62 protein-coding genes (1 of these 62 only partly in view) are annotated in these 56,817 nt (G+C 51.0%); 32 read left to right on the forward strand and 30 right to left on the reverse strand.

Translation table 11 applies throughout. From position 1 onward, the window contains the following. From A1332_RS23110 to A1332_RS23120, 3 genes are all read right to left on the reverse strand, one after another. A partial coding sequence (locus tag A1332_RS23110; RefSeq protein ID WP_157204096.1) for a class I SAM-dependent methyltransferase occupies positions 1-480 on the reverse strand: 480 nt, incomplete at its 3' end. A gap of 317 nt (positions 481-797) precedes the next feature. Further along, positions 798-1,673: an EamA family transporter gene (locus A1332_RS23115; protein WP_064010749.1), complete on the reverse strand. Its 876-nt coding sequence runs from the start codon at positions 1,671-1,673 to the stop codon at positions 798-800. A 6-nt stretch (positions 1,674-1,679) separates the two neighbouring features. Continuing rightward, positions 1,680-2,108 (reverse strand): VOC family protein, encoded by a 429-nt coding sequence (locus A1332_RS23120; RefSeq protein WP_064010750.1) that lies wholly within the window; start codon positions 2,106-2,108, stop codon positions 1,680-1,682. 142 nt (positions 2,109-2,250) lie between these two features. Between A1332_RS23120 and A1332_RS23125 the strand changes: the two genes are divergently transcribed. Further along, positions 2,251-3,126, forward strand: coding sequence for a LysR family transcriptional regulator (locus A1332_RS23125; protein ID WP_197491548.1), 876 nt, complete (start codon positions 2,251-2,253; stop codon positions 3,124-3,126). 32 nt (positions 3,127-3,158) lie between these two features. Here A1332_RS23125 and A1332_RS23130 read toward each other — a convergent pair whose 3' ends face one another. From A1332_RS23130 to A1332_RS23140, 3 genes are all read right to left on the reverse strand, one after another. After that, positions 3,159-3,596, reverse strand: coding sequence for an SRPBCC domain-containing protein (locus tag A1332_RS23130; protein WP_064010751.1), 438 nt, complete (start codon positions 3,594-3,596; stop codon positions 3,159-3,161). 25 nt (positions 3,597-3,621) lie between these two features. Next, on the reverse strand, positions 3,622-4,173 hold the full coding sequence (locus A1332_RS23135; protein ID WP_064010752.1) for a cysteine hydrolase family protein: 552 nt from the start codon (positions 4,171-4,173) through the stop codon (positions 3,622-3,624). Between the two features lie 167 nt (positions 4,174-4,340). Beyond that, complete coding sequence (locus A1332_RS23140; protein WP_026600824.1) at positions 4,341-4,757, reverse strand: helix-turn-helix domain-containing protein; 417 nt, start codon at positions 4,755-4,757, stop codon at positions 4,341-4,343. Positions 4,758-4,894: 137 nt separating this feature from the next. Between A1332_RS23140 and tmpT the strand changes: the two genes are divergently transcribed. The 3 genes from tmpT to A1332_RS23155 all read left to right on the forward strand — a co-directional run bounded on the left by tmpT (position 4,895) and on the right by A1332_RS23155 (position 7,024). Continuing rightward, entirely contained in the window at positions 4,895-5,539 is a 645-nt protein-coding gene (tmpT, locus tag A1332_RS23145; RefSeq protein ID WP_064010753.1) for a thiopurine S-methyltransferase, read from the forward strand. An 11-nt stretch (positions 5,540-5,550) separates the two neighbouring features. After that, on the forward strand, positions 5,551-6,354 hold the full coding sequence (locus tag A1332_RS23150; RefSeq protein ID WP_064010754.1) for a sulfite exporter TauE/SafE family protein: 804 nt from the start codon (positions 5,551-5,553) through the stop codon (positions 6,352-6,354). A 430-nt stretch (positions 6,355-6,784) separates the two neighbouring features. Continuing rightward, a complete protein-coding gene (locus A1332_RS23155; RefSeq protein ID WP_157204097.1) occupies positions 6,785-7,024 on the forward strand; it encodes a hypothetical protein in 240 nt (79 codons plus the stop codon). Between the two features lie 197 nt (positions 7,025-7,221). Here the strand turns inward: A1332_RS23155 and A1332_RS23160 are convergent, their stop codons facing one another. Next, complete coding sequence (locus A1332_RS23160) at positions 7,222-7,716, reverse strand: hypothetical protein (RefSeq protein WP_064010756.1); 495 nt, start codon at positions 7,714-7,716, stop codon at positions 7,222-7,224. Positions 7,717-8,332: 616 nt separating this feature from the next. On the opposite strand from A1332_RS23160, the gene A1332_RS23165 reads away from it, so the two are divergent. Beyond that, a complete protein-coding gene (locus A1332_RS23165) occupies positions 8,333-9,853 on the forward strand; it encodes a fumarate hydratase (RefSeq protein WP_064010757.1) in 1,521 nt (506 codons plus the stop codon). A 43-nt stretch (positions 9,854-9,896) separates the two neighbouring features. Here A1332_RS23165 and A1332_RS23170 read toward each other — a convergent pair whose 3' ends face one another. After that, positions 9,897-10,466 (reverse strand): Uma2 family endonuclease, encoded by a 570-nt coding sequence (locus tag A1332_RS23170; RefSeq protein WP_064010758.1) that lies wholly within the window; start codon positions 10,464-10,466, stop codon positions 9,897-9,899. A gap of 153 nt (positions 10,467-10,619) precedes the next feature. On the opposite strand from A1332_RS23170, the gene A1332_RS23175 reads away from it, so the two are divergent. The 4 genes from A1332_RS23175 to A1332_RS23190 all read left to right on the forward strand — a co-directional run bounded on the left by A1332_RS23175 (position 10,620) and on the right by A1332_RS23190 (position 14,132). Next, a complete protein-coding gene (locus tag A1332_RS23175) occupies positions 10,620-11,624 on the forward strand; it encodes an AraC family transcriptional regulator (protein WP_064010759.1) in 1,005 nt (334 codons plus the stop codon). A 163-nt stretch (positions 11,625-11,787) separates the two neighbouring features. Then, positions 11,788-13,077, forward strand: coding sequence for an NAD(P)H-binding protein (locus A1332_RS23180; protein WP_064010760.1), 1,290 nt, complete (start codon positions 11,788-11,790; stop codon positions 13,075-13,077). Then, positions 13,074-13,547: a DUF2269 family protein gene (locus A1332_RS23185; RefSeq protein WP_064010761.1), complete on the forward strand. Its 474-nt coding sequence runs from the start codon at positions 13,074-13,076 to the stop codon at positions 13,545-13,547. The genes A1332_RS23180 and A1332_RS23185 overlap by 4 nt, the downstream gene beginning before the upstream one ends. Positions 13,548-13,550: 3 nt before the next feature. Then, on the forward strand, positions 13,551-14,132 hold the full coding sequence (locus tag A1332_RS23190; protein WP_064010762.1) for a DUF4166 domain-containing protein: 582 nt from the start codon (positions 13,551-13,553) through the stop codon (positions 14,130-14,132). Between the two features lie 573 nt (positions 14,133-14,705). Here A1332_RS23190 and A1332_RS23195 read toward each other — a convergent pair. Beyond that, a complete protein-coding gene (locus A1332_RS23195; RefSeq protein ID WP_064010763.1) occupies positions 14,706-15,782 on the reverse strand; it encodes an alkene reductase in 1,077 nt (358 codons plus the stop codon). Between the two features lie 494 nt (positions 15,783-16,276). Here A1332_RS23195 and A1332_RS23200 point away from each other — a divergent pair, with 494 nt between their 5' ends. After that, on the forward strand, positions 16,277-16,540 hold the full coding sequence (locus A1332_RS23200) for a hypothetical protein (protein WP_197491549.1): 264 nt from the start codon (positions 16,277-16,279) through the stop codon (positions 16,538-16,540). Positions 16,541-16,750: 210 nt separating this feature from the next. On the opposite strand, the gene A1332_RS23205 is transcribed toward A1332_RS23200, so the two are convergent. From A1332_RS23205 to A1332_RS23225, 6 genes are all read right to left on the reverse strand, one after another. After that, entirely contained in the window at positions 16,751-16,969 is a 219-nt protein-coding gene (locus A1332_RS23205) for a DUF3820 family protein (RefSeq protein ID WP_064010765.1), read from the reverse strand. Between the two features lie 160 nt (positions 16,970-17,129). Continuing rightward, positions 17,130-18,173 (reverse strand): NUDIX domain-containing protein, encoded by a 1,044-nt coding sequence (locus A1332_RS23210; protein WP_064010766.1) that lies wholly within the window; start codon positions 18,171-18,173, stop codon positions 17,130-17,132. Positions 18,174-18,184: 11 nt separating this feature from the next. Continuing rightward, positions 18,185-18,694: an NAD(+) synthase gene (gene nadE, locus A1332_RS26390; RefSeq protein ID WP_269454674.1), complete on the reverse strand. Its 510-nt coding sequence runs from the start codon at positions 18,692-18,694 to the stop codon at positions 18,185-18,187. Continuing rightward, positions 18,648-19,883, reverse strand: a complete 1,236-nt coding sequence (locus tag A1332_RS26395; RefSeq protein WP_269454675.1) for a nitrilase-related carbon-nitrogen hydrolase — start codon at positions 19,881-19,883, stop codon at positions 18,648-18,650. Before A1332_RS26395 ends, nadE begins: the two co-directional genes overlap by 47 nt. A gap of 20 nt (positions 19,884-19,903) precedes the next feature. Next, positions 19,904-21,094 (reverse strand): nicotinate phosphoribosyltransferase, encoded by a 1,191-nt coding sequence (pncB, locus tag A1332_RS23220; RefSeq protein ID WP_064010767.1) that lies wholly within the window; start codon positions 21,092-21,094, stop codon positions 19,904-19,906. Positions 21,095-21,103: 9 nt separating this feature from the next. Next, positions 21,104-21,952 (reverse strand): isochorismatase family protein, encoded by an 849-nt coding sequence (locus A1332_RS23225; RefSeq protein WP_064010768.1) that lies wholly within the window; start codon positions 21,950-21,952, stop codon positions 21,104-21,106. A 168-nt stretch (positions 21,953-22,120) separates the two neighbouring features. Here A1332_RS23225 and A1332_RS23230 point away from each other — a divergent pair, with 168 nt between their 5' ends. Then, positions 22,121-22,789, forward strand: coding sequence for an NUDIX hydrolase (locus A1332_RS23230; RefSeq protein WP_064010769.1), 669 nt, complete (start codon positions 22,121-22,123; stop codon positions 22,787-22,789). Here the strand turns inward: A1332_RS23230 and yfbR are convergent. From yfbR to A1332_RS23260, 5 genes are all read right to left on the reverse strand, one after another. Further along, the gene (gene yfbR / locus A1332_RS23235) at positions 22,784-23,407 is read right to left on the reverse strand and encodes a 5'-deoxynucleotidase (protein WP_064010770.1); all 624 of its coding nucleotides are present in this window, start codon (positions 23,405-23,407) and stop codon (positions 22,784-22,786) included. The genes A1332_RS23230 and yfbR overlap by 6 nt on opposite strands. Then, on the reverse strand, positions 23,407-24,189 hold the full coding sequence (locus A1332_RS23240; protein WP_064010771.1) for a retropepsin-like aspartic protease family protein: 783 nt from the start codon (positions 24,187-24,189) through the stop codon (positions 23,407-23,409). Before A1332_RS23240 ends, yfbR begins: the two co-directional genes overlap by 1 nt. Positions 24,190-24,466: 277 nt before the next feature. Continuing rightward, positions 24,467-24,922: a hypothetical protein gene (locus A1332_RS23245; protein WP_064010772.1), complete on the reverse strand. Its 456-nt coding sequence runs from the start codon at positions 24,920-24,922 to the stop codon at positions 24,467-24,469. 442 nt (positions 24,923-25,364) lie between these two features. Continuing rightward, a complete protein-coding gene (locus A1332_RS23255; RefSeq protein WP_157204098.1) occupies positions 25,365-25,760 on the reverse strand; it encodes a hypothetical protein in 396 nt (131 codons plus the stop codon). 600 nt (positions 25,761-26,360) lie between these two features. After that, positions 26,361-26,669: a hypothetical protein gene (locus A1332_RS23260; RefSeq protein WP_157204099.1), complete on the reverse strand. Its 309-nt coding sequence runs from the start codon at positions 26,667-26,669 to the stop codon at positions 26,361-26,363. Positions 26,670-27,097: 428 nt separating this feature from the next. Between A1332_RS23260 and A1332_RS23265 the strand changes: the two genes are divergently transcribed. Next, on the forward strand, positions 27,098-27,628 hold the full coding sequence (locus A1332_RS23265) for a DnaJ domain-containing protein (RefSeq protein ID WP_064010776.1): 531 nt from the start codon (positions 27,098-27,100) through the stop codon (positions 27,626-27,628). 93 nt (positions 27,629-27,721) lie between these two features. Here A1332_RS23265 and A1332_RS23270 read toward each other — a convergent pair whose 3' ends face one another. After that, positions 27,722-27,949 (reverse strand): hypothetical protein, encoded by a 228-nt coding sequence (locus tag A1332_RS23270; RefSeq protein WP_157204100.1) that lies wholly within the window; start codon positions 27,947-27,949, stop codon positions 27,722-27,724. Between A1332_RS23270 and A1332_RS25505 the strand changes: the two genes are divergently transcribed. From A1332_RS25505 to A1332_RS23290, 5 genes are all read left to right on the forward strand, one after another. Next, the gene (locus A1332_RS25505; protein ID WP_157204101.1) at positions 27,938-28,246 is read left to right on the forward strand and encodes a hypothetical protein; all 309 of its coding nucleotides are present in this window, start codon (positions 27,938-27,940) and stop codon (positions 28,244-28,246) included. The two genes, A1332_RS23270 and A1332_RS25505, sit on opposite strands and share 12 nt — an antisense overlap. 285 nt (positions 28,247-28,531) lie before the next feature. Continuing rightward, positions 28,532-29,113 carry a superoxide dismutase [Fe] gene (gene sodB, locus A1332_RS23275; RefSeq protein ID WP_020484147.1) on the forward strand — a complete coding sequence of 194 codons (582 nt, stop codon included), beginning with the start codon at positions 28,532-28,534 and terminating at the stop codon, positions 29,111-29,113. A 608-nt stretch (positions 29,114-29,721) separates the two neighbouring features. Continuing rightward, entirely contained in the window at positions 29,722-30,441 is a 720-nt protein-coding gene (locus A1332_RS23280; protein WP_157204102.1) for a PEP-CTERM sorting domain-containing protein, read from the forward strand. Positions 30,442-30,535: 94 nt separating this feature from the next. Next, on the forward strand, positions 30,536-32,797 hold the full coding sequence (locus A1332_RS23285) for a TonB-dependent receptor (protein ID WP_064010779.1): 2,262 nt from the start codon (positions 30,536-30,538) through the stop codon (positions 32,795-32,797). Positions 32,798-32,894: 97 nt separating this feature from the next. Beyond that, positions 32,895-34,127, forward strand: a complete 1,233-nt coding sequence (locus tag A1332_RS23290) for a dockerin type I repeat-containing protein (RefSeq protein WP_157204103.1) — start codon at positions 32,895-32,897, stop codon at positions 34,125-34,127. 260 nt (positions 34,128-34,387) lie between these two features. On the opposite strand, the gene A1332_RS23295 is transcribed toward A1332_RS23290, so the two are convergent. Continuing rightward, positions 34,388-34,903 carry a hypothetical protein gene (locus A1332_RS23295; protein WP_157204104.1) on the reverse strand — a complete coding sequence of 172 codons (516 nt, stop codon included), beginning with the start codon at positions 34,901-34,903 and terminating at the stop codon, positions 34,388-34,390. Positions 34,904-35,462: 559 nt separating this feature from the next. Further along, entirely contained in the window at positions 35,463-36,113 is a 651-nt protein-coding gene (locus A1332_RS23300; RefSeq protein WP_064010782.1) for a glutathione S-transferase family protein, read from the reverse strand. 115 nt (positions 36,114-36,228) lie between these two features. Here A1332_RS23300 and A1332_RS23305 point away from each other — a divergent pair, with 115 nt between their 5' ends. Beyond that, entirely contained in the window at positions 36,229-36,807 is a 579-nt protein-coding gene (locus A1332_RS23305; protein WP_064010783.1) for a TetR/AcrR family transcriptional regulator, read from the forward strand. Positions 36,808-36,889: 82 nt separating this feature from the next. Then, positions 36,890-38,368: a polysaccharide biosynthesis C-terminal domain-containing protein gene (locus A1332_RS23310; protein WP_064010784.1), complete on the forward strand. Its 1,479-nt coding sequence runs from the start codon at positions 36,890-36,892 to the stop codon at positions 38,366-38,368. On the opposite strand, the gene A1332_RS23315 is transcribed toward A1332_RS23310, so the two are convergent. Next, positions 38,365-38,595 carry a DUF1289 domain-containing protein gene (locus A1332_RS23315; RefSeq protein ID WP_064010785.1) on the reverse strand — a complete coding sequence of 77 codons (231 nt, stop codon included), beginning with the start codon at positions 38,593-38,595 and terminating at the stop codon, positions 38,365-38,367. The genes A1332_RS23310 and A1332_RS23315 overlap by 4 nt on opposite strands. Next, entirely contained in the window at positions 38,592-39,536 is a 945-nt protein-coding gene (gene ribF, locus A1332_RS23320) for a bifunctional riboflavin kinase/FAD synthetase (protein ID WP_064010786.1), read from the reverse strand. Before ribF ends, A1332_RS23315 begins: the two co-directional genes overlap by 4 nt. 157 nt (positions 39,537-39,693) lie before the next feature. Between ribF and A1332_RS23325 the strand changes: the two genes are divergently transcribed. From A1332_RS23325 to A1332_RS23335, 3 genes are all read left to right on the forward strand, one after another. Continuing rightward, complete coding sequence (locus A1332_RS23325; RefSeq protein ID WP_064010787.1) at positions 39,694-40,284, forward strand: TIGR00730 family Rossman fold protein; 591 nt, start codon at positions 39,694-39,696, stop codon at positions 40,282-40,284. Positions 40,285-40,392: 108 nt separating this feature from the next. Next, a complete protein-coding gene (locus A1332_RS23330) occupies positions 40,393-40,848 on the forward strand; it encodes a PilZ domain-containing protein (RefSeq protein ID WP_157204105.1) in 456 nt (151 codons plus the stop codon). 16 nt (positions 40,849-40,864) lie between these two features. After that, positions 40,865-41,287 carry a hypothetical protein gene (locus A1332_RS23335; RefSeq protein WP_064010789.1) on the forward strand — a complete coding sequence of 141 codons (423 nt, stop codon included), beginning with the start codon at positions 40,865-40,867 and terminating at the stop codon, positions 41,285-41,287. A 76-nt stretch (positions 41,288-41,363) separates the two neighbouring features. Here A1332_RS23335 and A1332_RS23340 read toward each other — a convergent pair whose 3' ends face one another. Continuing rightward, positions 41,364-41,720, reverse strand: a complete 357-nt coding sequence (locus tag A1332_RS23340; RefSeq protein ID WP_064010790.1) for a hypothetical protein — start codon at positions 41,718-41,720, stop codon at positions 41,364-41,366. A 407-nt stretch (positions 41,721-42,127) separates the two neighbouring features. On the opposite strand from A1332_RS23340, the gene A1332_RS23345 reads away from it, so the two are divergent. From A1332_RS23345 to A1332_RS23360, 4 genes are read left to right on the forward strand one after another with little or no spacing between them, the layout of a single operon-like run. Further along, on the forward strand, positions 42,128-43,120 hold the full coding sequence (locus A1332_RS23345; RefSeq protein ID WP_064010817.1) for an SPL family radical SAM protein: 993 nt from the start codon (positions 42,128-42,130) through the stop codon (positions 43,118-43,120). After that, positions 43,108-43,821 (forward strand): SDR family oxidoreductase, encoded by a 714-nt coding sequence (locus A1332_RS23350; protein WP_064010791.1) that lies wholly within the window; start codon positions 43,108-43,110, stop codon positions 43,819-43,821. The genes A1332_RS23345 and A1332_RS23350 overlap by 13 nt, the downstream gene beginning before the upstream one ends. 6 nt (positions 43,822-43,827) lie before the next feature. Next, positions 43,828-45,432, forward strand: a complete 1,605-nt coding sequence (locus A1332_RS23355) for an NAD-binding protein (protein WP_064010792.1) — start codon at positions 43,828-43,830, stop codon at positions 45,430-45,432. Continuing rightward, entirely contained in the window at positions 45,429-46,133 is a 705-nt protein-coding gene (locus tag A1332_RS23360) for a potassium channel family protein (RefSeq protein ID WP_064010793.1), read from the forward strand. The genes A1332_RS23355 and A1332_RS23360 overlap by 4 nt, the downstream gene beginning before the upstream one ends. 29 nt (positions 46,134-46,162) lie before the next feature. Here A1332_RS23360 and A1332_RS23365 read toward each other — a convergent pair whose 3' ends face one another. Next, positions 46,163-47,383, reverse strand: coding sequence for a potassium/proton antiporter (locus A1332_RS23365; protein WP_064010794.1), 1,221 nt, complete (start codon positions 47,381-47,383; stop codon positions 46,163-46,165). A gap of 287 nt (positions 47,384-47,670) precedes the next feature. Here A1332_RS23365 and A1332_RS23370 point away from each other — a divergent pair, with 287 nt between their 5' ends. The 6 genes from A1332_RS23370 to A1332_RS23395 all read left to right on the forward strand — a co-directional run bounded on the left by A1332_RS23370 (position 47,671) and on the right by A1332_RS23395 (position 53,645). After that, complete coding sequence (locus tag A1332_RS23370) at positions 47,671-47,856, forward strand: hypothetical protein (protein WP_064010795.1); 186 nt, start codon at positions 47,671-47,673, stop codon at positions 47,854-47,856. A 10-nt stretch (positions 47,857-47,866) separates the two neighbouring features. Next, positions 47,867-48,820 (forward strand): universal stress protein, encoded by a 954-nt coding sequence (locus A1332_RS23375; protein ID WP_082879849.1) that lies wholly within the window; start codon positions 47,867-47,869, stop codon positions 48,818-48,820. 84 nt (positions 48,821-48,904) lie between these two features. After that, positions 48,905-49,402: a disulfide bond formation protein B gene (locus tag A1332_RS23380; RefSeq protein ID WP_064010797.1), complete on the forward strand. Its 498-nt coding sequence runs from the start codon at positions 48,905-48,907 to the stop codon at positions 49,400-49,402. A 435-nt stretch (positions 49,403-49,837) separates the two neighbouring features. After that, positions 49,838-52,045, forward strand: a complete 2,208-nt coding sequence (locus tag A1332_RS23385) for a primosomal protein N' (RefSeq protein WP_064010798.1) — start codon at positions 49,838-49,840, stop codon at positions 52,043-52,045. 174 nt (positions 52,046-52,219) lie between these two features. Beyond that, complete coding sequence (locus tag A1332_RS23390) at positions 52,220-52,972, forward strand: DUF5765 domain-containing protein (RefSeq protein WP_064010799.1); 753 nt, start codon at positions 52,220-52,222, stop codon at positions 52,970-52,972. A gap of 1 nt (position 52,973) precedes the next feature. Next, entirely contained in the window at positions 52,974-53,645 is a 672-nt protein-coding gene (locus A1332_RS23395) for an NAD(P)H-dependent oxidoreductase (protein ID WP_064010800.1), read from the forward strand. On the opposite strand, the gene A1332_RS23400 is transcribed toward A1332_RS23395, so the two are convergent. The 3 genes from A1332_RS23400 to A1332_RS23410 form a co-directional block, all read right to left on the reverse strand. Next, positions 53,642-54,193, reverse strand: a complete 552-nt coding sequence (locus tag A1332_RS23400) for a C40 family peptidase (protein ID WP_064010818.1) — start codon at positions 54,191-54,193, stop codon at positions 53,642-53,644. The genes A1332_RS23395 and A1332_RS23400 overlap by 4 nt on opposite strands. A 142-nt stretch (positions 54,194-54,335) precedes the next feature. Then, positions 54,336-55,748 (reverse strand): hypothetical protein, encoded by a 1,413-nt coding sequence (locus A1332_RS23405; protein ID WP_157204106.1) that lies wholly within the window; start codon positions 55,746-55,748, stop codon positions 54,336-54,338. After that, a protein-coding gene (locus tag A1332_RS23410; RefSeq protein ID WP_082879850.1) for a bifunctional glycosyltransferase family 2/GtrA family protein crosses the window boundary here: on the reverse strand, positions 55,748-56,817 show its 3' portion. Its footprint extends 322 nt past the window's final position; only the last 1,070 of its 1,392 coding nucleotides appear in the window; the start codon falls outside the window, past its right edge; the stop codon is at positions 55,748-55,750. Before A1332_RS23410 ends, A1332_RS23405 begins: the two co-directional genes overlap by 1 nt.

Raw genomic sequence — 56,817 nt, forward strand, 5'->3', positions numbered from 1 at the left:
GGCTGGCTCGAATAACTCAGCCCCCCAGGTTGTAATTGCCAGGCGCCCGCCAGGCCGGACTTGGCGCCACAATTCCCTGACCGCGGTGGCCATATCAGGCACGAAAAAGATCCCAAACACGCAAACGACGGCATCAAAATAACCATCGGGATAAGCTAACGCGAGCATGTCGCTAACCCGAAAATCCAGGTTCTCAAGACCATCGGCTTTGGCTTTTTCAGCCGCCATCGCCAACAATTTTTCCGCCAGATCGACGGCAACCACTCGGCCGGCTACGCCAACCTTTCGCGCCGCCGGCAGGGCTGAAGCGCCGGTTCCGGAACAAACATCCAATACCCTGTTTCCTTCTCTTAACCCCAATCGCTCGATGGTGTTATTGCCGAATCGGCTCCAAAACGTATTGGCCGGGTGATCGAATAAATCGGCGGCGGTGTTATAGGCATGCGCGGTTTTCTTACTGACTACCAAATGTGATTCCATTTCAACTCCTGAAAAATTATTCAAATTTTAATCATGGATAGCTGCCTTACATCAGTGACCATCCGGATTGCATCAATATAAAGGTTTACATAATTGGAAGGTCAAGCAGAATTAGGGGGGCATGATGATCGTCAGATGACATCGACCAGCGGCGCTGGTAGTGCCGAAGGCATCCGAGTTCCATTGCCAGCACTTCCAACATTCGTCTCTGTCCCCCCTTTACTTCTTGGAAATCGACAAGCGTTATCGGAAGGAGGCCATTCGTGCAAAGTGTTGAGCAACTGATGATTTACTAAACCGATGTGCCGGCTAGATGGCTATTTAGCATGTACTGTTGCAACGGATAGATTGCTTATCAGGCCGAACAATAACAATGTCGAGCCGACGAATGCCGATATGGAAAGCGTTTCTCCCCAAAACAGGCAACCGATCGATAGGCCTATAATCGGCGTCAATAAGGAAAATGATGCAACGGTGGTCGCGGGATAATGCCGCAGCAATCGATTCCAGGCCAAAGTGCCTATCAATAACGCGCCTAGCGACTGGTAAAGCACTGCTATCGTTACCGAGACGGAGGTTGCAGTGTTTAAGTTAAAAATCGCAGTATGGTTTTCAAACTCGGCACTCAGACATGCCAGTATTACGGCCGGAATCAATGATGCCCAGACGACAAAGGCCAGGGAGTCGGAGCGTTGTCCGGCGGTTGCTACCATTCTGACGACGATATTTCCCGATGCCCAGCCGGCAGCGCCCATTAAACTCAACGCCATGGCAATCGTCGGCACCTCGGCGGATTCATCGCTCGCGATAATGCTTAAGCCCGCCAGCGCCAGTCCCAGAGACAAGCCTTTACGTATGTTGAGCGACTCCAATCGTAAAATCATACCGAACAGCATCGTGAAAAATACCTGCGATTGCGCCAAGACAGAGCTAAGGCTCGTTGGCATCCCGTGATGAATCGCCAGAAACAGGCCGCTGAACTGAACTGCGCCCCAGCCTAGTCCGTAAACAACTATCGTTCGCCAGCTAGTGTTTGGTCGTGGAACAAACGGTATCAGCAATGCCACCAATCCGAAGCGGAGACTGGCAAAAGCCAGCGGCGGTAAATCCTGTAACCCCCAACGGATTACCGAAAAACTGCCGCCCCAAACCAGCACACACAATAAGGCGAGCGCAATGTGTCGTGGTGCCATCGCCGGTCAGACTCCAACGACCGAACAAATCACCACGCGCCAACCATCCGGATCTGCATAGGTTCGGCTTTTATCCAACCAATAAGGATTTTCCGGCGCTACTTCTTCAGCACCGACAGAGGCAAGATTTTCAAAAAATGTTTGTCGCTGATCAGCATTGGTGACGTATAACACCAGAAGGTTTTCGGCGGAAGGCATTGAGCATGGAGCTCCGGATGCATACTGGGTAAATTCCAGGTGATAGTCACGCCCGGGTAAGCCGAGCATGACGCCGTCATAGCCGGAATGGTTTTTAAATGAACCGATCACCGGCAAACCCAGACCGTCGCGGTAAAAACGAACAACGGCAGCCAATTGATTGGTGGGTCTGGCAACCCTAATTTGAGCAAAGTTGATACCGTTGGGAAATTCGATGGATAATTTTGAATTAGACATTTTAATCTCCTGACACTGGCCCGATACCACCACGGTTACCGCTAAACCAGTGGCGTACAGTTTCAGTTATTATTAAGATGAATAGAAATGAAGAAATTGTACGTGGCTTATGAATACAGTGCATGACTTGAGGCGTATAGATTTGAACCTGCTGGTGGTTCTGGACGCACTTTTAGAAGAGCGGCACATCTCGCGCGCGGCAACTCGATTAGCAATGACGCAGCCGGCGGTTAGCCATGCACTCAATCGCCTGCGCGATCTCATAGGCGATCCATTATTAGTGCGGGTCGGCAATGAAATGCGCTTAACGGCTAAAGCAGCAGCCTTGCTAAGGCCGTTAGCCGATGCCCTGACTCATGTCCGCAATGTCGTCATGTCAGAGCCGTTTTCGCCTGAAAATTGCCAGAGAACCTTTCGCCTGGGCATGTCTGATTATGGCTCTGCAGTTGTTCTGCCAGGGCTGTTGCAGCGTCTTCGCGCCGAGGCTCCGGGTGTTAATCTGGTTGTGACCCAATCATCGCGACTGGAGATGTTGCGACAAGTGACGGAAAGCGAATTGGACGGTGCAATTGGTGTGTTTCCGATGATGCCGGAGGAACTGGAAAGCGATACTCTTTTTCAAGAACGCTTTGTGTTGGTAACGGATCGCCGCAATCTAACGGAGCAAAACGGCCTATCGCTTAGCCATTACCTTGAGGCCCCGCATATCCATGTTTCGGTGCAAGCCATGCACCACAGCCATGTCGATAAGGCTCTGGCCGCGCTCGGAGCGCAACGCCGCATAGCGGTGCTGGTGCCGCATTTTACGGTTGCCGCCGACTTATTGGTCGGAACGGATTTGTTGCTAACCATTGCCGCGCGCGCCATCAATATGGAAAAAATCTCCCCCGACTTAGTTGTCTTGGAGCCGCCGTTCGCAATACCCGGCTTCGACTTCGTATCGATCTGGCGTGCGGGAGCCGACCGGAATCTCGAACTGACCTGGCTGCGCTCAAGCATCAGGGCTATCGGGTTGTGAGGCACGCTGTAGAAAGCAAAAGACTTGCATCGTCAGGCCTCAGCGCGGGCCTTGATGGCCAGATTCATCGCTTCAAAGCCCATTTTGGTATCTTGCTCAAGGCTCTTTTTGAATAACGGCACCAGCAGGCCGCTGAAACGCTCGCTCTGCGTAAAGCGGATGCGTCCATCGGCGATAGGCTCAATGACAAACCGATGTTCGCCATCGAAGAGATTGGGAAACAAGAAATGTCCCAGCCAGCGTAGTTCCTTTCCCGGTTCGACAGCAAAAACGCGCGGCCGAAACGTCATGGCTTTTCCGTTGCTGGGCTGAATCCGCACTTTAAGCCTCGCATCCAGTTTTACTTCACCTTCTATGTTGAGAATAAACGGATTCCATTCCGGATAAGCCGGGAACTCGGTAAGAATGGACCAGACGTGTTCCGGCTCGGCAGCTATTTCGATTTCAGTATGTAACCGATAGGTATTCATGGGCTTTCTCTGAAGTTAACGTGGTTTAAGTAAAATCGGTCAATATTTCGTCCGTGCCTCTAACCTTGCAGAACTCGCCGTCAAGGCTGGCCAAATGCACGTTATGGATGGCGTCAGCGGAGATATTGACGCCGTCGAGCCCACGGCGATTAAAAGTGGCGGTCGCGTCGGACACAAGTATGGTTCCATAGCCGAGATTGCCCGCCATGCGGGTTGTGGTGGAGACGCAATGGTCGGTGGTGAAACCCGCGATGATAAGGTTATGTATGCCGTGTTCTTTAAGAAACTGATCCAGACCCGTTCCAATGAAAGCACTATTCACCTGCTTGCCGAAGACCGGTTCGCCGTCTATGGGTTGGGCTTCAGGTTTGAAATCACAGCCCGGTTGATCAGGCGCTAACGGCGAATTTGCAGTAGCGGAAAGGTGTTGAATATGGATTATCGGTAACGACAACGTTCGCCAACGCGCCAGCAGCCGGGCAATGTTCCGTTCTGCATCAGGGTTATTTCTGATGCCCCATTTCGGGTGATCAAAACCCTGCTGCACATCAATTAAAATTAAAGCCGTTCGTTTCATAGGATACTCAGTTATTTAGCATTAAAAAAACCGTGATATAGAACCGTAGCCTCGGTATACGATTTTCTCATCCGAGAGCAAGCACCGATTTAGAAGCGATCACACATGGCACATGTTAATACCCTAAACAATCAGTAAAGCCGAGCTGAGATAATCGCACTCATCACTTAAATTTTGTCCTTCAATTTATTTGGCTGCCTGAACCGATGTTTACCCGCAACTCGGAGGAGGCGACGAAATTTTGGACACTCAAAATGGCTGGGCGCATTGCAGACCGCTGCATGGCGAAGTCCATCACGCATAGCCGTCAGTTCATTAATTTTTCTATCCAACTCATCCGCCTTGGCCAAAAGCAACGTTCTATCGATGTCAGGCCCTTCAGGGGTAAACATCTCGCCGATCTCATCAAGCGAGAAACCGGCACCGCGCGCCAAAGCAATTAATGCCAGACGCTCCAACACATCGCCACTGAATATACGGCGTAACCCTATTCGCCCTGTAGACCGAATCAATCCTTTCTCTTCATAAAAACGCAACGTGGAGGCCGGTAATCCCGATGCCTTAGTAACCTCAGTAATATCCATACATTTTCCTGTTGAAATTAATGCTTGACCTCAAGTTGACTTGAACTTTTATCCTAGGCTCGAAAATAACGGTTTTTCAAGACTGAAACACCAAATAAATGTTGAATTTTAATAGGCTAATGATTTAAGGAGTCGAGATGGAAGCAAGTTTCTGGCATCAAAAATGGGAACGCGGTGAGATTGCATTTCATGAAAGCGAGGCAAACCAACATCTGGTCGCGCATTTTAAAGAATTACATCTGAAAAAAGGCAGTCGCGTGTTTCTGCCGTTGTGCGGTAAGACCAGGGATATAGCGTGGTTGCTTAGCAGAGGTTATCGAGTGGCTGGCGCGGAATTGAGCAAACTCGCCGTTAGCGAGTTGTTCAATGAACTTGGCTTAGAGCCAAAAACCTTTAAGGCTGGAAAATTGACCCAATACAGTGCTAAAGACATAGACATATTCGTCGGTGATATTTTCGACGTGTCTACCGAGCTTCTTGGTGCCATAAACGCGATATACGATCGGGCAGCCTTAGTTGCCCTGCCATCCGGCTTACGGGAGCACTATACGTCGCATCTGATGAACATAAGTGGCACGGCAGCGCAGTTGCTGATTACTTATGAATACGACCAACTGCAGATGGATGGGCCTCCGTTTTCAGTGACCGAAAACGAAGTAAAGCAACATTATGAGGCTGCTTACCGGCTGAAGTCTGTTGAAAGCAAGAATATTGAAGGTGGATTGAAGGGCGAAGTTGCAGCAACGGAGACCGTCTGGTTACTCCAAAACGCTAATAAATAAGTTGGTTTTACATGCCAAGTGTTGAATGGATATTGCTGTACCTTTTGATGGGGGCTTTGGCGGGCTTTATCGCGGGCTTACTGGGACTTGGTGGCGGTGGAATTCTGGTTCCTATGCTGTCATCCATTTTTCTTTACCAAGGCATTAGCGTAGAAAAAGTAGTTCATGTGGCATTGGGAACGTCATTGGCTTGCATGATTATTTCTTCAGCCGCAAGCGTCCACGCACATGTTTCACGAAACGCGGTTGACTGGCAGATCGTTCGCGGAATGTCTCCGGGAATCATCCTTGGTTCTATTCTGACTACCCAGTTGGCCGCTAACTTTAGCGCAGCCTATATTGCCCTGTTTTTTGCGCTGTTTATAGCGATTGTAGCGGTGCAAATGTTTATGAATTGGCAGCCCAACCCCCGTCAAATGTCGATGAGCTTCCGCGGACTAGCTACGGCTGGAGTGTGTATCGGATCAGTATCAACACTTGCTGCAGTGGGTGGAGGTTTTCTGACTATTGGCTACTTGGTATATAGGAATGTGGCTATAAAAAAAGCCATTGGTTCCTCGGCGGCAATTGGATTACCTATCGCTGTCACGGGCACAATTGGTTACATGATTAACGGCTGGTATGAGACATTAAGCAACCCCTATGTCATTGGGTTTATAAATGTGCCAGCATTTTTAGCGATCTCTACCGCTAGCGCTATTGTCACCCCCTGCGGCGTTGCCTGCTCCCATAGACTGCCAGTAAATTATTTGAAAAAGGTATTCGCTATTATTTCGCTGATTTTGAGTATAACGATGCTAGTTTCGCTCGTTTAATATGGGGATAGATATTATGCTCAACATTGCCATAACCAGGGGCGAAAATTGGCCCGATAAAGGATTTCTTGGTTATGACGAACGTTATCGGTTGGTGGCTTTAGCGCACATTTGCTATTTTACAGAAACTCCTAATCGTCTGTTGATGGCCGATTGGATGAGATCACCAACGGCTGCTTTGTGGCCCTCCAATTCGCAGAATCAAGATATTTCAGACTGGCCGGTTTGGAGAAACGTGACGGACCGGAATGGGTCGATAACACCAATTCAATCACAGCTAAGCTCTAATGCTGTAATAAATCGCGACATAACTCAATGTTACATTGGTACCAGTACAAATGTACTAACTCGGCGACGAATGATAAACGGCCGCTAATTTTTCCTCGTCTTGAATGTTCACCTTGTCTGCCGGATACCGGCGAGTATCGGCTTGATACCTAAAAAAATTGGCCGAGATTTTCGGAAGATTGTCTCGGACCCGAAAAAGATTGAAGTAGATGAACAAAAGATCGACCGGATACTTTCGAAGATCGACAGGATACTCCGAAAACTGGGCGAGGTAGCTGGTAAGGTCAGCGGGGTGCTTCTGAAGTACCCCGCCGACCTTCCGAAGCAGCCCCTCGATGCCGGGCGAGCATTAGGCGCGGTACCCGAATGCAGCTTCGGCTAAACGCCATTCCAGGCCAGACAATAGAACGGGCCGGTGCCCCATATGATTGTTATTAACCCGGCCCTCAAATATTGTTGCTCCCGCGAAGGCGGGAGCCCAGCGCCTATAATGGATTCCCGCCTTCGCGGGAATGACGAATCCAGGGAATTTAAGGGCCGGGTTAATAAATGCATCCTGTCGCCGCAGGCGCCAAATCGTCATCGCACCTGAGCATCCGCCACCACCGGCGCAGCTTTCACGCCACCACCACCGGGAAAACGAGTGCGCAAATCGTCATACAAGGTCTGGGCGTTGGGACGTCCGCGCTTGGCGGCTTCGCGGACGCTCTGGTAATAAGCCAGATTAGCCATCCAGATATCTTGATTGACTACCATCAAGGTATCGTCGACTTGTTGGGTCAGAGCATTGAGTGTGCTCCAAAACTCCAGAATCCGCGCGCGCAAAGCGCGGTCGCGCGCTACTTCCGCCAAATCCAGAAAGCCCGGTACGAATTCGGCGTGGTTGCTCATATATAGCGTACATTTTTCGTCGAAACCGATGGATTTTTCACCCATCTTAGCCATTTCCCGACGTTCCTGAGGATGTAGCGAAACCAAGAACGGCAGTTTGTCGCGCACCAGTGCCAGTGCATCCTTGACGGCTTGAATGTCTTCGGCGCTGATGCTTGCGGAGATTAGATTATCGTTGGGCATGAATAAACTCCTGATTTTTACATTGAAAAAACCGGCGAGCGATTCACCGGAGCACTTAAAAGCGGCGTAATGCCAGCCAAAAAATGAATCGGATCGACCGTCGAATCCAGGCTATGGTTGGCGGTTGTTAGATACCTAATTAATCGATATAAATATTTAGAGGTCTATCTTCAGGCTAATGGGCCAAATTGGATGGTTGATATAAAAGCTTTTATAAATCTAAAGATTGTCTAGTACTAGACATGAAGAAAGCATGACATAGAGGTTAGATTATTTGGCTTAAAATAGCCAGAAACGACCTAACATGGCAAGTGACGCGTTTTTCCATCCGCACCGGGACCGGTAGATGTCGTGTTCCCTGTAGTTCAAAAAAATTGCCAGGGGTGTGATGGTCTTGATTCGCGTACACATTACGAGAATGTCGGCGGTAAGGTTTACATTGCCATGACAGGAAAATTCCGTAAGTGTCGCTTAACCGAGGCGAAATAGGCGATACCGGACCAATACCTGTTTGCCCAAATCTTCTTCCAAAAATGGCGAGGCAAACCCAAAAATACTCAACCGCTTGGCGCTTCGTGGTAAATTTTGATCTGTTTCTTAAGCCTTCGATTCCGCCATGACCACCATTCGCCAAGACGATTTCATCCAAAGCATCGCCGATGCCTTGCAGTACATTTCCTATTACCACCCGCAAGATTTTATCCAGGCCTTGCATGCGGCTTATCAAAAAGAGCAAAGCCCGGCAGCCAAGGATGCGATGGCGCAGATTCTGATTAACTCGCGGATGTGCGCCGAAGGACGCCGGCCGATTTGTCAGGACACCGGGATCGTCACGGTGTTTTTGAAGATTGGTATGGAGGTGCGCTGGGACGCCAAGCTGGGTGTCAGCGAAATGGTCAACGAAGGCGTACGCCGGGCTTATCTGCATCCGGATAACGTGTTGCGTGCCTCGATCCTGTCCGATCCGGCCGGCAAACGCATCAATACCAAAGACAACACCCCGGCGGTGATCCATATGGAATTGGTGCCCGGCGATAAAGTAGACGTGGAAGTGGCGGCGAAGGGCGGCGGTTCGGAAGCCAAATCCAAATTCGTCATGCTCAATCCGGCCGACAGCATCGTCGATTGGGTGATGAAAACCGTACCGACCATGGGCGCTGGCTGGTGTCCGCCCGGTATTTTGGGTATCGGCATCGGCGGCACCGCTGAGAAAGCCATGATTTTGGCCAAACAGGCTTGCATGGGTTCTATCGATATTCAGGACTTGATCGCGCGCGGCCCCAGCAATGCGTTGGAAGAGTTGCGGCTGGAGTTGTACGACAAGGTCAACGCGCTAGGCATCGGTGCCCAAGGTCTGGGGGGGCTGACCACGGTGCTGGATGTGAAAATCCTGGATTACCCGACTCACGCCGCCAACAAACCGGTGGCGATGATCCCAAACTGCGCCGCCACCCGTCACGCCCATTTCGTATTGGACGGCTCGGGCCCAGCCGTATTAACGCCGCCTAAATTATCCGATTGGCCGGAAATCACGCAATCTGCCAGCACGGCGCGGCGGGTCAATATCGACGGCCTGACCAAGCAAGACGTTGCCGACTGGAAACCGGGCGAAACCTTGTTGCTCAGCGGTACGCTATTGACCGGCCGCGACGCCGCCCATAAGCGTATCGTTGATTTGTTGAACAAAGGCGAACCCTTGCCGAACGGCGTCGATTTAAAAGACAAATTCATTTATTACGTCGGCCCGGTCGATGCGGTACGTGACGAAGTGGTTGGCCCGGCGGGTCCGACTACAGCCACCAGGATGGACAGCTTTACCGAGACAGTGCTGGAAAAAACAGGTCTGCTGGGCATGATAGGTAAATCCGAACGCGGCCCTGTAGCGATAACAGCCATTGCTAAGCACCAAGCCGTCTATTTGATCGCGGTCGGCGGCGCGGCATATTTAGTGTCAAAAGCTATCAAACAAGCGCGTGTCGTGGCGTTTCCTGAGCTGGGTATGGAAGCGATTCACGAATTTGTGGTGGAAGATATGCCGGTGACGGTGGCGGTGGATAGTCGCGGGGAGTCGATCCACAATACCGCACCGAAGGAATGGCAATCAAAAATCGGCAAAATTCCGGTGGTGTTGGCGTAAGTTCTAAGTAGATCGGAAAATTAGAGACGCAGGGATTGCGTCTCTAAGCCACATCGTCGAACGCTATCCCCTCATAAATTTCGGCAACGGCCAATTCCAAGCCAATAGACTGCAACACTGCCCGATCACCGGCTTGATAAAGCCGTAAATCCCATTGATTGTCGCGGCTATAGCATTCGACTCGTTGTGTATCTTGAGCAATCAGCACGTATTCTTCCAGACTGGATAGTTTGCGGTAATGGTGAAACTTTTCGGCGCGGTCGTAGCGTTCGGTGGTGTCAGATAACACTTCGATAATCAACTTCGGCTGGCTGTTGTAATGTTCGGCGGTGTCGGTCGCAGAACAGGTAATATGCAAATCCGGGTAAAAGAAACAGTCATCCTGGGCGGTTTGGATATTCACCTTCATATCTGAATTGAAAACCCGACAGGGTGTGCCGCGTAAATGCGAAAAAACCAAGCCAGACAGGTTCATGCTGATAATGTTGTGTGACCTTTTCGCCCCTGCCATCGCATAAACATCACCATTAATATATTCGTGCTTGATGTCGCTGACCAATTCGCCTTGCAGATAATCCGCCACGCTGATCGATAATTTTTCCGCTAAAGCCATCTGCGTTTCCTCTTGTTCGACAAGCTGTGATTTTAGCGGCTACCGGCGTTAAGCGATAGCACCCAGCTAAAACCATGCACTGTACCCGGCTGCCGATTAGCCGGCATGAAAAATACTGGCTAAACTCAAAACGTCTTTTCCGCTTGGTCTGCCATGCAAATCGCTTCTTTATTATTCATCGGGTTTTCTTTGGGCGCGGCACTGTTGTTAATCATCGGCAAGCTCTTGCAGCGCCAGGAATTGCAACGCGGCTCTGCGCCATGGGCCGGATTTTTGTTGATCGCCGGCTTGGCAGGCATTCAAACTTTGCATCTGGGCTGGATATTAAACCGATTCGATTACCTGCACTCTGCGCTGTATTTGCTACTGCTATACAGCATCGCCCCCAGCTTTTATTTCTACAGCCGGCAGTTATTGCTTACCCAAGTTCACTGTCGCTGGCACGACGGCCTGCACGTTTTACCGTTAGTATTGTGCTTTAGCTTGCCTTACCACCTGGCCTTACCCGGCGCATTTTTAATCGGCAGCGGATATTTGCTGTGGCTGGCAAAAACGGTCTATGCACTGCGCGAACAACGCCGGCGTTTTCATCTGGAGCTGTTGGCATTGGGGACTTTGTTTGCGATTGCCCTGGCGGTGTTGGTGTTGGGGTTTATTTGGCCCTTGCTCAATGAAACCGACTTTATCGGTGCTTACAGTATCTTGATTGGTATGGCCTTTTTTGCGGTGGCGTTGACCTTACTGCGTTTCCCCGGCATCGCCGCCGACGTGTCGGAAGCGGTGCAAGCGGCTTATGCGGAATCGACATTAAAAAATGTAGATAAGTCCGCAGTGCTGGCCAAGCTCGATTTGTTGATGACACAGGACAAACTATATGCGCTGGAAACTCTAAATCTAGCCCTGCTGGCTGAGCAATTGGAGGTGAGTCAGCATCAGTTGTCGGAACTGATCAATACCGAATTTCAACAAGGCTTTTCCCGCTACATCCGCGAGCAGCGCATAGCCGCAGCGAAAAAACTGCTATTGGCAGAACCCAATGCGTCGGTATTGTCGATTGGCCTGACAGTGGGCTTCAGCACTCAGTCCAACTTTTATGCGGCGTTTCGCGACATCGTCGGTGTGGCGCCAGGACAATTTCGCAAAACGCACGCCGTCTAAAGAAAAAAACTCCATTTTTATCATTTTGTAAATATATATGACGTTGATATTTATGGGTTTATATCCAGCGTAAATTATTTATATTCCTGTCCTATCAATCTGGAAGTTCGTCCAAATTGCTGTCGTTAACCTGCTCCTGCCTCTCAACTTTTGGAGCAAAACCATGAATATTCTATTAACCGGCGCGACCGGTTTTATCGGCAACGCCGTACTACGCGAGTTGCTGCGGCAGGGTCACCAGGTCACTGCCTGTTGCCGTCACCCCGAACGCCTGCTGATCGATCATCCAAACCTGACCCCATTAAAATTGGACTTCGCCAAGGCCGGTGCAATCGACTCCTGGCTGCCGCTTCTGCAAAACATCGATGCAATCGTCAATTGCGTGGGCATTATTGCCGAGAACAATAACCGGAGCTTTGCCCAATTGCAAACCCAAGCGCCGGTAGCCTTGTTTGAGGCAGGTGCCCAAGCCGGGGTAAAAAAGATCGTGCAACTTTCAGCTCTTGGTGCCGATGCGGATGCGGAATCGGCTTACCACCTGAGTAAAAAAGCCGCAGACGTTGCCTTACAGGAATTGGTCGTAGACTGGTTTGTACTGCAACCGTCGCTGGTTTACGGCCACGGCGGACAAAGTAGTGGCTTGTTTCATGCCTTTGCGGCCTTACCAGTGCACTTGCTACCGGATGGTGGATACCAGCTTTTACAACCCATTCACATCGATGATGTAGCCGCTACGGTCTGTCGTTGTCTTGAGCCCGCTGTTTCCGGCCGTAAGACCTTGGCCTTGGTCGGCCCCAGTCCGATAACTTATGCGGACTGGCTGCAAGGGCTCAGGCGGCGACTGGGCAAACCCATGGCAAAAACGTGCTCCATTCCTTACCACTATGCGATGACCATGGCCGGCTTGGGCAAATGGCTGGACGAGCCGATTTTGAGCAAAGATAACGTAGCGATGCTGAATCGAGGCAATAGCGCAGATTCAGGTCCGCTCACTCAATTTTTGGGTCGTGCGCCCGTCAACTTGAACGAGCAATGGTTCGAACAAGCGGCCAGCCAGGCCGAGCGTTGGCATGCCGGCTTGTATTTTTTTAAGCCTTTGTTGCTATACACGATTGCCTTCGTCTGGTTATGGAGCGGCATCACATCGCTGTTTTTCTACCCGCATCAACTCAGTTACCAATTGTTGGCGCCGCTCGGGGTCAACGGCTTGGGCGCGCCAATAGCTTTATACGGTTTGGCGGCAATGGATATTGCCATGGGTCTGGCAACTTTAGTGCGGTTTCGGATCAACAAACTGCTGCTTTGGCAGTTCTGGATCGTCCTGGGCTATAGCCTGGTAGTGGCGTTGCGCTTGCCGGAGTTTGTTTTCCACCCGTTCGGCCCACTACTGAAAAACCTGCCGTTTTTAATGTGTTTGTTGATGGTTAGAGCAATCGAAGGAGAACAGTCATGATGTATTTATCGTTAAAATTGATCCACATCCTCAGCGCCATCGTGCTGTTCGGCTTGGGTGCCGGCACGGTGTTTTACAAAGTAATGGCCGACAAAAGCGGCGATCATGCGGCAATCGCGACAACCAGCAAACATGTAGTGTTGGCCGATTGGTGGTTCACCACACCGACCGTGATTATCCAGCCGCTAACCGGCGTCTTATTGGCCGAGCAATTGTCGGCATCGTTCGGCGACGGCTGGCTGTGTTGGACGTTGGTGCTGTATTTAATCACCGGACTGTGCTGGTTGCCGGTGGTGATCTTGCAGATCCGCATGCGTGACATTGCCGTCGAGTCGCTAGCTCAAGGCCGGGCCTTGCCCTATCTGTACCACTATTATTCCAAGATATGGCTATGGTTGGGCGTGCCGGCCTTCTTCGGCATGATAGGCATCACCACCTTGATGGTATTTCACAACTCACTCTGGAGCTAAGCCATGTCAGTATCATTGATGGAAAAAGTATTGGGCGACGACTGGCAACAATTGCCGGAAGTGATTCAAAGACATTATAAAATCAGCGGCGGCCAACAAAGCCGGTTAGTGGGTACGATGGAGATAGGCTATCCGAGCTATCTGTTGCCGTTGATCTGGGTGATTCATTTGTTCGGCGGCTTGTTGCTGTGGCGCGGGGAGGCGGCGCAAGCCGAAGTAGACAAGACCGCCAACGGCGAATGGTTGCATTGGCAGCGGACGATGACTTACGCGGACGGCAAAACCGACTGCTTCAGTTCCAGGATGAGCTATGCAGCCGACCACGAATTGATCGAAACCATCGGGTTCGGCTTTGGTTTGCGCTTGAACGTCAGCGTCCAAGACGGTAAGTTACTGTATCGCAGCAATGGCCATTTCTGGCAATGCGGTCCACTCCGCCTGAACATCCCGGATTGCTTATTGCTGGGTTCGGCAAGCATCAGCGAACGCGCAATTTCCGAGGACGAGTTCTATCTGGACTTCAGCATCCGCCATCCTTGGTGGGGAGTGAGTTATTACTACCGGGGTAATTTTCGTTATCGCTGATAAGGGTTAGCATTGGGCAATGCCGTTAAGTCAAGATCCGACCTTTGACGCCCCTAGTGCGAATAAATGGGCACCTTCAAGTTCCTAGCTTAGGGTATTGGCGCTGTGGGAACGGCAGCTACAGGGCCATATATAATGAAGCCTTTCCCAAACATGCATATACTTCAAGCCGTTTTGCAAGCCAGTTTAATCGCGGATAGGTCGGAAACTTCGGTCAGCTTAATTCTACTTTGTCAGATTATCTTCCAGGTCGTCATGCCCGCTGGGATACCCACAGGGCACAAGAGCGGGCATCCAGTGCCACGGATGACAAGCTTCGAGTCATCCATACAGCCTGGATTCGCTACGCGGTCTAACGGCTCCGGCAATCCATGCCGGAATGACGACCTTGAACAAGGTTAGTCATGTAATCTGACAAAGTAGAATTAAGGGTTAACGCTTGCCAACCAGGCGAATGCCCCCGGCGGCCATCACTACTAACAATGCAGTGACGAATATCGTATCCAACAGGCGTTTAAACCTTGGTCCCGCCTGAGACTGCACCACGGAATCGACTTCATCGCTGCTTGTTAGTTAACCCAGATCCGCTGGCAAACAAGGGTAATCGGTATAACCAATTTTCGGGTCCTGCCCCGCAGCACCATAAAAGGTTTCAGCATGGTAAGGGTTTAGAGGCACATTCAATTGCAGGCGGCGCACTAAATCGGGATTGGCAATGTAGTCCTTCCCAAACGAGACGGCATCCGCTTCACCGTCGGCAATGACTTGCTGCGCGGTTTCCCGATTAAAACCTTCGTTGGCTATCAGCACACCGCCAAAACGCTTTTTCAACGTCGGGCTAATACGATTTTCTCCGAGCGATTCACGGGTAAAAATGAAGGCGATACCGCGTTTGCCCAATTGCTCCGCCAGGTACCCAAATGTGCTTATAGGATCGGAATCGCCCATAGTATGCGAATCCCCCCTGGGGGCAAGATGCACACCTACACGACCGGCACCCCATACCGAAATGGCTGCATCGGTCACTTCCAACATCAAGCGAGCACGGTTTTCCACCGAGCCGCCGTAAGCATCGGTTCTTTTATTGGTGCTGTCCTGCAAAAACTGGTCTAACAGATAGCCATTAGCGCCGTGAATCTCCACGCCGTCAAAACCGGCACGTTTGGCGTTTTCCGCGCCTTGGCGGTAAGTCTCGACAATGCCGGGAATTTCGCTGATATCCAAGGCTCTGGGTATCACGTAATCCCGCATTGGCCGCAGCAAGCTGACATGCCCCAAGGGCGCAATCGCACTGGGCGCGACGGGCAACTCGCCGTTTAGGTAATCCGGATGCGATACCCGGCCAACGTGCCAGAGTTGCAGGAACATTCGTCCGCCGGCTGCATGTACCGCTTGGGTCACCTTGGTCCAGCCTGTCACTTGCTCATCCGACCAAATGCCGGGCGTGTCGGGGTAACCCACGCCTTGCGCGGATACGCTAGTGGCCTCGCTCAGGATCAGCCCGGCATCCGCTCTCTGCGCGTAGTATTCGGCCATCAACTCGTTAGGCACGCGGCCGGCGTTGGCCCGGCAACGCGTCAAAGGCGCCAGCACGATTCGGTTCGGTAAATTGATGTCCCCTACTTTGATGGGCTCAAACAGGTTGCTCATGTGGTCTCCCTATTAAATGCAATTGTTAGCTGTTTTACCTTACAACACGCTATCCAGCCAGGTATTTTATGGAAAGATGAAATCAGGAGGAACCATCGATCAATACCTGCCACCAAAAAAGTCAGTTCAAGAATAATCGTCAGTTAAGAGATGTTTAAGCCTGCGAGAGAACAATGAGCCGCAACTGAAGATCCCGGATAAGGAGGGTTTATGTTCAGGCTGACCACACTATTAGCAATCATCTTGCTCTTTTCGAGCGCAACATTTGCGGATGATGGAGACTGGGGCAATAGACGCCATCATAACTATCGGCGGGATAATTATGGGTATAACTATAACAACCCGCATTACCGAACATACGCGCCGCCACCCGCAGTGGGCTATTATCAGGCCCCGGCAGACTATTACAGGTTGCCGCCAGTAAGAGGATTTGTCTACCAACAGCCCATCCGTGCATCGCGTTGTGATCGGAATATACGGCGAGGTTGGTAGTCGTGAACACTAGAATACGCTTGGCGCTAATTTTTTTGAGTCTGACGATGTTGAGCGGCTGTGTGGCTTACGCGCCCTATGCCGATTCCTATCCAGCGACGTACACCCCATATGGTTATGGTAGCTACGGCTACAGTTACGGTTATTCAGCGCCAGTTGTGCCGGTACCCGTACCAATGTTTCGCGGCGGGTGGGGATATGGAGGCCATAGGGGCTATGGCGGCCATCACGGTCGCGGGCATTTCGGTCACCACGGGCATCATTAAGCTGAGTATCGGCCAAGTGGCACGTGACATTATGTCGCATTCTCAGCATTAGAAAACACTGATACTATATTCACCATTGCATAGATGTTCAGCGCAATAACTTCCTCCCTCAGTCCGGCCTCGTGTCGGATTTTTTTGCCTAAAAACTAGCCGTCTGATGCCGGGCAAATGCCGCCCAATGCAGGTGGTACAGATATCCAAGCCGATTAATCAGGACCTTATTTGTCTGAGCGGATCGAGCAGAGGTTTCAGGCCGTTGTGATCCATCTCCTGCATCAATGCCAATAGCCTGCCCAGTTCGCCGCCAGGAAATCCCTCGCGCGCAAACCAGTTGAGGTAGTGACCGGGCAAATCGGCGATGACGCAGCCCTTGTATTTGCCGTAAGGCATTGGAAAGCTAAGCAGCTTTTGTAAATCTTCGGGTTTCATTGAAGAATTTCCGTAACTATTCAGCACGAAGCGCAAACCCCTCGCTTGATAGAGAAAGTAGGTTGTGGCGAGTGAAAATAAGGCATTTTACCTATTTAATTCTCTTCTCCGCTGACCTGCTAAGGTTAAATGAGGCGCATTGTTCTAGTAACGCTCCTGATCAGGCTCGAATTGGCAGGAAGTTGCACAAGATAGCGAAGTGGTCTTCAAACAGCTCTTCTTCCAATACCGGTAGCTGCTTGATCGGTATCCAGGCTACAGTTTCAAGATCGTCCGCGGCCCTGATCTCAGGCCAAGTCTTATCCGGCCAAGGTGTTGCCAAAGCAAAGTGATGCGCATGAGTAATGACGCGTCCACGGCACGATCTTCTTGGGTGGGAAAAAACTTTAACGTGTTGCAGACAATCTCGCAAACTGGCATCTGGCACGTTCAGGCTGGTTTCTTCCTTCAATTCGCGGATCGCGCCTTGCAGCAAGGATTCGCGTTTTTCCAGGAAGCCACCGGGGATAGCCCATAAACCTTTGCCTGGATGATTCTTGCGTTTGCCAAGTAATACATGATCGTTGCAGGTAACCACGGCATCCACTGTAGTCGAAATAACATCCCAGGGAATGCCGGCGTAGACTTGATTCTCTTGATCGATTTTGGCGTATTCGGCTTTTAATACCGCGTATTCAGAACTGTTTGACCAATCATTTAAAAATTCCCGCACCGGTATCGAAATGCGACTGGCGATGTTTGCCAAGGCTGTCTCCGCGCTTTCCGCCGCAAACAACTGGTTGCGCAACGCCGTGGCATCGATATCAAACTCTGACTCTACCTCCACCATGGACCAATCTGGAAAGTTATCCAGATAATAAGTGGTATCGTCTTTTTTAAAGCCTACCAAAGCGACCTGGTCGGCTTCGGAAACACATGCGCCAACCTGCCGCCTGACATCGGCATTCCAAAGTGTGTCGTCGTAATAATCCCGCACCGGTATAAACCGCAGGCGGGCTTGATCGCTCTCCGGCAACGTGGCTGCGATCATGGCGGCACGTTCGGTCCATTTAAACGGATTGCGGATGTTTCTGGACTGGAAGGACGAACCGACAATCACCAATACCTCATCGGCGATTTCCAGCGCCTGCTTGGTTAGCTGCTCATGACCCTTGTGATAGATTTGGTAACGGCCTATTACTATGGCTTTTTGGTATTTCGTCATGAGCATCACCCTTAGTGCTTGGCCGCAATGGGCATTTGCCGGCCGGCGCCAAACGCTCGTGGCCGCACGCGAATGATGGGCGGCGCCTGCCGGCGTTTGTACTCGTTGCGCGCTATCATGCCGACGATGCGTTGGTACACCGCTTCGCCGGCGGCGGTGGCTCGATAGCCTGCTACAAACTCCTGGGCTTGTTGGTATTCCCGGTCAGCCAACTGCTTACCTTCAATCAACAGTTTCAAGATTTCATCCAGCACCTCGTAAGGCGGCAAGCTATCGGTGTCTTTCTGATCGGGCGCCAATTCGGCGGATGGCGGTTTCGTTAAGATTGCTGCGGGAATGATCTCGCGATTGGCGCGCTGATTAATATAGGCCGATAAGCGATACACTTCGGTTTTGTAAAGATCGCCGATCAGGCCCAAGCCGCCGTTGGTATCGCCGTACAGCGTGCAATAACCGACCGATATCTCGCTTTTGTTACCGGTGGTAAGGACCATTGCACCGGACTGATTGGAATAAGCCATCAGGATGGTCTCGCAGGCGGGCCTGCAAATTTTCCAGGCTCAAACCGCGCAGCTCTTCGGTAAAACTACTTTTAAATTGCTCGCCAAAATCGCTCACCAGCGTCTTGATCGGATAGCTGTAAAGTTGTACGCCCAAGGCATCGCAAAGCAGTTGCGAATCGCTCACCGAACCGCTACTGGAAAATGCCGACGGCATCGTGATGGCGATGACATTCTCCGGCCCCAAGGCCTCGACGGCAATGGCAATCGTCAGCGCCGAATCGATGCCGCCCGACGAACCCACCACGACTTGCTTGAAGCCGCAACGCCGCACATAGTCGCGCAAGCCCAACAAAATATGTTGCAAAATGAATTCCTGATCGTTATCGACTTGGGGTTCGGCCGGTTGCGCAATGGTTTGAAATCCGTCCTCTACAAAATTCAGCGCATCTATTACGGTTTCAAAGGCCGGCCACTCGCGCGCAATCTCGCCGTTGGCGTTCACCGCAAACGAAGCCCCGTCGAACACAATACTGTCTTGCCCGCCGACTTGATTGACGTACAGTATCGGCAACGCGTGTCGGCGTGCCGCTCCGCAAATCACTCGATGCCGCTGTGTGCGTTTACCGATATTGGACGGGCTGGCATTGATGCTGACCACCAAATCCGGGCGAATTTCAGCAAGCGCTTCGTAAGGATTAACCGGATAATCGTCGGCATTGTCGTTCCAGCCGTCTTCGCAAATCATCAGCCCGACCTTGTAGCCGCGGATCTCGATACTAACCGCGCCCTGTTGACCCGGTTCGAAGTGACGGCGCTCGTCGAAAATATTGTAGGTGGGTAGTAATTGCTTGTGATATTCGGCAATCATTTCGCCGTTACGTATCGCAATCAGCGCGTTATACAGCGGTTTGCCGGGACCGCTAGATTTTTTCGGCATGCCGACAATGGCGGTGATGTCTGGAAACTGTGTTGAAAAAGCGGTCAGCTCCGCCAGCGCATCGTAAGCTTTGCGGATAAACGCCGAGTCGTTCAACAGGTCGCCGGGGTAATAACCGCATAAAGATAGCTCCGGGAAAACCAAGAGTTGCGCCTGCTGTTCGCCGGCTATCCGGAAAGCATCCTTGGCAATCTCCAGGTTGCCGGCAAAATCACCGACCATCGGATTGATTTGGGCAATGGCGACGGTCAAGGCATTACGTGTAGACATAAAAAATTCCTATGCAGAATTTAGGCGTAGTGATTAAAAATCTGCCGCAAATAGGCAATAAAGGTTTGGTCATTGCATAAGGTCTTGCCGGGAGCGTCAGACAATTTAGCCACCGGGTCGCCGTTACAGCGCACCAGCTTCATCACAATATTCAAAGGCTTGGGGCCGCCAAGATCGTTGGTCAAATGGGTACCTATGCCAAAGCCCAGCTGAATGCGGTCAGCAAAATGCTGATACAGACCAATCGCCTTGGGAATATCCAAACCATCGGAAAACACCAGGCGTTTGCTGTGAGGATTGATGCGCAGTTTTTGATAATGGGCGATGGCTTTCTCACCCCAAACCACTGGGTCGCCGGAGTCATGCCGTAGGCCGTCAAACAACTTGGCAAAATACAAATCAAAATCGCGCAGGAAAGCATCCATGCCGATGGTGTCAGTCAACGCCACCCCCAGGTCGCCGCGAAATTCCTGCGCCCAATCTTCCAAAGCCATGCGCTGAAACTCGCGCAGCCGCACCACATGGGCTTGGTAAGATTGCAGATACTCATGCGCCATCGTCCCAATCGGCGTTAAACCGAATTGTTTGGCCAGATACACGTTGGACGTGCCTTTGAACAAGCTTGGCACTTCGGCTTGAAACGTCCGCACCACTTCTTCTTGCCAGCTACCCCAGGCGCGCCGGCGTAAACCAAAATCGAAAATCTCGAAGGCATGGGTTTTTGCGGGTTGCTCGGCAAAGGCTTTCAGGGTAGCCAATTTTTCCTGCAAACGACGGCGGCCTTCCACCAGCAGCGCCGCCTGGTCGAAGCGACGAAAATACAGTTCCGAGACGATGTACAAACAAAATATCTCGAAATTCATCACATGCACTTGCGGGCCCTGGGCTTGAATTCTCAGGGTGTCACCTTCGGCAAATGCCTTGATGTATTTGCTTCTAAAGCGAAACAAGGACAGGAACTCGATAAAATCCGGCTTCAAATAACGCAGCTTGGCTAAATAGGCCAGTTCGTCATCGGCGAATTGTAAGGAACAGAGATGATCCAGTTCTTGTTTGACATCGCCCAGCAAGTCAGCCAGCGGATATTCCGGTGTGCTCCGGCAGATAAAATCATACTCTGCGCTGGCTTCCGGCCGCTTATGCAGCATGGTTTGCCACATCGGAAATTTGTATAAATCGTTTTCTAGCAGGCTTTTGACGATGGCAGTCATGGGCATTCCTTAAAATTTAGTGTTTGCGGGGACGAGTTCTAACGCAATTTCGGCGCTGGTCGCCAGACGAATACCCTGAGAGCGCAGTTCGGTAAAAAATTGCTCGACTGCCGCTTCAAATCCACTCACCGGACTCATGCAGTCAGTCAGTACTACCAGTTTGTGTTTTAGCCCGGCAGCTCCGAACTGCAAGATGTCGTTAATCGTTTCCTTGACGCAATGACTGCTGGCTTGGCCGGCGATTAATATACGATCCGACCGAGCGAGCATTTCCAACACAGCCCGATTCAACCCCGTGGCCTGATCGGCAGGATCGGGGATGACAGCCTTTAACGCCGAAAAGCTTTCCGTCCAAATGTTTTCGCCTTTTTGCATAAAGGTAACGGGCTTGCCGGTCCGCGTTTCCCAATTGCTTAAGGCTTGGGCCAGTTCAGTATTAAGATTGTGTCCCGGTGTACCGATTAAACAATGCGGCGGCCACAGTATAAAAGGCCGCTGCATCTGTTCCAGTTGCGTCAGGTAGTTTAGAACATAATCGTTTTGCTCCGGTGACACCGGTGTGGCAGCCAGGCGATAACGGCCTGATAAAAAATCAGCGGCGGTCACCAAGGAAAAAGGCGGCGGCGCTACGCCGTGTTCAGTTAGCCAAGATGTGTTGTGAGCTAGATCGATCATATGATGGGTATCGAGCGTGGCGATAATGCCGCTAATGGCAAGTCCAACTCGCTCAATCAGTTGCGCCAGTCTCAGGCAATCCTGATAGGCGCCGGGCACAGGTAGGGCCGGAACATACCCTTCGGTAGCGTGATCGCAGAAATCGTTTTGCGCATCGATGATCAATAATTGAGTATTTGGCATGGGCTTTAACCTGCAACAATATTTGAGTTGGGCTTAGCTTAACCAAGTTAGTTACATAATGCAACTAACAAAAATATTTCACGACCCAGTTTTTATAAAGGTATTGATAGAACTGTTTATAATCCTTTACTAAGTAAGATCCCTCGCATCGCCCAACTCAATATTGATATGTCCGAGTCAATTATTTCAACCGTCGATATCGTCTTGCTGATCATCAAAGATGATCGCTTGTGTGTCACGCTGTCCAAACGCGACAAAGAACCCTATGCAAACCAGGAAGCCTTGCCCGGCGGTTATATCCACGCCCAAGACGATAGGGATTGCCTGGACGCTGCCGTACGCATCCTGCAACAGAAAACCGGCTTGCTACCGCCCTATTTAGAGCAACTGAAAACTTTTGCCGGCGCAGCGCGAGATCCGCGCGGCTGGTCAATCTCGGTGGTGTATTTTGCCTTGGTCGATGCCGATTTGATCCTGTCCGCAACCAATCCGGGCCTGACGATTTGGCCAGTGGATGCCTTGCGGCGCTTACCGTTTGACCATAACGAGATCATAGCTGCCGCTGTGGACCGAATTCGCAACAAATCGCAGTATTCCTCCTTGCCTTGTTATTTGGCGGGGGAAACCTTCAGCCTGCCAAGATTGCAGAAGATTTACGAGGCCTGCTTAGGCGAAACCTTGAACAAAGTCAGCTTCCGACGAAAAATGGACGAACTAGGGGTATTGGAAGCAGTGTCTGGGCAGACCGAATCAGCCGGTGCGCATCGCCCGGCGCAGCTTTATCGGCTGAAAAGCGAATTTAAAAATCAGTTGAAACTATTGGTGCGCGGACTATAGAGCCCGGTCTTTTTCGGAATCGCTTTTTTGCATTAAGCCATCCAGGGTTAAACCGCAGCTCGGCGCAAAGGCCTGCATAAAAAACACCACTTCCGGCTGTTGCAGTTCATGAATATTTTTAGCCAATTGCTCGGCGGCCATTTCAAACTCGGTATTGCCGGCCTTGAGTTCGGCCTGGCATTTTAGGTAGGCCGAAATTTTATCGGCCGCTTTGATGATGTGCTGATGAGCCTCCGGCAGGCTTTCGTGTTGAATAAATGATCCAAAATCCTCGCGCAAGGCGTCCGGCAACAACTTCAACAGCTCGGTTTCGGCCTGTTGTTCGATTTGCTTATACGCGCCGAGTATCGCCGGCGAGTGGTATTTGATAGGTGTCGGTAAATCGCCGGTAATCACTTCGGTCACATCATGATACAGCGCGGCGGTAGCTATGGCGTTGGCGTCGACTTGACCGGCGAAGTAGCGATTTTTGATCAAGGCCAGGGTATGGGCAATCACGGCCACCTCCCAGCTGTGCTCCATGACGTTTTCTTCATGGGCGTTGCGCTTCAAACCCCAGCGCTTGATCCAACGCAAGCGCGATAGGTAAGCATAAAAACTGCTGCTAATGGCTGGCATCAATGATCGCTGTAAGTTGTGGTGCAGACCTTATGTTCATCGCAATGCACGGTCTTTTCGATGGTCGTGGGCTTTTTAATCGCTTGATTGGCAGCCATAGTCTCCAGGCTGGTCATGGACTGATTCGCGGGTCTGTTGCCGGCTTGATTATTGGCTACCAAGGTCAGCGTATTGCCGGTTTGCGTCATCTGGAAATATTTTAAAGTATTCATCCCAATCAACACTTCATCCAGATGATCGTTGATGTGCGCATCAAGATTTTTGATGACGGCACTGCCCAAAACAAGGCTTGTGATTTGAGTCGCGCGATCCGATACTTTGCCGCCAGCGGTATTAGATTGCACCACCCCGCCAACGGGCAAACCGGCTTGGATTGCCATCCTGCTGGGAATCACGGTTTTGGTAGCACCAGTATCGATCAGAAAAGGCATGGGCACGTTATTGACCAGCACCGTGCCGCGAAAATGACCTTGGGGGTCGGTTTTCAAGACAACGCCGCCGGCTTTGGGGGAAATCAGATTGGATTTTGGCTGGGCTTGCGGAGCACTAGCGACCGGTAGCGGTATCTCCGTCTGCCTTTTGGCCTGTTGGAACGTCAAAAAGGCATCGGCGCCGTACCACAGTGCGGCAATGGTTAACACCGGAAACAACAGGTAAGGCGCACTGCTGGGTGTTTTTACCTGACGACGCGGGGTTTTCTGATTGACAACAAAATCGGGACTGTTGCCTGGCGACGCCTGTTTATATTTTTCCCGGTAGTAGTCGCGGTCCTGTATACCCATGTTCTGTTCCGATAATCAGCGTTCAGCGAAAAACTCGTAACATTTTCAGCTACGCGCCGATTATTACCTAAAACACATCATGCCGGTGAGCGGAAGTGGGAAAACTGCGTGTCGTTTCGGGGAAAACAGCTATTCGCAGCTAAAGACAGAATCAGAGATCATCGTAAATTGGATGCCCAAACCCTGGAAACTTAAAAGGTCGGCCATGGCCATTCCAGGCTTTTTAAAACTGGGTTTCGCTTGGCTCAACCCAGTCCTATGCCCATCAATCCGCCGGTTACGCGAAATACAACTCGCGCAATTCACTCTTCGATGCGGCGCTTAACTCTTTGCCATCGCTTTTGCGAATAACCGTGTACACACCTTTACCCAGAACGATTTCCTCACCATCACTGGCAAAGCCGACGACATTATGATTGGCGTCGAAAGGAATACGATGCAGGCCACCGTTGTGGCTGTTGAAGTCGGCAATAATGCCCATATGCGGCGGGTTTTTAACGGAATCCCACCAAGGCAGTTTGCCGGTATCCTGCGCCCAAGTTTCACTCAAGGCTTCTGGCGGCAGGCAACGCTCGACCAAGTATTGGCCGATCACAGCAAATTGCATACGGGCGATTTTCTCGGGTTCGGTGCCCACCATATCCCGAGTTTCAAGAATATCGCCGCTCAGAAAGGCATTGCTTGCAGAAACGACGCGGTTCCAGATGCCGTCAAGATTTTTGTGTTCAAACATTTTATTCCCCTTAGTCAATTTGATTTTGGACAGGCATCAACAGCCAAGCAAAATCATGACCAAGTTCCACTGGCTGCAACATCGGGAAATAACTATTTGTTTTTAAATGCTTAAGGACGCTCTGCTTAAGTCCTTCGACAGGCTCAAGGCGAACCGTATGTTATTGATTCCGCTCGTGGCGAGCTTATCGAACCACTTGTGCCCTGAGGGTATGAGCGCAATCAACTTGTTCAGAGTTTCCTTATACATAGAAAACCAGCACTTTCTTGGCAACCCCAAAACCCGCAAAAAAACAGCCTAACCCAGGGAATGCTTAACAACAGTCCGACAATTTATCGAATTCCCGACAAAAACGCTCTGGATCATAAGGTAAATTGTAGCGAAAAAAGTGTCGAAAGCCTGAAGCGTTTTTCATGCCAACGATCAATAATCAGATTTATAGCTACCAGCGACCGCGATGGTGATTCTCAAACCGTGGCATTTGCTGCGGTTGCGGTGGGTAGACGAAACCCCTTACAGGCGGTAACCCATAATAATCGGCTGGAGCCTGATAGCCTGTCGGAGGCTGAGGAATGTAGCCGCGATAACCACCCTGATAGCCTTGATAGCCCTGGTAACCTTGATTGCCTTGATTACTTTGATAGTCTTGATAATCCCGACCCTGATTGTAGTCATTCCTGTAATCGTCTCGGCGATTGTATTGCTGCTGTTCGGGTTGCTGTTGGTATTGTCGCTGCTGCGGCTGTTGACGAGGTATATAGACCCAGTCATCCTGATCGCCAAAAGCCGTGCCTGACAAAAACCAGCCAAATACCAAAATCATTGAATGCCTGACCATAAATCCTCCTAAAGTGGGATTCTTCAGCGTTAGCACATTATCGCTCCTCCGGACGCAAAGAGCACTCAAAGCTTGGATTATTCAATTACATCGCTTGCGATTATCCATCTATGGTCGTCAGTTTCATCGCAGTTGGAAATAGCCTTCTTACAAACACAAAAAAAGCCTCTACCGTAATCAGCGGTAGAGGCCATAGAGTGTCGCGGCCAGGAGGAGCCGCTAAGAGGTCACACAAAAACTATATATGAGCGGGCATAGCCAAATTCAAGTTGCTGGCTAAGGACGCAGTACCAAACAAGAGCGTGGACAGGATAAATTGACCAGACATAAAGCTCAGCATGCCAATGACAAAAAACGTTCCGGTCATCGCGTCTCTGTATAAGCTTTTTGAAGTATTCATCTGGTTCACCTTTTTGTGTTTGGTCGCTTTGTAAGCACGACTTCACTATAAACCCATCCATTAAATAAACAATTATGTGTTTATTGTTTTATTTGTTTCTTATTTAGAAACTATTTCGAGAGGCATTTGGGAGAAACGCGGCAATATCGGGATAATCAGCAATTTTTCTGATGTCGCGCAGCAGGTGCGGGAGTCAGATTTTATTCATTGTCTCCAGCCAATGCAGTGTCAACAGCTCGCAAAATGTAGTCGTTGTTACGAATATCCCGTGCGAGCGCCACAATCTCTTCATAGGCATAATTGTGCAAATTGAAGCTCATCTTGTCGATGCGATTGTCGTCAATGAATATGTCGAGTACCAACAGCACAGAGTTGTCGTACTGATCAGTGTTATCAAGCACCTTAACGCCGGCCACGATTCTCATGTGTTCATCGATGACATTGATGTATCGCAACGACGATAAATGTTCGATTTGTTCGGGAGTTAATACTTTGTTATGGGTCATCATGAATCTGAAATAGGGTCTGGGGCGCTTGCGGTTTAATTGAGAGCGTTCGTTCCAAAAAGCTTGGCTTCAAATACCAGCCAAGTGCTCCAACACGGATTATTGGGAATTGTAGACTCTACAAACTTCATGCCAGATATGTCGGTACAACTTGGTGGATGCGGAAATTCTTCCGTTACCTAACGCCTGGTTTTCAAAAAAGGCTATCTCTAAAGCTAACTCGCTCGTCATCGTCGGGGATAAAGCCCGATTTAACCGTGCCGTTTTATTGGTGTGCTACTTGCTTACTTAGTAAAAACTCATGTCCAAAGGGCTATTTTTGTAATGTTTACCTCAAACCATCCCACAATTGTTGCTGACTCCTGGACGACATCCGACCAGCAGCACCTTGCCTAGTGGTCATTGTCACGGCGAAGACGAGGAGATATCCCTTGGATGACAAGTCTGCGGATGATGAAGAATGGGTCATCTGGAATGGCGCGCTCGGCCTCGTCACCACGGTGGTGATCCAGCGGGTCGAAGCGAGTGCTGGCGGTAGAATCGCCTGGCTGGATGAACCCTTCGACATGGTCGGCCCTTTCAGTTTCGACGAGCTAAACACGCACGGTCGAATCGCCTACGCCGCGTGTATCGTTATGTCGCGCCAGAGATGGCAAGACGACCAAGTGGAACTGCGGCGGGAGTCCCTGAAAATTCGCCGCGCCACAGAACAACGCATAAACGAAAAATTTGAGCGCCTTTATGGCGGCCAGCGCCGGCATCAAGTCAACCGCAAGCCATTGGACGAACGGCATCACCGTCAAACACTGAATCTGCCAATCGACGGGACGCTTGAATCATCGCAGATTAAAACAGCTTTTCGACGGCTGGCCCAAAAGGCCCATCCCGATGCCGGCGGCAGCAATGAACAGTTCATTCGCATTACGGAAGCACGCAATGCATTGCTGGCGCACATTTCGTGATTGCTACCAAGAATCTGGATTTACGTTTGTGGATATCACCTAATTCAAAGTACCGGCCACTTGGCGAGGTTTTATGATGGTCATCGTAAAAGCTCACGGCGCGCAACTAACCACCAGTTCATCACTGTATTGACCCACCTCCATGTCTTTCAACACATAAACCGCCGTATAACGGCGCAGCTCCGGCTTTCCGGCAACCAATAACGGACGGTTATCCACATAGCGGGTCTGGGTATCGCGCGCCAGAAACACAAATTCGCTTTCATTCTCGCGCTGGGAATAGATATTGATGCCGTCGCTTTTAAATTTTTGAAAACTCAACACCACATTACCGCAGGTCTGATCGGCAGCCTTCAGCACCGGTTTGGCATCAGTTATTCATTAGTCACTATATTTTTTATTGCGGCGATAATAGGGAAATATGGTCATCGAAGTAGCCGTCCTTTAACCCAGCAAGAGATTGCCGCAATTCAACAGATTCAGCAGGATATGAGGGATTTTAAAAATGGGAAGAAAGATTTTTATACAGACGACGATGACTTGAACCAGCGTGTGAAAATACTTGAGGAACAAGAAGATATGGAAAAAGACCCAACTGAACTTTATTTTAGAAGATAGCAATCTCGGTTAAAACCCAAATGATTTTTTTGATTCAAATTAATTCAGAAAGTACATATTAAGGGAAAGCAGTAAGCCGGGGCGAAAGTGGGGATTGTTGACAAGTTTTCTGACTCTGTGGACTTTCCCAAAATCATGCTCACTTGAGAAAGATACTTATAACTTGTTGATTTACAATGCTGATTGTGTTAAGCATAATTCTTTATTATAATGCTGGGTAATTAGGTTCGGGCTATAAGTCCGTACCTAATCACTGCTGCTGTTCAATCAATCTGGAGAATAAAGATGGCTTTTGAATTACCTGCATTACCGTACGCAAAAGACGCATTGGCGCCGCACATTTCCGCAGAAACGATCGAATTCCACTACGGCAAACATCACCAAACTTATGTCACCAATCTGAACAATCTGGTTCCCGGCACTGAGTTTGAAGGCTTGTCTCTGGAAGAGATCGTGAAAAAATCCTCTGGCGGCGTATTCAACAACGCAGCGCAAATCTGGAACCACACTTTCTATTGGAACAGCCTGTCTCCCAACGGTGGCGGCGAACCTACCGGTGGTCTGGCGAATGCCATTGAGAGAACTTTTGGTTCTTTCGAGAAATTCAAAGAAGAATTCACCAAATGCGCGGTTACCACTTTCGGCTCAGGTTGGGCGTGGTTGGTGAAAAACGATAAAGGCGGTCTGGAACTGGTTAGCACCAGCAACGCCGGTTGCCCGTTAACTGCCGGCCAAACGCCGTTGTTGACTTGCGATGTTTGGGAACACGCTTATTACATCGATTTCCGCAATCTGCGTCCTAAATATCTGGAAGCATTCTGGGCATTGGTTAACTGGGAATTCGCCAGCGCCAACTACGAAGCTTAAGCACTAATCGAGTGCGGGTGAGCGTCCTCATAAGCTCTACCGCACTCTTTCACAGTTTTCCCGATGGGCAGCTTTTTAGCGAAAAACTTGCTTTGCACTTTTCGCTGGCGCCCCTGTCATCAGAACGGAGCATTCTGCTCAATCTCAATATTGGAAGTCAGGCAACGGAAAAGCTTTGATTCCGACCCCGCGGCACCGGTTTTAGCTAGCCTTTGAGTGTAGTTAAACTCTGTTCGCCTTCGATTGATTGCAGCGAGTCTTCAGCGATCGTCTGCCTGTTAAGCCCACCCAGCAAAATCACTAGTCACACCGCTGCCATTTTCGGCGCAACGTTCAGTCCGCGCTGTTTTCCCTGTTTCCGCCTCAGGCAGCTAACAGCGAGCGCCGCAGTCACGAGCCAGTCAGTAATAGCTTATTTTGTTTACCCCACCAGTCAGCGCAATTCCTTACATAGCCGAATGTTGCGTGGCAACTACCCTCGCATCAGCGCGCGAGCAAGAATTGGTTGATTCTTTCGATATGTTATATTATAACATTCGCTGCCGGATTGTGATCTGCTTAACAGAATGTCCGGCCAATGTGTGATCAATCAATTTTTGGAGAGTGTTATGGGCTATCAATGGTTAAAGCCGACATTTGTGTTGGTATTAGGTTTGAACATTTCAGTAAGTTTTGCGGCAGACCAGCATCAGGGTGATATTCAGCCCTGGAAAGTAGGTAGTCAGGTCTTTACCAATGGCGACGTGTTTGAGGCGGATTTTGGAGACTTGCCCGGTGGCGCATACCGCACCGACGATCCGGGATTCGATGCCGATACAGCTTTAGGTGCTTTTGGCGCTGGAAATTGGCTACGGTTTCAAGGGCTCGATTCACTCAAATTCTGGAACGGATCTTCCTGGTCAAACACTGTGCTTAACGGGGAGCATATTGAATTTGAAGACGTCCTCGGCAATGTAGCAACCTTCAGCACGAGCGGCGTGACAAATGCTATAGGGGTAATCGATCAACTTGATAGTGCTGGGGATCTACATTCGCATCTTGACATGTCGATTCGCAATGCCGGCAATTCGTTGGGCGGCAGTGTGGGGGCCTATTGGGTCACTTTGCAACTATTCGAAACAGCGCCCGACTCTCTGGTGCCGGTTTCAGCAGCCTCCGCACCGTTTTCTATCATTTTCAATCGCGGACTGGCCTCGGCAGATTTTGAAACCGCCGTGTCTGCTACCTTGGCCGCTGTACCGGTGCCTTCTGCAGTTTGGTTGTTTGGGTCGGCGCTTTTCGGCTTAGTGTCGGCCGGACGCCGCCGTTTAGAGCGTGTTGCCGCCTAAGCTACAACCAATCATCAATCCGCGTGTAGGTATTGTCGGGTGCCATCAAACGCCCGGCAAAGCCGAATATAGTGACTGATGCCAGGACTAATACATGAGAATTCGTTTAAGGCCAGCGCGTAGAGCTTTGATCTCGCTCTGTTTGATTACCACTACCCTAGCTAACTCGAATATCGCAAGCGCCGAAACAGCTCCCCAGAGCAAGGACGAGGCCGAGGGCATCGAAGAGGTTACAGGGACGCTGGAAACTGTAGAGGTCGTAGGCAAAGTGTTTCATACACAGCAATCTCCGCAAGAATCCACGATCAAAGGGGATGCCCTGTATCTGCAACAAGCCGATACCCTAGGCAAAACGCTGGAAAGCCAACTCGGCGTTGCCAATGCGTCGTTTGGCCCCGGGGTGGGTGTTCCGGTGATTCGCGGCTTGAGCGGCTCTCGGGTTCGTATCATGCAGGATGGAATCGGCAGCCACGACGCCTCTACCATCAGCCCTGACCACGCGGTCGCCATCGAACCACTATTTGCCGAACAAATCGACATAGTGCGGGGACCAGATACCATTCGGTATGGCGGAAGTGCAATCGGCGGCATGGTCAATGTCAAGGACAATCGCATTCCGGAGCGGGTGCCGACAAATCCGGTGGAAGGCGCAGTGGAAAGCCGCTTCGACACCAACGCCGATGGCAACAATTCGGCGTTCAAACTGGATCTCGGTGAAAACATGATAGCCCTAAGGTTAGGCGGTTTCTATCGTCATCGAAACGATACGGAGATCCCCGCAGAAGCGATTGATGCTGACGCAATTCAAGCGCAATTCGGTTTAAGCAATATTCTCAACGCAGAAAAGACCATTCCTAACACAGATAGCGAGAGTTCCGGCGGCTCGGTGGGCTTATCGTGGTTAGGCGAATCGGGGATGGCTGGTATGTCTGCCAGCCATTACAGCAATCGCTACGGCATACCCAAGGGTAGCCACGGTATTGATCCCACCCATTTAGACGGCCTGGAATTGATATTACCGGAGATTGACATTAGCGGTTTTGAGGACATATTGGGCCCGGAAGCACTCAATCCCAGTATCCGGATAGGGATGATCCAGAACCGCTATGATTTCAAGAGCGAATGGTATCCGGCTATCCCCGGCATTGAGCGCTTGGCTTTTCGTTATGGCATCGTCGACTACGAACATACCGAATTTGAAGGTGGCCAACCCTTCACTGTTTTCAATAACCAAGCGGCGGAAGGTCGTTTCGAAATCGATCATAAGCTGTTCGACAATTTCACCGGTACTTTCGGCGCACAGTGGTTGGATAGAGACTTTTCCGCGCTGGGCGTTGAAACGTTCGTCCCGCAAACCCGTAGCGACACCTTAGGCCTATTCACCTTACAAAAACTTAAGCTGGCTTCATGGACCTTAGAGGCTGGACTGCGAACCGAACGCATCCGTATCGATCCTTTAGCCAAATCCTTGAGATTCCCCGCACCACCCAATCAGCCAGCTGTCTACCCTGATGTAGCCCTACCCAACGATCTGAGTTTCCGCGCTGATTCAGCGTCTCTGTCGGCACGCTGGGATGTGCTGGATAGCGCCAGCCTGACCTTGGCATTGAGCCGAGCTAAGCGAGCCCCGGATATTCAAGAGTTATTAGCGTTGGGGCCGCACTTGTCGACACGCAGTTTTGAAGCCGGCAATGTGCAACTGGACAACGAAACCGTCAACATGGCTGATCTGGGTTTTGACTGGCGCTCAAACAGGTTGGCAGCCAAAGCCAATGCTTATTACAACTGGACTGAAAACTACATCTATCAAAAGATAGACCCGGGTGGTTTTTACAACTATCACGAGTCACAGTTTTACTCTGAGTGTGTCAGCACTGCCGATTGCCTACCCATTTATGCTTATGACCAGCGAAATGCGCTGTTCGTAGGCTATGAAGCCGAGGCGCAAGCCACTTTAGCAGACACTCAGTTCGGGCAACTGAAACTGACGCTGTTTTCCGATTGGGTCAGAGGCCAATTCGCCAATGGTGATCGGGCGGACGTGCCGCGTCTGCCACCGCTACGATTCGGTGCGGAAATAGGCTTTGGCGATTCTCTGTGGAATATGTCCTTGCGGTACACCCGTGGCGAAGCACAAAACCACCCTGGCGCCAGCGAGACGGCTACGGCCGGTTATCACTTGCTCAACGCCAGCGCGGATTATCACTGGAAAAGCCTGGAACCGCTGGATTTCTGGTTGTTCGCCAAAGCATCCAATTTGTTAAATCAAGAGATACGCAGTTCGGTGTCGTTTCTGCGCAGTTTCGCCCCGGAGCCGGGGCGTAGCGTTGTAATTGGCTTTCGGGCCACTTTTTAATCTCCTCGGCAGGCTATCCAGCTATATGCCGAATAAATGGGAATTCAATACAGTGAACATTCGACAACTTATCAAAACAAGTCAATTAGGATTGATATTGCTGGCAGGTGTTAGCTCCAGCGCACATGCCGTGCATCTGGACGTGGAAGTTTGGGGTGATAGCGACAAAATGTCCGCTGGTTTCTGCCGCACTGCTGGCGCTGTAGGCTGTGATCTCGCTCAATTGATTGCCAGCTTGCAACTGCCACCCAATACGCTACCGACAGATGGTGCGACCGGCAAAATGATATTTTTGACCGATTTCCGCGATTTTGCGGGGGGGCCCAATAAAACCCCTAACCCTGGCTTCCAATCAGTACAGAATGCTTTAAACCCTGGAGAATTGATTCGCTATCGGGCGATCGGCATCCTGCAATATTGGGACACCAACAGCCGAACCTGGAATCCTGCTCCCGCCAACGTGCGTATAAAATTGGCCGGAGGTGTAGACCCCGGCTTGGTGATTACTGATTACAACCAATGCGGTGGCCAACTGTTCTGTTTCGCCGGGACGGGCAATCAAAGCGCAGTCACCCTTTATCGCGGCACCGGGGTTTCCGGGAGTGCTGAGATGGTTGTTGATGCCGGCAACAATCAAGGTAGTATGCATACCCATTTGAACTGGTTTTTGGAGAATAATGCCGGCGTAATTGGTGGACCAATCGGGGCTTATATGTTGGAGATGCAAATACTTTCAAATCAGCGCAGCCATCCATCCGAATCGTTCTATGTGATGTTCAACGGCGGTCTGGCTCTGGCGGATTTTTCCGAAGCTTTGCTAGATCGTGTTAGTTCCTTTCCGGTAGCGCCGCCGTCATCGACTTTGCCGGTTATAGCTAGCGCCGGCGAGGATCGGGTTGCCCGGCTTGGCAGTACCATAGCACTTGATGCCAGTGCCAGTAGTGATCCGCAACCGGGCCCTAGTCCGTTGAGCTATAACTGGACGCAAACAGTGGGAACAGCGGTAAGCTTGGTCGGTGGTAATCAACAAACGGCGAACTTTCTGCCAAATGTGCCGGGCAACTATACGTTTAATCTAAGTGTCAGCGACGGTGCAACCACCAGTTACGATGAAGTGACTTATACGGTACCGAACATCGGCGATGTGGATTTAGATGGCGATATAGATCGTATCGACGTAGCTTTGATACTTTTGGGAGCTACCCAAAGCCCTAATGCCGTCGCCAACGATGTCCGCGATTTGGATGGAAATGGCGTCATCACTAGTAATGACGCAAGTATTGCTAAAGTCCGATGCAGCTTAAGGCTTTGCTACCCTACGCGCCGCTAATTAGGTCTTCGTGTACTGATAGAGTCGATAATATAAGGCTCATGCTTAGTGAGACGGCCTTGGTTATTGCTGGTATCCCGTTTGAGCTGCGCTTGTTGAAATCTCAGGGTCGTCGAAGATTTAAAAGCCTAAAAATCTTAAAGGAGCTTCTAAAATTCGTGATTCCCGCTTATGCGGGAATCTAGTTCGTTAATTTCACTGATCTTAAGATTCCGCAGAAGCCGCGACTATGAGTATCAGAAGCTTCCTTAAACCCACCTTCATTTTTTTACAATTATCTGCTGCAAACCTGTGCCTAAAAAATCGTCCGGACGCAGCACTTTTTTGCTCAAAAACAGGATGCTTTGTTCTACCAGTTTGATGTCCACAAATGGGCAAACGCAACGGTAAATAAAATAAATAAACTCTGTGCAGCTAAAGCTTTTGTGGGTTTCAAAATCAAAGCCAAAATCGTAGGCATACCCTAGATGAGCCAGCGCCAACCGTTTAGCCTGGGCGATTGCGTTTTTACTGGCGACTGTATCGCCGCCTTTTAAAGCTTGGTAAATTCGCTCTTCCTCTGGGCTAAAATCCGGTGTCTCCATGCTGCCGACTTGTACTTTCTGCTCTGTTTGTTTGCCAAGCCGCTCCGGCAAACGCAAGATGGCGATCTTGTCGCAACGGCTAAATGTCAAAATATCTTCCATAAACACGCCTTCGGCCATGGAGTGCACCACCATTTGTTTGCCGGGGGTGAACCAGTCTTTGCCATTGTCCTGCTGACTGGCGCGTGCCAACGGCCTGTCCAACTCGTCCGTGGCTTCGCCGTAATAAAATCCGGCATGGCTAAGGTGCCTCCGATAAATTTGCCGTCCAGATAATTATCGTAACCGCGCAACAGGATATCGCCCGGTTGTAATGTGTCGAGTATCTCGCGCAAGTCCGGGCCTTTAATGCGATAAGAACCGGGATCGTAAATGATGAACATCGGGTGCGGGTAAATTTTGATATCGCCGAAAAAAGTTAAAAACTTTTCCCAGGGACTCTGCCGACGGGTCTTCGGGGTTGCACTCATGTTCGGTCTCCTTGTCGCTGGGTTATTAAAAGCGCGTACCTGACTATCTTCCTCCTGGGGGCTTATCGACGCAAGGCGCATGCATAATGCCGCTAATGAACCGTGAGTTTTTGAACTTGCTGTGGGATAGCCGCGGCAGACTTGCTGGCCAGGGGCTGTGATCGAATGAAAAGGTGGTGTTATAAAACCGGCCCTTAAATATCGTCGCTCCTGCGAAGGCGAGAGCCCAGGGATTTTTAAGGACCAGGTTAATAATGCAAAGCGAAACGCTGAAACGGGCCTTACTTGCTACTAAAAAAGGCCTCCAATGCTTTTGCCCGGTCGGCGCTGACTATCTGCGCGTGTGGCCGGCTTTCGATCAGTTGTATATACGCCTCAATGCCCGGAATATGCGTGGTCACCAAATTCTCGCCGTAAATTTTTTGGGTGGCAAAACCCACCAATTGCAGATGCGGCCAGGCCACGATGTCTGCCGTACTAAAGCTGTCGCCCAGCGCATAGGGCGACAATTTCAGTAGCTTGGCTAAACCTTTCAGACCGGTATCGAGCTTGGTCCGGACTTCATCCTTGGTTTCTTGCGATGCGGTATTACCGAACAGGGCTTCACCATAAAGACGGCGAGCGATCAACTCGACGTTCAGTTCGAGATGCTGGATAAATTCTCGGCATTTACCGCGTTCGTAGGCATCGGCCGGATACAGCGGATGTTCCGGAAACGCATCTTCCAGATACTCCAGGATTGCTTGCGATTCCGATAGATAACCGTCGCTGGTTTTTATGAACGGGATTTTTCCCAGCGGCGAACGTTGCAACAAGTCTTCGCTCTGGCTGGGTGGGGTAAACTCTTCGATGAACGCTATATCCTTTTCCATCAACGCAAATTTGATTTTGTTGTAATAGTTGCTGATTGCTAAACCGTATAAAGTAATCATCGAATAATCTCCAGTAGTTGAATTAAAGACTGCGGCATAACAGACCGGTCAGTCTATTGAAATAATACATACCGGTCTGTATAGTTGCAACATGTTTTTTCCCCGGTACTCAATTATGGCCCGCAATCTCCACGATCACATTTTGCAAACCGCCTCTGCACTGTTTTACAGCCAAGGCATCAAGGCCACCGGCGTCGACGCGATAGTAAAAGCTGCCGGGACCACCAAGATGAGCCTGTATAAGTACTTTCCGTCAAAGGACGATTTGGTCTTGGCGCATCTAAGCAAAAGCAGAGATGCCATGCTCAATCGCATCCTGGCTGGCGTGGAATTGCGCGCCAGCGAACCCAAGCAAAAGTTGCTGGCGGTATTTGCGGTATTCGATGAGTTGTTATCCAGCCCGGAATTTCGCGGTTGCCCGTTCATCAACGCCTCCGCCGAATTTGCCGAAGCGTCCAACCCGGTGCAGCTGGCCGCCGCCGAATTTTCCGACACCTTCCGGGAAATCTTGGCGGATTTGGCCCGGCAAGCCGGCGCGCAGGACTCGGAATCACTGTCCCGGCAACTGGCCATGCTGATTTCCGGGGCTATAGTCAGCGAACAGATGCGCCGACAGTCGGGGGCGATGCGTACCGCTGCGGCGGCTGCAAACATCCTGATCGAGCAAAGTTTAAGCCGCGCGGAACCAGCTTAATCCGCGCTGCCGGCAACTGACATACAATATCGCTACCTTAGGCCTCCCGAGAGGTCCCATCATTCTTTGGACTTAACCGCTTTTGAGCTCACTACGCCAACTCGTTTCCCAAACCGCCATCTACGGTCTCAGCAGTATCGTCGGCCGTTTTTTGAATTATCTGCTGGTGCCGCTGTACACCTATACCTTCAGTGCCGGCGAATACGGCGTGGTTTCCGAGTTTTACGCCTATGCCGGATTTTTTGCGGTGCTTATGGTACTGGGGTTGGAGACGGGTTATTTTCGGTTTCGACAGCGACAAGAATTTAGTAGTGACGAAGTCTATCGTAACGCCTTAGGTTTTCTGTTGATCACTAGCCTAGGCTTTATCGCGGCAATCTACTATTGGCAACAGCCGCTGGCTGACTGGTTGCAATATCCGCTACATCCGGAGTATTTGCTGTGGTTCGGCTGGATTTTGGCGCTCGATGCGCTATCGGCACTGCCGTTTGCCCGGCTGCGCGCCGAGAATCGGGCCTGGCGTTTCGCCGGCATCAAAATGACCGAGATCTTCATCGCCATCGCCTTGAATCTACTGTTTTTGTTGGCCTGGCCCAAGCTGCAAAGCGTCTGGCCGGACAGCGAACTGGCTGCTTATTACGACCCTGAATTGGGTGTGGGTTACATCTTTTTAGCCAATCTGGCTGCCAGTGTTTGCAAGTTGCTGTTGTTACTGCCGCAATTTCGCGCGGTGCGTTTCCAACTCGATCCGCGCGTGCTCGGGCCGATGCTGCGTTACTCTCTGCCCATGGTCATCATCGGCTTTGCCGGCATGATCAACGAGATGTTGGACCGGGCGATTTTGAAAGTGCTGCTGCCTTACGATTTGCCTACCAACCTGAAAATGCTCGGCATCTACGGCGCCTGCTACAAGCTGTCCATTTTGATGAGTTTGTTTGTGCAGGCCTTTCGCTACGCCGGTGAACCGTTTTTCTTTTCCTATGCCGGCCGCGCCGACGCCAAAAGGGCTTATGCGTTGGTGATGCAGTATTTCGTGATTGCCGGGGTATTTATATTTTTAGTCGTGATGCTGTTCATCGATCTGTTCAAGTATTTTATCGGCGAGGAGTATCGCGCCGGCCTGGAGGTGGTGCCGATTTTACTGATGGCCAATCTGCTGCTGGGGATTTATGTGAATCTGTCGGTCTGGTACAAGCTCAGCGACCGCACCGGCCTGGGCGCCTGGGTGTCGCTGGCCGGGGCAGGGCTGACCATTGTGTTGAATATCTGCTGGATACCGGTGTGGGGCTATGTCGGCTCGGCGTGGGCGACGCTGGCTTGTTATTTATTTATGGTGGTTTTATCTTGGGCTTTGGGCCGGCGCTATTATCCGGTGAGTTATCCGGTGGGTAAAATAGCCGGCTATTTTGCATTGGGTTTGGCGCTATATTTTGCCAACCGCTACGTGTTGGATAGCTATCAGATCAATGTTTGGTTGGCTGGCGCCGTGGGCTTGTTGCTTTATTTGAGCGTTGCGGCTTGGTTGGATGTTCGACCTATATTGCGCCGCCGACCGCATTAAATACCCGGCAACTGTTCGGAATAGAAAGGTCCAAGTCGGCGGGTTTTTAAACTATCGATGCGGCGCTCTGCAACGCGCTGCAAAATCACGTTACGTGTCTGCGCGTCTGCGCTAGACCAAAGGCGGATTTCATCCAGGGAGCGGAAGCAGCCCAGGCAAATATCGTCGTCGTTCAGACAACAGTTTCTGACGCATGGCGATGTTGGGTTGGATTCTGAATTGATCATGGTCGGGGCGTTTGTTGTTGAAAATACTGTTGAGCCTGCTCCACATCGCGGTGTATCTGCTGTGTCAACTCGATCAGCGAGGCAAAACGGATTTCGTCGCGCAGCTTCTTTTTAAAATGCACTTCAACGTAATGACCATAAATGTCCTGATTGAAGTTGAATAAATGCGTTTCCAAGACCACTTTAGCGCCACCGTCGAAGGTGGGGCGGGTGCCGACATTGGCGACACCTTGATGTTCGCTGCCATTCAAGCCGGTCATCGTCACCGCGAACACGCCAACGATAGGGGTATTCTTCCTGAACATTCTGACGTTAGCGGTCGGAAAACCCAACTCCCTGCCGCGTTTGTCACCGTGCGCCACCCGGCCGCATACCGAATAATCCCGGCCCAGCATTAGTTTGGCTTGTTCCAATTGGCCTTCGCCGAGGGCATCGCGAATCAGGGTGCTGCTAACTCTTAAACCGGCCAGCTCGAAAGAATGACTATCTTCCACCGCAAAACCGTAATCCTGGCCGCGATGCTGTAACAGCGCGAAATTGCCGCGCCGCGCCTTGCCGAAGTGAAAATCGTCGCCAACCACCAAATGTTTGACGCGCAAGCGCTCGACCAAAATGTCGCGAATGAAATGCTCGGCATCGCAATCGGCCAGGCTGCGGTTGAAAGGCAACACCAGCAATTCGTCGACCGGTAATTTAGCAAACTGAATGGTTTTCTCGCGCAAACGGGTCAATCTGGACGGCGCATGGTCACCGAGAAAATACTCCAAAGGCTGGGGTTCGAAGACCATCGCCACGGTCGGCAACTGCAAACGCCGGCCGTGCTCTGCCAGTTTTTCGATCACCAACTGATGGCCAAGATGCAGACCGTCGAAGTTGCCTATGGTCAGCACACAGCCGTCGCGTAACGGCTCAAGATGATTCAATCCCCGAATTAAGCGCATGATGGCTGTCTGACTAAAAAGACTAATTCTATCAGTAACAGCCGGTGAGCGACCATGCCGCAGTGACCAACGCATTTGGCGGCGCTAAAATTCGTCTTGCCGCATCATAGTTTTCCACCGAATATAAGCCATCTGAATTACCCGGCAAACCACCGACATGACATCGATAAACAGCATCTGCATCTATTGCGGTTCCAGCCCGGGCCGGATTCAGGCATACGGCGAGGCCGCGCAAGCCTTGGCCGCCGCACTGGTCAGCCGTAACATCCGCTTGATTTACGGCGGTGCCGGGATCGGCATCATGGGCATGGTCGCGGACCAGGTGTTAAAACTCGGCGGCCAAGCGATTGGCGTTATTCCCAAAGCCTTGGCGCACAAGGAGGTCGCCCATCCCAATCTGACCGAATTGCACGTCACCCAATCCATGCATGAGCGAAAAATGCTGATGGCCGAACTGGCGGACGGTTTTATCGCACTGCCCGGCGGTATCGGTACGCTGGAGGAATTATTCGAAATTTGGACTTGGGCGCAGCTGGGTTTTCATCAAAAGCCCTGCGGTTTGTTAAATGTGGCGGGTTATTACGATGCCTTGATCAACTTTCTGGATCATGTTGCCGCCGAGCAATTCGTCAAGCCGCATCACCGTGGCATGTTAATGGTCGAGGCCGATCCGCAAGTATTGCTGGACCGCTATGTCAATTATCAGCCGCCTGCTGTAAAACATTGGGTGAACAAAGACCAAACCTGAGCCAGCATACCGGTCTGCGTCTGAGTTATTTTTTATTCGGATTGAGAGTTTGCGGTCTTGGACTATCATCGACAGGGTGTAACGCGCGATTTTTAGGGTTTGATGAATATGGCTAAGGTAAACGGCGAGAAATTGAATCGCAGAGTGGCTTTTCGCATCTATGAACAAGCCAATCTTTTCTATCGGAAGATTGATCGGGATCGGCACATGCAAGCGCCGGAAAATTTCGACGCTTTGCTGAGTAACAGTGATCTGTCTGATGCCGCCGCGCCTGATGCGCTGCCCGATTCGCAAAGCCGGGAAAACGATACGCTCAACGTCAATATCAGCGCCAGCGGTATTGCGTTTACCTCGAAAGACTCTTTGCAAGCCGGCGATTATCTGATGCTGCGGATATTGCTTTTATCCAGCATGACGGCAATCATGACCTGTTGTAAGGTGGTGTATTGCCAAACCCAGCAACCCTTACGAAAACGACCGTTATCCGTATTTAATCGGCGCCCAATTCATCAATCTGACGCCCGAAGATACCGCGCTGTTAAGCAAACATATCGACAGGAATAAAAAACAGCAGTGGGCCGTGAACGGTGCATTGCTGAGCCTGGCCTTACTCGTCCTGGCGATGCCGGATGCCGCATTCGGGCTGTTAATGGGCTTCGTCCATCATATTTTCGAAGTTGTTTTGCACGTCATACACTTGATCTTCGAGTATGCCGAATACGGTCTGGATCATGTCATAGAACACGCATTCCATACCGATACGCACACTACGCAAGTCATCGTTTTTTATATTCTGTGTACGGTCGGCCTGATCGGCCTGTACTTTCTTTGGCGTATTGTTCCGCATAACTGTCGGCGGGCTGGAAATAGCCTGATAGCTTTCTGGTGCCGTAAAAAAGCCAGTTGTTTTTACTTTTGGGGTCAGCAAGCGCTGGTGGATAAGATCAAGATTGTTGCAATCGGCGTTATCGCCGTTACCGGCTATGCCTATTTTGGGATGTGACTGTGTTCTTATTAGGGGTGTGGTTTTCCCTCGAATTTAGGCTGGACTGACGTAACAGCCCAGCCCTGTTCAAGCTTTAAAGCGCTTTATACAGTTCGATAGTTTTGGTCAATTCTTCAGTAGCTTTGGCTACGTTACCGGCTTTAGACTGGATCTGTCCTTGCATCAAAGATGCGTGAGCTTTTTTCGCGGCTTCGGAACTGCCGGCAATCGCTTCGGAACTGTTTCTGGCGGCTTTCAGATGAATCTGCGCAGCGGAGAAATCGCTTTTGCTGATTTCAACCAGCGCTTTTTCTATGTGAGAAATAATGCCGGCGGTACCGGATTGCGCTGCGGCAGCTGGTGCTTCTTCAGCAGCAAATGCGCAAACGTTGGTCAGACTCAAAGACGCTGCCAATGACAGGGTTAACACTGCTTTTGTAAATAATTTCATTAAGTAGATTTCATGTGATGGTTAATAGGTCCAATGCCCTAAAAAACACGTCATCACAGAATAGATTTTTTGTACCGGAAACTTACTGTCTAAGTTTGTCGCGAACGAGCACCGGCACAGCACCTTTTGGCAAATTGCCGACAAAAGGCTTGGAGCAAATCCATGCTGATTGGAAGTATCTTTTTTCCTACTGGGTCCAATTGAAAAACATTATTGCTTTTCAGGGACCATCATAACGGATTTAGCGCGTCGGCAACGGACCATTTGCAATGGGTGGTTGCGACAAGTTGCCGCAGCGCCCCGATTCTCGGTTTTCTAGGGCGCAAGCCGGCGCCATATCGCGGTCACCACGCCCTGTCCGGCAATCATTTATAATGCCCAACCGCCTATTGCCGCATTCATCCATCATGATCGACACCCTATACATCGAATCCGCTATCGAGCAGCATCCGCGCGTGGCAGATATTCGGCGGCGTTTTCCGCAAGCGCGGACGGTGGCTTGCGAGCGCTTCGGCGAGGTGTTTAATCCCAAGGCGCAAAACTTTCGTTTACAAAAACAGCATCCGGCATTGATTCTGGCGGAAAAATATCAAAAATTCGTATTGCCGGCGCCCACCGGTTACGGCATCGGTGGACAGCGCAATTATTATTTTTCGCACATGCTTAATTGTCTGTACGACTGCCGTTATTGCTTTTTGCAGGGCATGTACCAGTCGGCCAATTACGTGCTGTTTGTAAATTACGAGGATTTTCAAGAGCAAATTTGCCAAACCTGTTTGCAAACCCCGGATGAGGATGTGTACTTTTTCTCCGGTTACGATTGCGACAGCCTGGCTTTCGAGCCGATCACCGACTTTGCCGAACAATTTTTACCGGTGTTCGCCGAATTACCCAATGCCTGGCTGGAGTTGCGCACCAAGAGCACGCAGATCAGAAGTCTGTTGAATCGCGAGGTGGTGCCGCGCTGTGTGGTAGCTTTCAGCCTCTCGCCGGATGCGGTGGCCGATAAGGTGGAAGCCAAAGCACCCAATGTGACCAAGCGCATCGAAGCCGCCGCCAAATTGCAGCAACAAGGCTGGCAAATCGGTTTGCGTTTCGACCCTTTAGTTTATCAGCACGACTATCGGCAGCAATACCGGGCGTTGTTTGAACAAGTATTCGCAGTCATCAATGCCGAAGCCTTACATTCCGTCAGTCTGGGGGTGTTTCGATTGCCTGAGCAATATTTCAAAAAAATCCATAAGCTGTACCCGGATGAAAGACTATTCGCCAGCCCGCTGCAAACCGCGTCCGGCATGGTGTCTTACCGCGCCGAACTGGAACAGGCGATGATGGCCGACTGCTCGCAAATGTTGCTGGAATATATTCCGCACAGCGCATTTTTCCCATGCACGCTGTAAAGCGCACGGTACTGGTGACCGGCGCCAGCTCCGGCATCGGCCGGGCGATTGCGCGACAACTGCTGGCGCACGGTCACCAAGTCATTGGCACTTCCAGAGACTGCCGGCGGTTTACCAAGCTTCACACCAATTTTGTCGGCGTCGAGCTGGATCTGGCTAAATTAGCCGGCGTGCCACAGTTCGCCAAACAGCTGCAAAATGATTTCCCGGATTTGGATGCGGTGGTATTTGCCGCCGGTTACGGCCAATTCGGCGGTTTGGAGCAATTTTCCTTCGAACAAATCGAAACCTTGATGACCGTCAATTTCACCGCACAGGCCTGCCTGACGCGGGCGCTGTTACCGAAACTAAAGCAAAAAACACACGCCAATCTGGTGTATATCGGTTCGGAAGCGGCTTTAAAAGGCAGCCGCAACGGCAGCATCTATTGCGCCAGCAAATTTGCCTTGCGCGGATTTAGCCAGGCCTTGCGTGACGAGTGCGGCAAAAGCGCGGTGCGGGTGTCCTTGGTCAATCCGGGCATGGTCGATACCGCTTTTTTTGATACATTGTCGTTCGCACCCGGCAAACAATCCGGTCAAGCCTTGATGGCTGAGGATGTTGCCGATGCGATTTCTTATATCCTGCAAGCAGGCCCGCACAGCGTCATCGACGAAATCAACTTAAACCCATCCAGCAAAGTGATCGAATTTAAGAAATAACCCCAGATGCTAGCCAAACTCATCGTTTATTGCGCTTATTACCTTAAATCCGCCGATTGGTATCGAAAAGCCAAGCTGTTTTTTTACGACCTGCTGGAAAACAGCCATAGCCGGAAAAAGAAATATTTCGATGCGACGATGATTGGCCTATTGATTTTGAGCGTGATATTTCTGATTTACGACATCGAGCACGAAGACAGCAAGATGGGCGGCTATTTCGAGCTGGCGATTTTGATGGTGTTCATCGTCGAATATTGCCTGCGGGGCTGGATTTATTCCGACACCTATAAAGTCATCATCGAGGAATACGAGAAAGCGCTGTATTTGAATCTGGATTTCAATCTGCTCGGGGTATTTCGCAAAGCCTTCGTCAGGGATATGGAATACATAAGCTCGCCGTTTGCGATCATAGACATCTTGGCTATTCTGCCCAGTTACCGGCCGCTGGCGATCTTGCGGATTTTCATCATTTTCCGGTTGTTCAAGCTATTCCGTTACTCCAACAGCGCCAAATTGTTCGCCGACGCCTTGGCCAGCAAGCGCTTCGAGCTGATGACCCTACTGATCTTCACCTGCTTTTTGGTGTTTATCGCCAGCGTGTCGATTTACATGTTCGAATACCAGGCACTTGGTAGCGGCATCCATAATCTATTCGACGCGTTTTATTGGACCATTGTTACCTTGGCGACGGTGGGTTTTGGCGACATTACCCCGCAGACCACCGGCGGCCGCTGGGTGACGATTTTTTTGATACTGGCCAGCCTGGGTGTGTTGTCGTTCTTCACCTCCATCCTGATCGCCGCGTTCAGCGAGAAGATGCTGTCGGTCTGCGAAACCAGAACTTACGCCGAACTGGACCGCTACGACAGTTTCATCATCATTTGCGGTTTTGGCCGGGTCGGCCAGGAGATTGCCCGGCATTTGCACAATGACAGGCAGAAATTTTTAATCATCGATAGAGTGCCGGCGCGGATTGAGTTAGCTAAGAAACGCGGCTATCTGGCAATAGAAAGCGATGCCAGTAATAATGAAGTGCTGATCAACGCCGGTATATGCCGCGGCGCCAGCGCCATTCTCTGCATTACCGGCGATGATGTGATTAACGTCTATGTGACTTTAACCAGCCGGCATTTAAATAAAAACCTGCGGATTATTTCCCGCGCCAACCGCCACGATAACGTCAATAAACTCTATCAGGCCGGCGCCGATAACGTCATCAGGCCGTTTGAGATTGCCGGCTTGCTGGCTGCGGAGTTTGTGGGTCAGCCCGTCGCTTTCGAGGCTATCTCCGGTATTTTGCATAACCAAACCGAGACGGTAATGGAGTCGGTATTGGTCAGCGAAAAGTCGCCGCTGGATAATCAACAAATCGGTCAACTGGATTTACAGCAGCGCAAGCTCACCTTGTTGGGTGTGATCAGCGACAATCCGATTCATTTGAAACATAAGAATAAATACCAGGTTAAGCAGCAACATTTTTATTTCAATCCGGAAGTGGACTTTATTCTGCGGCACGGCGACATGCTGGTGTTATTGGGCCGCAAGTACGGCATCGATCATTTTCGCGACCAGGTGGAACAACGCCGTTTATTCAGCAGGAAGCCCAAATGAAAAACATCGCCGTATTCGGTTACAACCGGCTGTCGTTCGAGGCCATTAGCCGGCTGGACAAAGAGCTGTATCAAATCACTGTCATCGATCATGATCCGATCAAAGCAGCGCTGGCGCGGGAAAACGGTTTTGAAACCGCCAATATCGATTTTCGTAGCGACGACGATTTGAAGCTGATCGGCATAGGCGCGCACATCGATACGCTATTTTGCTTTTTCGACACGGACTCGGAAAATGTATTTCTGACGCTGTCGGCGCGGGCACTGGATAAGGAGTTGAATATCGTCGCCATTGTCGATAGTCCGGAGTCGGCGGAAAAACTCATCGCGGCCGGTGCCAACAAGATTATCGACCCTTACGAAATCTGCGGGCGCAAAATTCACGATATGCTGAAAAGGCCGGATATCAATGATATTTTCGATCACACCGTATTCGGCAGGCACGATCTGCATTTGGCCGAGGTGACTATTCCGGAAAACAGCTATCTGGAAAATGCCCATGTCGCACAGCTGCATTTAAGTTCGCAGTACAATTTGATATTGATCGGTATCGTCAATAAACAAGTCAGCGAACAGCTGCATTTTGTGGTGGAGGAATTTGATCGCCGCCTGAGTGTTGGCGATATTTTGGTGATTTTGGGCCCCTCGCGGGAAATTAGAGCATTTAAAAAAGACGTCGAAAATGAGTTTTGTAAAATTTAGTCGGCTCTTGCACTAGCACCTAACCGATTTTATTTTTTCTCCGCCAGTCCCAGCCAGCGCGCCAAAGCCGCTAGCGAAAAACCCTGTATCAACACGGACATCACCACAATAAAACTGATTAGGACAAAAATCTCTCCAGCCTCTTTGCTGCCGGCTGCCAACGGAAAAGTCGCCAGTACGATAGGTACGGAACCGCGTAGTCCCACCCAGGAAACCAGCAACTTTTCCTTAAAACCGATGTTGGCCCAGAACAAACTGATGAATACACTGACCGGACGGGCTACAAACATCAGGAACAGACTGATCGCCACGGCAACGCTGGCCAAGGAAGACAATTCGGCGCGATAAGGTACCGACAGCATGCCCAAGGTTAAAAACATGATGATCTGCATCAGCCAGGCGAAGCTGTCGTGAAAGGCACTGATGTAGTGCTGATGGATAACCTCCCGGTTCCCGGCCACAATGCCGGCCACGTAAACGGCCAAAAAACCATTGCCATGCATAAATGTAGCACCGCTATAAGTCAGCAACACCAATGCTATCGAGGCGATGGCATACAGGCCGGCCGAACTTAAGCCCAAGCGATTAAGCAGCCAGACCATGAAACGACCGGCGCCATACCCAACGCCCACACCTATCAGCAGTTGCAACACCAGAAACATGCCGCCTTCCAGAAAGGCTGATTCGCCCCCGGTCGAATAGTTGAGCAAGGTGACTGTCAGCAACACTGCCATCGGGTCGTTGCTGCTTGATTCAAGTTCCAGAAGCGGTTGCAACTTGCCTTTTAAAACGATTTGACTGGAGCGCAACACGGAAAACACCGCAGCTGCGTCCGTGGAAGAGACAATGGCGGCTAGCAAGAGGCCTTGAGTTAGCGTGATGCCGTGCACCCCCAGCGAAAACGTGCTGAACGAGCCGAGGATAAACCAGGCAAAACTGCCCAGTAGCAGCATGGTGATAAACACGCCTAGCGTGGAGAGGCACAATCCCTGCCACAAAACCGGACGAATATTGGGCCAATGCGAGTCAAGACCGCCGGTAAACAAAATAAAAATCAGCGCAAAATCGCCGATAAACTTTGCAATTTCCGGGCTATGAAGTTCAGGTCCACCGAATTCGCCAATCAGCCAGCCGGTCAATAGAAAAAACAGCAGCGAGGGAATACCCACTTTGCTGGCCAGTTTGCTGGAAAACACGCTGATTAATAACAAGCTGGCGCCAACCAGGCTGACTAATTCAATGGAGGGCATGGGCGATTCTCTGTAATCCGGAATTCATGGTCTATTTGTGGTTGCAATTTATGCGCGGGTAAGGGTTAGAAAATTAGTAACTATTCAGCGAATCGCAAAATGCTACAAATCGCTGAGAAATTGCGCCCTCTCCCGCTGGAAAGGCTACGCTGTGCTTCGTGGTGAATAATTGGGAAAATTATTCATCGTGCTCATGATGTATGGGTAAATAAGCTATCTTGCAAGCCCGGACCGGCCTTTTCTGTCCCGTCCGAAATAGCGCCTTATGTCCCACGCCGAATTGTTCCGTGCCGGTAAACAAGGGCGATTGCCTCGCTCAGCGCGACGCGGTAAAGTCTAATGCTGGAGCAGAGCTGCATCAGCATGCTGAAAACGGCAATATTTCGCATAAGGAGCGCATCCGCTACCAAAATGGCGAGTTCGATTGCCTGGACAATATAGCCGGAATGGAACCGGTTCGGCTATTTCTATGATCTCAATACCATGGCTATGAAACGTTTCAAAAACATCCTGTATGTCGCCGAGTTTGCCGTCGATCAGAGTCTGGCTATTGCGCGGGTGATTGCTCTGGCGGAAAACAACCAAGCCAGATTGACGTTTTTGCATGTCGTAGAACAACCGCGTCTGGGGGCTTTGCTTGATCTTTTTACCCCGGAGCAGATCGACATGCAGTTGCGCGAGCAGGAACGCCATAAGCTAGAGGCGTTAGTGCTTGGCTATAGCAGCGTAAATCCCGTTGATTTGCAAATCCGGATTGGCAGCCCATTTATCGAAATCGTACGTCAGACATTGGATGGCGACCATGACTTGGTCATCAAATTGGCGAGGGGCGGCCAGGGTATTCAAGGCCATTTGTTCGGCAGTACGGACATGCATTTGTTGCGTAAATGTCCGCGCCCGGTCTGGTTGATGCGGCCGGCAGAAAAAGCCAATTATGCCAAAATCATGGCCGCCGTTGATTTCGATCCCTGGTCCTCTGACGGGGCAGACGACAGCTTGAACCGCAGAATTTTGGAACTCGCCAGCTCGGTGGCGCTTTCCGATTTCGCGGAATTGCATCTGGTGCATGTTTGGGACTCGATGTTGAGCGCGTGGGCAGGCGAAATTTCGCATAAAACCGTCGAAATACAGATTGAAGCCGAAAGAGCCCGCTATCAGTCCGGACTCGATGACTTGTCAGTCAAATTACGGCATTGGATAGGCGATGAGGCTTACAATTACTTATCGCCACGACTTCATCTGATCAGAGGGAGTGCGCGGGACGATATTCCCGCTTTGGCGGCTAGGCTTGACGTAAACTTACTCGTGATGGGGACAGTAGCGCGTACCGGTATCAAAGGCCTGATCATCGGCAACACTGCCGAAGTCATCCTTAACGGTATCCACTGCTCGGTACTTGCAGTCAAGCCGGACGGCTTTGTTTCTCCTTTAGCATGACGAGTCCATAGGACGTAGTTCTGCGAAAATCCGATATTATTAGCGGTATCCAAACATTCGCACCATTAATTCAAGACATAGAAAATGAATTTTTTAAAATTAAGTCCACGTATTGGTTTTTTCCTGGGGTTTGCTGCCTGCGCTTCGCTGTTGGCGGTTGGCGCCTATTTGCAATTTGTCGAAGAGTTGGAGCCTTGCCCGCTGTGTATTTCGCAGAGGTTGGCCATTCTGGCGACAGGCGTGATTTTTTTAATCGCCGGCTTGCATAATCGCGGCCGCAAAGTTTACGCGCTGTGCAGTGCGGCTGCGGCGCTGATTGGCGCCAGTGTTTCGGCCCGCCATGTCTGGTTACAACATCTGCCGCCCGAAGAAGTGCCGGAATGCAGTCCGGGTCTGGAATACGTGTTTCAACATTTCCCGTTGGCCGACACCATCAAACTGATGCTGACCGGCACCGGCGAATGCGCGAAGATCGATTGGACCTTGCTGGGCCTGAGTATTCCGGCCTGGACCTTGTTCGCGTTTTTGTCTTTAGCGGGGTGGGCGTGTTTGCAATTTTTTAACGATGCCGATGCCCTTTAGCTTAGTGACTGGCATGACGATCAGTGCGAATTACCATTGCGATGCGCCGGGCTTCTGGAAAAATCGGCAATACTCGTAGAATTGGAGGGCCAAACTTTTTCAAGGCGCCCTTTGTTCAAATTCCAGCCGCTACAGCGTCGAATCGATACAGCTCCGCAACAGGTTATGCACAAAAACGGGGCATGGCCTGCACGGCATTGCACTAGGGCCTGCGATATTTAACACAGATTAATTTTTTACGTAAGTCATTGATTTATAATTGGCAAATCCGCTGGCTTAAATTTGCACAATTTAACAAATGTGTAATAAAAACCGACACTAAGCGATTCTCTCAAAAGCCTATCCACAGAGTTATCCACAGCTTTTGTGGGTAACTCAGATTCCTCAATCCTGTTAACGACTTAGCGACCTAATATCAAAAAAACATCACAAGACATGCCTAACTGTGACACTCCCGGCAATTTAATTTTGAAAGTTGCTGTGCCAGTTCCGCTGGACCGGTTATTCGATTATCTGCCGCCGGTGGGCGTTAGTTGGCCCGAATTGCAAGCAGGTGTCAGAGTGTTGGTACCCTTCGGTAAGCGTCAGCAAGTGGGGGTTTTGATGGCTGTCGCGGACAACTCCAGTGTCCAGACGAATAAACTCAAACCGGCTATCGCCATTCTGGATACCGACCCGCTATTGTCCGCAACCGATATAGGCCTATTGCGCTGGGCCGGCCGTTACTATCACCACCCGCTCGGCGAAGTGCTGGCCGCGGCGTTTCCGGTGGCCTTGCGTCAGGGCCGGCCGGCCTTATTGCAACGGCAACCCTGTTTCGGCCTCAGCCCGCAGGGGCAATTAATATCCCCGGAACAGTTGCGCCGCGCGCCCAAACAACAAGCGCTGCTGGCCTTATTGCAAACTACCGGTAGTGCGATGACCACGAGCGCGCTCAGCGCCTATAAGCCTGCGCTGAAAGCCTTGCTCGATAAGGGTCTTGTGATGGAACAAAATCCTGTTCCTGGGATTGCAGCAACCCTTACCAAGACCGCTTTGTCGGCCAATCCGGAGCAACAAACGGCTATCGCTGCGGTCATCGCCAATCTGGGCCGCTTTGCCGTATCCCTGTTAGAGGGGGTTACCGGTAGCGGCAAGACCGAAGTGTATATGCAGATCATCGCCAAGGTGTTGGAGCAGGGCAAGCAAGTCCTGGTTTTACTGCCGGAAATCAGCCTGACGCCGCAACTGGAGCAGCGTTTTCTAAAGCGTTTTGCGGTCAACATGGTATCCACGCATTCGAAATTAACCGATAACCAGCGTTTGCAAGCCTGGCTATGCATGCAGCAAGGCGAAGCGGCGATTATGCTCGGCACCCGTTCCGCGCTGTTCACGCCAATGCCGCGCCCCGGCCTGATCATTCTCGACGAAGAGCACGACAGTTCGTTCAAACAACAGGAAGGATTTCGCTTTTCCGCGCGGGATGTCGCCATTGCCAGGGCCAAGGGTTTAGGCATCCCGGTATTACTGGGTTCGGCGACGCCGTCGCTGGAGAGCATGGCGAATGTCGCTCAGCGCCGCTACCAATTGCTACATTTGCCCAATCGGGCCGGCAACGCCACTGCACCGAGTTTTCAGCTAATGGATATTCGCAATAAAAGGATGCAAGCCGGCCTGTCCGAGCCGTTGCTGGCGGAAATCCACGCCACCCTGACCAAGAAGCAACAAGCGCTGATTTTTCTTAACCGGCGCGGCTATGCGCCGGTGCAGATTTGCCATGGTTGCGGCTGGGTCTCGCGCTGCCGGCGTTGCGACGCCAATCTGGTGATTCACGCCGCCGACCGATTGCTGCGCTGTCATCACTGCGGCAGCGAGCAGCCTTTGCCCAAGCAGTGTCCGGCCTGTAAAACCGGCGAATTACAGGCGCTGGGTTTGGGTACGGAACGTATCGAACAAACCCTGGAAGCTTTATTTCCAGACAAGACGGTCGTGCGGCTGGATAGAGACACTACGCAGCGCAAGGGTTCGCTGGAACAGTATCTGGAGCAGATTCAGGATGGCGGGGTCGATATTATTCTCGGGACGCAAATGCTGGCCAAGGGCCACCATTTTCCGGGCGTGACGCTGGTAGCGATTCTGGATATAGACAGCGGTCTGTTTAGCATCGATTACCACGGTAGCGAAAGACTGGCGCAGTTAATTGTGCAGGTGGCGGGCCGAGCCGGTCGGGCCGATCAACCCGGTAAGGTGATATTGCAAACCCGCCATCCGCAACATCCTTTGCTGGATACCTTGCTAAGCAAGGGCTATCGGGCTTTCGCACAAAGCGCGCTGCAAGAGCGGCGGCAGGCCGGCTTGCCGCCGTTTGGTCATCAAGCCTTGCTTAGGGTGCAAGCCGGCAAAGCCGAGGAACCGCAACAGTTTTTACAGGCGGTTTGCCAGAAAATCAGCGAGCTAAATCCCGGCAAAGTGCAGGTCTTGGGGCCGGTGACGGCGCCGATGGCCCGGCGTGCGGGCTTGTTTCGTTACCAGTTGCTATTGCAGAGTCCGCAGCGTAAAGAGCTGCATCATCTGCTGGATAGTTTGTTGCCGGCCATTTATGTCTTGAAGGTAGCCAAAAAGGTGCGCTGGTCGCTGGATGTCGATCCGGTGGATTTGTACTAGTCTGATCCGCCAAAATCCGGCGATTTAGTCCGGTTTATGTAATAATTCCCGCCCTTTACAACGGATCGTAGCAAAACCCATAGACATCTGAATCAGTACATTAAGCGCCGTTGGATTGCACGGTTACAAACTAGATGCCTATGCCTATAACTAAAATAAAGAAGGTATTTTTCAATGTGTTGGAGTGGAGAAGCGTCAGGCGTGTTGGCTGCCGCAGGTTTAACGACCGCTGTTTACGTGGCCTACAAAGGCGAATCCAAGGAACTGTGGATTCCATTAACCTATTTTGCCTTGATGGAACTGTTGCAGGCATTAACGTATGTGTACATCAATTTGTGCGATAACCCGAATAATCAGGTGTTAACCCTGCTCGGTTATCTGCATATTGCTTTCCAGCCGTTTTTCGTGAATATGGTGGCGATGTACTTCATTCCGGAAAGCGTCAAACTGAAGATCAGAACCACGGTTTACACCCTGTGTGCGATCAGTTCGCTGGCGATGTTGATCAAAATGTATCCGTTCGCCTGGGCCGGCGACTGCGTCCCAGGCACCGAGGGCTTTTGCGGTGTGCAAACCTGCTCGGTTTCCGGCGATTGGCACATCGCTTGGCAAATGCCTTTAAACGGTTTGATGTCGCAACCCGTGACTTGGCTGCTGGGTTTCAACTGGGGCTTGCATGCGTTTTCGTATATCTTGGCGGCGTTTTATCTGCCTATCATGTATGGCTCCTGGCGCTTTGTGGGTTTCCATTATTTGATCGGGCCCTGGATTTCCGACGTCACCACCAACGATCCTAACGAGTATTGCGCGGTATGGTGTTTGTTCTCGATCGCGCTATGCGTATCGGTGATCAAAACTCCGATCCGCAAGCATTTGCATGTGAAGAAATGGCCGTTTTATCAACGTGAAGTAGGCGACAGCTTATAAGATGACTATCAGTAAACAGGACATTCTCGACGCGTATCAATTTCGTCACGCCTGTAAGGAATTCGACGCCGAGTGCAAAATCGCCGGCGCGGATTTCGATTTTATTTTGGAAGTTGCCAGACTCTCGCCCAGCTCCTTTGGGCTGGAGCCTTGGCAGTTTCTGGTCGTGCAAAACCCGGATTTACGGGAAAAACTCCGGTCTGTTACCTGGGGCGGACAAAAGCAGCTACCTACTGCCAGCCATGTGGTGTTGACCTTGGTGCGGAAAAGCCATTTCATGCGCTACGACAGCGCCTATCTGCAACATATCATGCGCAACGTGCAGCAGTTTCCGGAAGACATCATCAGCTTGCGTAGCGGCTTGATCGAGAAATTTCAGCGCAGCGATTTTGACTTGCTGGGTTCGGAACGTGCTCTGACCGACTGGGCGACCCGGCAAACCTATCTGCCGCTGGCTAATATGATGACGGCGGCAGCGATGATAGGGATTGATTCTTGTCCGATAGAAGGTTTCGAGCGCGGGGAAGTAGAGCGGATCTTGGCGGAAAACGCCGATGTGAATTTAGAACACTGGTCAGCAGCTTATATGGTGGCGTTTGGATACCGGAAAAATCCGCCGGCGCGCCCGAAGACTCGGCAAGGACGCGATGCCGTGGTGCGCTGGCTGGCTTAGTTTAAACGGCAGCTTGGGTTGTCGCTGTCGTTCAGCGACAGGGAATAACGCGCCACGGGACGGCGCACCCCGATAAAGCGCTCCCGCCAATACGGCTGCCTGAGGTCGGACACCATCACTTGGCCGGTCCGGCTACTGGGCGCATGCACGAACTGCTCGCCGCCGATGTAAATACCGACATGCGAAAACGGCCGTTCAGTGGTGAAAAATAGCAAATCGCCTGGCTGTCTTTGCTCAGGTTGCACCGCCGGCAATTGCCGAGCCAGCGACTGAGTGTCGCGCGGTAGGCGCACTCCCTGGCGGTTATAAACGTAATACACCAAACCGCTGCAATCGAAGCCCTGGCTAGGCGACTCCCCCCCATACACATAGGGTGCGCCTTGCAATTGCAGTGCATCTTTGGCGGCAATCCGGTTGCCGCCTTCGGAAGCCGGCAATACCGTCAGCGGTGCTTTTTCCTTACTGGCGCAGCCGGTCAGCTGGCTAAGCAAGATAGCCGCCAATATCTGACCCAGCAATAATAAAGCGCGGCGGTAAGATAGACACATAGGCATCGGCGTTATCGGTAACAAATTCATCAATTTGCATATTATAGACAGGCTATTCGCCGCTCGCTCGCTGTTTATCGCCAACAAGCAATGCTTGCAACTACCCAGGCAACACTAACTCTCCAAGATCAACAGCAGGAGATCATGCGGGTTTTGCCATCCAGGGGCGCGCCAGCAGCAGGAAACTGAGCAAGCTGCAAAAAACCATGTAGTGCGAGTAGCGAAAGTCGGGCGATGGCGCCGCCAACATCAAACCCAACTCATGCAGGATGGCGCTGGAAGTTAGGCAAATGACCTCAATGTTGGCTGTTACTTGGCGAAACACAGCGGCAAAAAATAGATAAATTGTCAGTAAAAAATAAGGCCAGGGTTGAAAAAACCAGTATTCGACATACTTGGTCATACCTGCCTCAAGCTGCTCTTGTAATCTGGTGGCTTGAGGATGGGTGCCATAAACGTGCTCTAAATCGCTGGGAAAATCTTTAGCCATCATCACCGGGCTCCAACTGTTATCCGGCACCAAACCCAGAACATATTTCGACACCGCCAAGCGGTGACGCGCCCATAAAACCGGCTCAGCGAGTATGGTGTGTATCCACAGCTTATGCAGCGTTTGCCTTTGCTGGTCTGAGAGACTGGCAAAGCCATGGATCTGCGATTCCATCGAATTTTTCGGCAACTCTAACGTGGGCGGCTTAGTCCGGAAAATTTCCCGCCAATACATAGGCGTATAGGCTTTTAGCAAAGGCTCGACTGAGCCACTTGAATTCAAGGTGCCGGCCAGTTGGTCGAAAATAGCTTGTTGCCGGCCTTTATCGTCTAGCCGTTTGATAACACCGGCCATATCAAATGAGGCGTTGGCCACCCAAGGATAGGTATGTCTATCGGCTAGCCGGTTGTTTATCGCTCCCGTGGCTAGAAATAACACAAGAGCAAGCGCCGCGCCGGGAATTGCCGCGCGTACCAAGCCGAATACGCTATGTTTTGGATATAAGCGAAATATGGCAAAGCTGAGTATGGGTATTGTGGCGAAAAATGCATTGTGTCTGATCAGGATGGCTAACCATAAGACAAATACCGTCAGTGCGAATAACAGCAGCGCCAACCGTGGGGTTTGCTTGTTATGGTTTTTTATATGTCCCGCCATGCCGAAAGCAGTGAATAGTGCGCCCCACATCAGGATGTCTTTCAAAATCCCGCCGCTGATACCGAACAAGGGCGGTAAAAATAATAAAACGCAAAGCAATGGCGCGGCAACCTTGATGCCATAGGGTTTAAAAAAGGCATGAAAGGTCAGATATACGCCTATCCACACCAAGCCAAGTTGTAGAAACAACATACCCACCGGCCCAGGCATCAGGCTATCGGTGAAACGCCAAATAATCGCCATTAACGGCGGATGCCAATCGGAAAAGCGGCCTTCGCGCGCTTCGAGGATTTGATTGACTGCGTCGTAACACATGAAACCCGGGTACATGATGCCGAAATGGATCAGGAATCCGCCGATGAACATCCATTCGATCGGCAACGTATGTATTCTTTGAGCAATTGTCATCAGGCTTGACGAATTTTTTTAAAAACGATTAAGCGTGAAGCCGAAAAATTTAACACCATTCCGGCCAATGAGCCTACTGCCACAGCCAATGCGGGATGCTGGTAAGCAAGGGGTACACTGAAAATCATCCACAAATAAGCGCCGTTGTTGGCAGTCCAACCCAGCATATTGGCCAACACATAACGCAGCCATTCGTGATGCATGGCGTGGTGGCTGGCGCCGAAGGTAAAGCGGCGGTTAAGCCACCAGGTAACGGTAACGGCAGCCGGAAAAGCCAGCATTTGCGCGCGTAGCGGTCCCATGTTTAGCACTAATGCTTCTACCAAGCCGGCATTCACAATATAACCAACTACACCAACCAGGCCGAAGCGCCACATTTGTCCGAGCAGATCATCGTTACCAGTAGTTAAAGCAGTATCGTCGGCAGACCGGCTAACGGCAGAATCGGCAAAAGCGTTTGGCACAAAGACCGGTGGCGGATATTGTAAATAGGTCAGCATGCGCAACTCTTTACGCCCGCGCGTCACCGTATCCAAAATCGTGCCGGTAAAAACGCTCAACGACGCCAGCAACATAATACCCATGGCAAGAAAGGCTGTCGGGAATCTAGGCACCAAGCCCGTATCCAGGTAAGTCACGATTACGGGCCAGATCAGCAGCAAAGCTAATGCCACCAGCAAACCGGCGAGCACCCCGAAAAACACCATGGGACGCTCATGTCTTACCAATCTGATAATCAGCATTAGAATGCGCCAGCCGTCGCGATACGTGCGCAATTTACTTTCCGAGCCTTCAGCCCGCCCCCGGTACTCGCCTTCGATATGCGCTGCCGGCATCGACAGCTCGAGCGTATGTACGGTCAATTCGGTTTCAATATCAAAGCCGGTGGACAGCGCCGGGAAGGACTTCACGAAGCGCCGGGAAAATACCTTATACCCGGAGAGCATATCCAGAATCCTATTACCGAAAATTTGCCTTACCACGCCGGTCAGTAGCCGGTTTCCGAAACGGTGTCCGCCCCTATATGCCGCATCGCCGGTTTCCCGGCGGATGCAATTCACCAGATCGT

It is taken from the genome of Methylomonas methanica, from assembly GCF_001644035.1.
GTDB classification, from domain to species: Bacteria; Pseudomonadota; Gammaproteobacteria; order Methylococcales; family Methylomonadaceae; genus Methylomonas; species Methylomonas methanica_A.

Bases quoted from the DNA above. Each gene is read 5' to 3' on its own strand.
- A1332_RS23135 (WP_064010752.1), bottom strand. From the start codon at position 4,173: ATGAAACGAACGGCTTTAATTTTAATTGATGTGCAGCAGGGTTTTGAT.
- A1332_RS23285 (WP_064010779.1), top strand. From the start codon at position 30,536: ATGAGAATTCGTTTAAGGCCAGCGCGTAGAGCTTTGATCTCGCTCTGT.
- A1332_RS23140 (WP_026600824.1), bottom strand. From the start codon at position 4,757: ATGGATATTACTGAGGTTACTAAGGCATCGGGATTACCGGCCTCCACG.
- A1332_RS23225 (WP_064010768.1), bottom strand. From the start codon at position 21,952: ATGCCAAATACTCAATTATTGATCATCGATGCGCAAAACGATTTCTGC.
- A1332_RS23280 (WP_157204102.1), top strand. From the start codon at position 29,722: ATGGGCTATCAATGGTTAAAGCCGACATTTGTGTTGGTATTAGGTTTG.
- A1332_RS23240 (WP_064010771.1), bottom strand. From the start codon at position 24,189: ATGGGTATACAGGACCGCGACTACTACCGGGAAAAATATAAACAGGCG.
- A1332_RS23175 (WP_064010759.1), top strand. From the start codon at position 10,620: ATGCAAATCGCTTCTTTATTATTCATCGGGTTTTCTTTGGGCGCGGCA.
- A1332_RS23130 (WP_064010751.1), bottom strand. From the start codon at position 3,596: ATGAATACCTATCGGTTACATACTGAAATCGAAATAGCTGCCGAGCCG.
- A1332_RS23170 (WP_064010758.1), bottom strand. From the start codon at position 10,466: ATGGCTTTAGCGGAAAAATTATCGATCAGCGTGGCGGATTATCTGCAA.
- A1332_RS23210 (WP_064010766.1), bottom strand. From the start codon at position 18,173: ATGACGAAATACCAAAAAGCCATAGTAATAGGCCGTTACCAAATCTAT.
- A1332_RS23350 (WP_064010791.1), top strand. From the start codon at position 43,108: ATGCACGCTGTAAAGCGCACGGTACTGGTGACCGGCGCCAGCTCCGGC.
- A1332_RS23115 (WP_064010749.1), bottom strand. From the start codon at position 1,673: ATGGCACCACGACACATTGCGCTCGCCTTATTGTGTGTGCTGGTTTGG.
- nadE (WP_269454674.1), bottom strand. From the start codon at position 18,694: ATGGCTTATTCCAATCAGTCCGGTGCAATGGTCCTTACCACCGGTAAC.
- A1332_RS26395 (WP_269454675.1), bottom strand. From the start codon at position 19,883: ATGTCTACACGTAATGCCTTGACCGTCGCCATTGCCCAAATCAATCCG.
- A1332_RS23185 (WP_064010761.1), top strand. From the start codon at position 13,074: ATGATGTATTTATCGTTAAAATTGATCCACATCCTCAGCGCCATCGTG.
- sodB (WP_020484147.1), top strand. From the start codon at position 28,532: ATGGCTTTTGAATTACCTGCATTACCGTACGCAAAAGACGCATTGGCG.
- A1332_RS23300 (WP_064010782.1), bottom strand. From the start codon at position 36,113: ATGATTACTTTATACGGTTTAGCAATCAGCAACTATTACAACAAAATC.
- A1332_RS23400 (WP_064010818.1), bottom strand. From the start codon at position 54,193: ATGTGTCTATCTTACCGCCGCGCTTTATTATTGCTGGGTCAGATATTG.
- A1332_RS23385 (WP_064010798.1), top strand. From the start codon at position 49,838: ATGCCTAACTGTGACACTCCCGGCAATTTAATTTTGAAAGTTGCTGTG.
- tmpT (WP_064010753.1), top strand. From the start codon at position 4,895: ATGGAAGCAAGTTTCTGGCATCAAAAATGGGAACGCGGTGAGATTGCA.
- A1332_RS23315 (WP_064010785.1), bottom strand. From the start codon at position 38,595: ATGATCAATTCAGAATCCAACCCAACATCGCCATGCGTCAGAAACTGT.
- A1332_RS23305 (WP_064010783.1), top strand. From the start codon at position 36,229: ATGGCCCGCAATCTCCACGATCACATTTTGCAAACCGCCTCTGCACTG.
- A1332_RS23340 (WP_064010790.1), bottom strand. From the start codon at position 41,720: ATGAAATTATTTACAAAAGCAGTGTTAACCCTGTCATTGGCAGCGTCT.
- A1332_RS23160 (WP_064010756.1), bottom strand. From the start codon at position 7,716: ATGCCCAACGATAATCTAATCTCCGCAAGCATCAGCGCCGAAGACATT.
- A1332_RS23330 (WP_157204105.1), top strand. From the start codon at position 40,393: ATGGCTAAGGTAAACGGCGAGAAATTGAATCGCAGAGTGGCTTTTCGC.
- A1332_RS23180 (WP_064010760.1), top strand. From the start codon at position 11,788: ATGAATATTCTATTAACCGGCGCGACCGGTTTTATCGGCAACGCCGTA.
- A1332_RS23205 (WP_064010765.1), bottom strand. From the start codon at position 16,969: ATGAAACCCGAAGATTTACAAAAGCTGCTTAGCTTTCCAATGCCTTAC.
- A1332_RS23230 (WP_064010769.1), top strand. From the start codon at position 22,121: ATGTCCGAGTCAATTATTTCAACCGTCGATATCGTCTTGCTGATCATC.
- A1332_RS23245 (WP_064010772.1), bottom strand. From the start codon at position 24,922: ATGTTTGAACACAAAAATCTTGACGGCATCTGGAACCGCGTCGTTTCT.
- A1332_RS23165 (WP_064010757.1), top strand. From the start codon at position 8,333: ATGACCACCATTCGCCAAGACGATTTCATCCAAAGCATCGCCGATGCC.
- A1332_RS23255 (WP_157204098.1), bottom strand. From the start codon at position 25,760: ATGGTCAGGCATTCAATGATTTTGGTATTTGGCTGGTTTTTGTCAGGC.
- A1332_RS23360 (WP_064010793.1), top strand. From the start codon at position 45,429: ATGAAAAACATCGCCGTATTCGGTTACAACCGGCTGTCGTTCGAGGCC.
- A1332_RS23120 (WP_064010750.1), bottom strand. From the start codon at position 2,108: ATGTCTAATTCAAAATTATCCATCGAATTTCCCAACGGTATCAACTTT.
- A1332_RS23375 (WP_082879849.1), top strand. From the start codon at position 47,867: ATGGCTATGAAACGTTTCAAAAACATCCTGTATGTCGCCGAGTTTGCC.
- A1332_RS23355 (WP_064010792.1), top strand. From the start codon at position 43,828: ATGCTAGCCAAACTCATCGTTTATTGCGCTTATTACCTTAAATCCGCC.
- A1332_RS23390 (WP_064010799.1), top strand. From the start codon at position 52,220: ATGTGTTGGAGTGGAGAAGCGTCAGGCGTGTTGGCTGCCGCAGGTTTA.
- A1332_RS23150 (WP_064010754.1), top strand. From the start codon at position 5,551: ATGCCAAGTGTTGAATGGATATTGCTGTACCTTTTGATGGGGGCTTTG.
- A1332_RS23380 (WP_064010797.1), top strand. From the start codon at position 48,905: ATGAATTTTTTAAAATTAAGTCCACGTATTGGTTTTTTCCTGGGGTTT.
- A1332_RS23190 (WP_064010762.1), top strand. From the start codon at position 13,551: ATGTCAGTATCATTGATGGAAAAAGTATTGGGCGACGACTGGCAACAA.
- yfbR (WP_064010770.1), bottom strand. From the start codon at position 23,407: ATGCCAGCCATTAGCAGCAGTTTTTATGCTTACCTATCGCGCTTGCGT.
- pncB (WP_064010767.1), bottom strand. From the start codon at position 21,094: ATGACTGCCATCGTCAAAAGCCTGCTAGAAAACGATTTATACAAATTT.
- A1332_RS23405 (WP_157204106.1), bottom strand. From the start codon at position 55,748: ATGACAATTGCTCAAAGAATACATACGTTGCCGATCGAATGGATGTTC.
- A1332_RS23260 (WP_157204099.1), bottom strand. From the start codon at position 26,669: ATGATGACCCATAACAAAGTATTAACTCCCGAACAAATCGAACATTTA.
- ribF (WP_064010786.1), bottom strand. From the start codon at position 39,536: ATGCGCTTAATTCGGGGATTGAATCATCTTGAGCCGTTACGCGACGGC.
- A1332_RS23345 (WP_064010817.1), top strand. From the start codon at position 42,128: ATGATCGACACCCTATACATCGAATCCGCTATCGAGCAGCATCCGCGC.
- A1332_RS23325 (WP_064010787.1), top strand. From the start codon at position 39,694: ATGACATCGATAAACAGCATCTGCATCTATTGCGGTTCCAGCCCGGGC.
- A1332_RS23365 (WP_064010794.1), bottom strand. From the start codon at position 47,383: ATGCCCTCCATTGAATTAGTCAGCCTGGTTGGCGCCAGCTTGTTATTA.
- A1332_RS23195 (WP_064010763.1), bottom strand. From the start codon at position 15,782: ATGAGCAACCTGTTTGAGCCCATCAAAGTAGGGGACATCAATTTACCG.
- A1332_RS23395 (WP_064010800.1), top strand. From the start codon at position 52,974: ATGACTATCAGTAAACAGGACATTCTCGACGCGTATCAATTTCGTCAC.